This window comes from Pseudomonas mangiferae, assembly GCF_007109405.1.
GTDB classification, from domain to species: domain Bacteria; phylum Pseudomonadota; class Gammaproteobacteria; order Pseudomonadales; family Pseudomonadaceae; genus Pseudomonas_T; species Pseudomonas_T mangiferae.
In genome coordinates, this window is record NZ_VJOY01000002.1 from 278,797 (window position 1) to 335,097 (window position 56,301).

A 56,301-nucleotide genomic window follows, 5' to 3' on the forward strand; every position below is an offset into this window, starting at 1 on the left:
GGACATCTCGGCCACTGCCGCCGCGCTGATCCCCTACAAGGGACTGACCCAGCAACTGTCGGCCATCGCCGGGCGCTTTTACGGTGAGCCGAGCCGGGGCTTGCGCTTGGTGGGCGTCACCGGCACCAATGGCAAGACCAGTGTCAGCCAACTCCTGGCCCAGGCGCTGGATCGGCTGGGTGAGCGCTGCGGCATCGTCGGCACCCTCGGCAGTGGTTTCCACGATGCCCTGCAGGGCGGCCAGCACACGACTCCCGACCCCCTGGCGGTCCAGGCGACGCTGGCGACCCTGAAGAAGGCCGGCGCCCGCGCCGTGGCCATGGAAGTCTCCTCCCATGGGCTGGACCAAGGCCGGGTGGCAGCCCTGGACTTCCACGTGGCGGTGTTCACCAACCTGTCCCGCGATCACCTCGACTACCACGGCACCATGGACGCCTACGGCGCGGCCAAGGCCCGTCTGTTCGACTGGCCGGGACTGCGCTGCCGGGTGGTGAACCTGGACGATGCCTTCGGTACCGAGCTGGCCAGCCGTCCGGGCGAGTCCCGCCTGATCGGCTACAGCCTGAAGGACGCCGGTGCCTACCTGCATGCCCGGGACGCCGAGTTCGACGACCACGGCGTGCGCGCACGCCTGGTCACGCCCCAGGGCGAAGGCCTGCTGCGCAGCCCGCTGCTGGGACGCTTCAACCTGAGCAACCTGCTGGCAGTGGTCGGCGCGCTGCTCGGCCTCGGCTATCCCCTCGACGAAATCCTCCGGGAAGTCCCGCATCTGCAAGGCCCGCTGGGGCGCATGCAACGGCTGGGCGGCGGCGACAAGCCGCTGGTGGTGGTGGACTACGCCCACACGCCGGACGCGCTGGAGCAGGTGCTGACCGCGCTGCGTCCCCATGCCCGTGGCCGGCTGCTGTGCCTGTTCGGCTGTGGCGGCGACCGCGACCGCGGCAAGCGTCCGCTGATGGCGACCGCCGCCGAGCGCCTGGCCGACGGCGTACTGGTCACCGATGACAACCCGCGCAGCGAAGACCCGCTGCGTATCTTCGACGACATCCGTCCCGGTTTCGCCGCTGCCGAGGCCGTCGCGTTCGTGCCCGGACGGGGCGAGGCCATCGCCCGCCTGATCGCCCAGGCCGGTGTCGACGACATCGTGGTGCTGGCCGGCAAGGGCCACGAGGACTACCAGGAGATCCATGGCGTCCGCCAGCCGTTCTCCGACTTGGAGCAGGCCGCTGCGGCCCTCGCTACCTGGGAGCCTGCCCATGCTTGACGCCCTCCGCCTGTCCGGCCTGGTGAGCGCCCTGGATGCCCGTTTGGTGGGGGACGACGCCACGTTCGCTGCCGTCTCCACCGACAGCCGGCGTATCGCTCCGTGTCAGTTGTTCGTGGCCTTGGTCGGACCGCGCTTCGACGGTCACGACTACCTGGCCGACGTGGCTGCCCGTGGCGCCGTGGCGGCGCTGGTACAGCGCGAAGTGCCGGGCGCGCCGTTGCCGCAGTTGGTGGTGGCCGATACCCGCCTGGCCCTGGGCCGGCTCGGGGCGCTGAATCGTGAGGCGTTCGCCGGCGACGTGGCCGCGGTGACCGGTTCCAGCGGCAAGACCACCGTCAAGGAAATGCTCGCCGCGATTCTCCGCACGGTCCATGGTGAGAACGCCGTGCTGGCGACCCGCGGCAACCTGAACAACGACCTGGGCGTCCCACTGACCCTGCTGGAACTGGCGCCGGCCCATCGGGCCGCGGTGATCGAACTGGGCGCCTCGCGCCTGGGCGAGATCGCCTACACCGTCGGCCTCACCCGGCCGCGGGTGGCGATCCTCAACAACGCCGGGTCGGCCCACGTCGGCGAGTTCGGTGGGCCCGAAAAGATCGTCGAGGCCAAGGGCGAGATCATCGAGGGCCTGCCTGCCGATGGCGTGGCGGTGCTGAACCGGGACGACCCGGCGTTCCCACGCTGGCAAGCCCGGGCCCAGGGGCGGCCGGTGCTGAGCTTCTCCCTCGGGGATGCGACGGCCGATTTCCATGCCGAGGCGTTGGACTACGACCCGCGCGGCTGTGGCCGTTTCGTCCTGGCCGGACCGGAGGGGCGCCAGTCGATCCAGCTGAACCTGCTGGGCCGGCATAACGTCGCCAACGCCCTGGCCGCCGCAGCCGCCGCTCATGCCCTGGGTATCCCGGCTGCCGCCGTAGGCGCCGGACTGGAAAGCCTGCAACCGGTGGCCGGCCGCGCCGCCAGCCGGCTCGCCCGCAACGGCCAGCGGGTGATCGACGACACCTACAACGCCAATCCCGCGTCCATCTGCGCAGCGATTGATATACTCGCCGCCCTTCCCGGTCGCACCGTCCTGGTGCTGGGGGATATCGGCGAGCTGGGCGAATGGGCCGAGCAAGGCCATCGCGACGTCGGCGCCTATGCCGCCGGCAAGGTCGATGCGCTCTACGCCGTCGGGCCACTGATGGCCCATGCCGTCGAGACGTGCGGGGCGACTGCCCGGCATTTCCCCGACCAGGCCAGCCTGATCGACGCCCTGCGCGCCGAGCAGGACATCGACACCACCATTCTCATCAAGGGTTCACGCAGCGCGGCGATGGAACGCGTCGTGGCTGCGTTGTGCGGTACCAACGGGGAGACACACTAATGCTGCTGCTGCTGGCCGAGTACCTGCAACAGTTCTACAAGGGCTTCGGGGTCTTCCAGTACCTCACCCTGCGCGGGATTCTCGGCGTGCTCACCGCCCTGGTGCTGTCGCTCTGGCTGGGGCCGTGGATGATCCGCACTCTGCAACTGCGCCAGATCGGCCAGGCGGTACGCAACGACGGGCCGCAATCGCACCTGTCGAAGAAAGGCACCCCCACCATGGGCGGCGCGCTGATCCTGTCGGCCATCGCCGTCAGCACCCTGCTGTGGGCAGACCTGAGCAACCGTTATGTCTGGGTGGTGCTGGGCGTGACCCTGCTGTTCGGTGCCATCGGCTGGGTCGACGACTACCGCAAGGTGATCGAGAAGAACTCCCGCGGCCTGCCGAGCCGCTGGAAATATTTCTGGCAATCGGTATTCGGCCTGGGTGCGGCGTTCTTTCTTTATATGACCGCCCAGAGCCCCATCGAGACCACCTTCATCATGCCGCTGCTCAAGGACGTGGAAATCCCCCTGGGCATCGGCTTCGTGGTGCTGACCTATTTCGTCATCGTCGGCTCCAGCAACGCCGTGAACCTCACCGACGGCCTCGACGGCCTGGCCATCATGCCCACCGTGATGGTGGGCGGCGCCCTGGGCATCTTCTGCTACCTGTCGGGCAACGTGAAATTCGCCGAATACCTGTTCATCCCCTACGTGCCGGGTGCGGGCGAACTGATCGTGTTCTGCGGCGCGCTGATCGGCGCCGGCCTCGGCTTCCTCTGGTTCAACACCTATCCGGCCCAGGTGTTCATGGGCGACGTGGGCGCCCTGGCCCTGGGCGCCGCCCTGGGCACCATCGCGGTGATCGTCCGCCAGGAGATCGTGCTGTTCATCATGGGCGGCGTGTTCGTCATGGAAACCCTGTCGGTGATGATCCAGGTCGCCTCGTTCAAGCTGACCGGGCGCCGCGTATTCCGCATGGCGCCCATCCATCACCATTTCGAACTCAAGGGCTGGCCCGAGCCCCGCGTGATCGTGCGCTTCTGGATCATCACGGTGATCCTGGTGCTGGTCGGCCTGGCCACCCTGAAGCTGCGCTGAGGACTGCCGAGCATGAGCCTTATCGCCTCCGACCAGTTCCGCATCGTTGTCGGCCTCGGCAAGAGCGGCATGTCCCTGGTGCGCTTCCTGGCGCGCCGTGGCATTCCGTTCGCCGTGGCCGACACCCGCGCGAACCCGCCGGAGCTGGCGACCTTGCACGAACAGTTCCCCGACGTCGAAGTGCGCTGCGGTGAGCTGGACGTGGACTTCCTCTGCCGCGCCAACGAACTGCTGGTGAGCCCCGGTCTGGCCCTGGCCACCCCAGCCCTGCAGGAGGCGGCGAGCCGCGGTGTGCGGCTGTCCGGCGACATCGAGCTGTTCGCCCGCGAAGCCCGCGCGCCCATCGTCGCCATCACCGGTTCCAACGCCAAGAGCACCGTTACCACCCTGCTGGGCGAGATGGCTGCCGAAGCGGGCCGGCGCGTGGCAGTGGGCGGCAACCTGGGCGTGCCGGCCCTCGACCTGCTGGGCGAGGACGTCGACCTCTACGTGCTGGAGCTGTCCAGCTTCCAGCTGGAGACCACCGAGCGCCTCGACGCCGAAGTGGCCACCGTGCTCAACATCAGCGAAGACCACATGGACCGTTACACCGGGCTGCCGGCCTACCACCAGGCCAAGCACCGGATCTTCCGCGGTGCCCGGCAGATCGTGGTGAACCGCGACGACGCCCTGTCCCGGCCGCTGGTGGCAGAGGGGATTCCCTGCTGGACCTTTGGCCTGGGCAAGCCGGACTTCCACGGCTTCGGCCTGCTGGAGGAAAGCGGCGAGCGCTACCTGGCCTACCAGTTCGAGCCGCTGATGCCGGTACGCGAGCTGAAGATCCGCGGTGCCCACAACCAGGCCAACGCCCTGGCCGCCCTGGCCCTCGGCCATGCCGTCGGGTTGCCGCTGGCGCCGATGCTGAAGACCCTGCGCCGCTTCGGGGGCCTGGCCCATCGTTGCCAGTGGATTCGCCAGTGGGAGGGCGTGGATTTTTACGATGACTCCAAGGCCACCAACGTGGGGGCCGCCCTGGCCGCCATCGAGGGACTGGGCGCCGATATCGACGGCAAGCTGGTGCTGATCGCCGGTGGCGACGGCAAGGGCGCCGATTTCACGCCGCTGCGCGAGCCGGTCGGCCGCTACTGCCGGGCCGTGGTGCTGATCGGCCGTGATGCCGAGCGGGTCGCCAACGCCCTGGGCGATGGCGTGCCGCAGCTGCGGGTCGACTCCCTGGAGGATGCGGTGCGCCGCTGTGCCGAGTTCGCCCAGCCCGGTGACGCCGTGCTGCTTTCGCCGGCCTGCGCCAGCCTGGACATGTTCAAGAATTTCGAAGCGCGCGGCCGGGTCTTCGCCCGGGCAGCCGAGGGGTTGAGCTGATGATTTCCCTCCTGCGCCCATTCCCCTCGCCGCTGTTCAGCCACCGCGGCATCGACCTGGACTTCCCGCTGCTGGCCGGTTGCCTGGCGCTGTTGGGCCTGGGCCTGGTGATGATCACTTCGGCCTCTTCGGAAGTGGCGGCCGCCAACGCCGGCACGCCGCTGTATTTCATGATTCGCCACCTGATCTACCTCGCCATCGGCGTGGTGGCCTGCGGCACGGTGATGATGATTCCTCTGGAGACCTGGCAGCGCCTGGGCTGGATTCTGCTGATCGGCGCCGTCGGATTGTTGGTGGTGGTGCTGGTGCCGGGGTTGGGCCGCGAGGTGAACGGCTCCATGCGCTGGATCGGCTTCGGCATGTTCAACGTGCAGCCCTCGGAGATCGCCAAGGTCTTCGTGGTGATCTACCTGGCCGGCTACCTGGTGCGTCGGCAGGAGGAGGTGCGGGAGAGCTGGATGGGCTTCTTCAAGCCGTTCATCGTGCTGCTGCCCATGGCCGGCCTGCTGCTGCTGGAGCCGGACTTCGGCGCCACCGTGGTGATGATGGGCGCCGCCGCGGGCATGCTGTTCCTCGGCGGCGTCGGTCTGTTCCGCTTCGGCCTGATGGTGGCCCTGGCGGTAGGGGCTGTGTTCGTGCTGGTCCAGGCACAGCCGTACCGGATGGCGCGCCTGACCACCTTCACCGATCCCTGGGCCGACCAGTTCGGCTCCGGCTACCAGCTGACCCAGGCGCTGATCGCCTTCGGGCGCGGCGAATGGCTGGGCGTCGGCCTCGGTAACAGCGTACAGAAGCAGTTCTACCTGCCCGAGGCTCACACCGACTTCGTCTTCTCCGTGCTGGCCGAGGAACTGGGCCTGGTGGGCGCCCTGGGCACCGTCGCACTGTTCGTCTTCGTCTGCGTGCGGGCGCTGTACATCGGCATGTGGGCCGAACGCGCCAAGCAGTATTTCTCCGCCTACATCGCCTACGGCCTGAGCTTCCTGTGGATCGGTCAGTTCCTGATCAACATCGGCGTGAACATCGGCCTGCTGCCCACCAAGGGCCTGACCCTGCCGTTCCTCAGCTACGGCGGCAGCTCCCTGGTGATCTGCTGTGTCAGCATGGGCCTGCTGCTGCGCATCGAGTGGGAGCGCCGGACCCAGTTGGGCAGCGAGGATGTGGAGTTCAAGGAATCCGACTTCGCCCTGGAAGAACCACTGGCGGCCGGGAGAGTGAAACATGGCCGCTAACGTCCTGATCATGGCCGGCGGGACCGGCGGGCACGTGTTCCCGGCGCTGGCCTGTGCCCGGGAATTCCAGGCCCGTGGCTACCAGGTGCACTGGCTGGGCACACCCCGCGGCATCGAGAACGAGCTGGTGCCGGCGGCGGGCCTGCCGCTGCACCGGATCACCATCAGCGGCTTACGCGGCAAAGGCTGGCTGGCACTGCTGAAGGCGCCGTTCCAATTGCTGCGCTCGCTGCTGCAGGCGCGTCGCCTAGTGGCCGACCTGCGTCCGGCCTGCGTGCTGGGCATGGGCGGCTACGTCACCGGCCCCGGCGGCCTGGCGGCGAAGCTGAACGGCGTGCCCCTGGTGATCCACGAGCAGAATGCCGTGGCCGGCACTGCAAACCGCAGCCTGGCGCCGTTCGCCAGCCGCATCTGCGAGGCCTTCCCGGACACTTTCGCCGCCAGCGACAAGCGCCGCACCACCGGCAACCCGGTGCGCGAGGAGCTGTTCGCTGCGCCGCACCGCGAACCCCTCCACGGGCGCCGCCCACGCCTGCTGGTGCTGGGCGGCAGCCTCGGCGCCGAGCCTCTGAACCGGCTGCTGCCCGAGGCCCTGGCGCGCATTCCGGCACCGGAGCGCCCGGAGGTCCGCCACCAAGCGGGCAAGCGCCATGATGCCCTCACCGCCACCCGCTACCAGGATCTGGGCGTGGACGCCGAGGTGCTGCCGTTCATCGCCGACATGGCCGCGGCCTATGCCTGGGCCGACCTGGTGGTCTGCCGCTCCGGCGCGCTGACCGTGAGCGAGCTGGCTGCCGCTGGCCTGCCGTCGCTGCTGGTGCCGCTGCCCCACGCCATCGACGACCACCAGAGCCGCAATGCCGATTATCTGGCGAAGGAGGGCGCTGCCTTCCTCCTGCCGCAACACGCGACTGACGCGGAGCGACTCGCCGCGCAGCTGACCGAGGTTTTGATGCAACCGGAACGACTCATGGCCATGGGCGACATCGCCCGCCGTCTGGCCAAACCCGATGCCACCCGCCGCGTGGTGGACATCTGCCTGGAGGTGGCCCGTGGTTGAATGGCAGAAGGCCGCCCCGCACCCGGAAATGCGCCGGATTCGCCGCATCCACTTCGTCGGCATCGGTGGCGTCGGCATGTGCGGCATCGCCGAGGTGCTGCTGAACCTGGGCTACCAGGTGTCCGGTTCCGACCTCAAGGCCTCGCCGGTGACCGAACGCCTGGTGCGCTTCGGCGCCCAGATCTTCATCGGCCACCGCGCCGAGAACGCCGAGAACGCCGACGTGCTGGTGGTTTCCAGCGCCGTCAACAAGGCCAATCCGGAAGTGGCCATCGCCTTGGAACGCCGCATCCCGGTGGTGCCGCGGGCGGAAATGCTGGCCGAGCTGATGCGCTACCGCCACGGCATCGCCGTGGCCGGCACCCATGGCAAGACCACCACCACCAGCCTCATCGCCTCGGTGTTCGCCGCGGGCGGGCTGGACCCCACCTTCGTCATCGGCGGCCGGCTGAACGCCGCCGGTACCAATGCGCAACTGGGCACCAGCCGCTACTTGGTGGCGGAAGCTGACGAGAGCGACGCCAGCTTCCTGCACCTGCAGCCGCTGGTGGCGGTGGTGACCAACATCGATGCCGATCACATGGCCACCTACGAGGGCGACTTCAACAAGCTGAAGAAGACCTTCGTTGATTTCCTCCACAACCTGCCGTTCTACGGCCTCGCCGTGCTCTGCGTGGATGACCCGGTGGTCCGCGAGATCCTGCCCCAGGTGGCGCGGCCCACCATGACCTACGGCTTCGCCGAGGATGCCGACGTGCGCGCCATCAACGTTCGCCAGGACGGCATGCGCACCTTCTTCACCGTGCTGCGCAAGGACCGCGAGCCCCTCGACGTGTCGGTGAACATGCCTGGCCTGCACAACGTGCTGAACGCCTTGGCCACCATCGTCGTCGCCACCGACGAAGGCGTGTCCGACGAAGCCATCGTCCAGGGCTTGTCCGGCTTCCAGGGCGTGGGCCGGCGCTTCCAGGTCTACGGCGAACTGCCGGTGGACGGCGGCAGCGTGATGCTGGTGGACGACTACGGCCACCACCCGCGGGAAGTGGCCGCGGTGATCAAGGCGGTGCGCGGCGGCTGGCCGGAGCGGCGCCTGGTGATGGTCTACCAGCCCCACCGCTACACCCGTACCCGTGACCTCTACGAGGACTTCGTGCAGGTGCTGGGGGAGTCCAACGTACTGCTGCTGATGGAGGTCTACCCGGCCGGTGAGGAGCCGATCCCCGGGGCGGACAGCCGCCAACTCTGCCACAGCATTCGCCAGCGTGGCCAGCTGGACCCGATCTACATCGAGCGCGGCGTCGAGCTGGCGCCCCTGGTCAAGCCGCTGCTGCGGGCCGGCGACATCCTGCTCTGCCAGGGGGCCGGCGATATCGGCGCCCTGGCGCCGCAACTGATCCAACACCCGTTGTTTTCGCACGGATCGTCGGCAGCCGCCGGCGAAGGAAAGGCACCATGAACGTTTCCCTGGGCAGCACCCACGCGCCCGCCGACTTCGGTCGCGTCGCCGTGCTCTATGGCGGCAAGAGCGCCGAGCGTCCGGTCTCGCTGAAATCCGGCCAGGCCGTCCTCGACGCGCTGCTGGGCGCCGGCGTGGACGCCATCGGCATCGACGTGGGGGACGACTTCCTGCAGCGCCTGGGCGCCGAGCGCATCGACCGGGCATTTATCGTGCTCCATGGCCGCGGCGGCGAGGACGGTTCCATGCAGGGCCTGCTGGAGTGCGCCGGCATTCCCTATACCGGCAGCGGCATCCTGGCCTCGGCCCTGGCCATGGACAAGCTGCGTACCAAGCAGGTCTGGCAGAGCCTCGGCCTGCCCACCCCGCGCCACGCGGTGCTGGCCAGCGAAGAGGACTGCCGCGACGCGGCGAGGGAACTGGGTTTCCCGCTGATCGTCAAACCGGCCCATGAAGGTTCCAGTATCGGCATGGCCAAAGTGGCCGACGTGAATGCCCTGATCAGCGCCTGGCAAGCCGCCGGCACCTATGATTCCCAGGTTCTCGTCGAGCAGTGGATCGACGGCCCCGAGTTCACCATCGCCGTATTGCGTGACCAGGTCCTCCCGGTGATCGGCCTCGGCACCCCCCACGCGTTCTACGACTACGACGCCAAGTACCTGGCCTCGGATACCCAGTACCGCATCCCCTGCGGCCTCGACGAGGCCCGCGAAGCAGAGTTGAAGGCGCTCGCCGCCCGCGCCTGCGAGGCGGTAGGCACCCGCGGCTGGGCCCGGGTCGACGTGATGCAGGATCGTGCCGGCCAGTTCTGGCTGCTGGAGGTCAACACCGTCCCCGGGATGACCGACCACAGCCTGGTGCCGATGGCCGCCCGCGCCGTCGGTCTCGACTTCCAGCAACTGGCGCTGGCGATTCTCGCCGACAGCGTCGACGCCCGGAGGTGATCGCCATGCATGCCGCCACCCTTCGTCATTCGCCGATTTCCACCCGCGGCCCGCTGCGCAACAGCAAGCCCGTGCCGCGGGGCGCCAGCCGCCTGGTGGCCAAGGAGCCCCTGGCCGCCCGGGTACGCGTGCCCAAGCCCAGCTTCGGCTTCATCAAGCGCCTGAGCTGGCCGTTCCTGCTGCTCGGGCTCGGGTTCGGCACCTACGAGCTGGCGCAGCGGGCACTGCCCTACGCCGACCGGCCGATCGCCAGGGTCAGCATCGAAGGCGACCTGGGCTACATCAGCCAGCAGGCCGTGCAGCAGCGCATCGCGCCCTATGCGTCCGGCAGTTTCTTCAGCGTTGACCTGAGCGCCATGCGCCAGGAACTGGAGAAGATGCCGTGGATCGCCAGCGCCGAGGTTCGCCGGGTATGGCCGGATCAGGTGGTGGTACACCTGGAGGAGCAACTGCCCATCGCCCGCTGGGGCGACGAGGCGTTGCTGAACAACCAGGGCCAGGCCTTCAAGCCGCGGGAGCTGTCGCCCTACGGTCATCTGCCGCAGTTGTGGGGCCCGCAACGCGCCCAGGAACAGGTCATGCAGCAGTACCAGATGCTGAGCCAGCTGCTGCGTCCGCTGGGTTTCACCCTCACTCGCCTGGAGCTGCGCGAGCGCGGAAGCTGGTTTCTTACGACGACGTCGGGCACTGCTGGCGGTGGAACGGGTCAGAGCCTCGAACTATTACTGGGCCGCGACCACTTGGTAGAGAAAATGCGGCGTTTCATCACCATTTACGACAAGGCGCTCAAAGAGCAGATCGCCAACATCGCCAGCGTCGACCTGCGTTATCCCAACGGCCTTGCCGTGGGCTGGCGCGAACCTGTCGCGCCGACGGCGTTGGCCACGGCCTCTCGTGCAGTTAACTGAGGAATAGGCGAACAACCATGGCAAGCGTGCAGAGCGGCAAGATGATCGTCGGCCTGGACATCGGGACCTCCAAGGTGGTCGCCCTGGTGGGCGAAGTGGCGGCCGACGGTCAGTTGGAAATTGTCGGCATCGGCACCCATCCGTCGCGCGGTCTGAAGAAAGGCGTGGTGGTGAACATCGAGTCCACCGTGCAATCCATCCAGCGGGCCATCGAAGAAGCCCAGCTGATGGCCGGCTGCCGCATCCACTCGGCGTTCGTCGGCCTGGCCGGCAACCACATCCGCAGCCTGAATTCCCACGGCATCGTCGCCATCCGCGACCGCGAGGTGAGCCAGGCGGATCTGGAGCGCGTACTGGACGCCGCCCAGGCGGTCGCCATCCCAGCCGACCAGCGGGTCTTGCACACGCTGCCCCAGGACTATGTGATCGACAACCAGGAAGGCGTGCGTGAGCCCCTGGGCATGTCTGGCGTCCGGCTGGAGGCGAAGGTTCACGTGGTGACCTGCGCGGTGAACGCCGCGCAGAACATCGAGAAGTGCGTGCGCCGCTGCGGCCTGGAGGTGGACGACATCATTCTCGAGCAACTGGCGTCGGCCTATTCGGTGCTCACCGACGATGAAAAGGAACTGGGCGTCTGCCTGGTGGACATCGGCGGCGGCACCACCGACATCGCGATCTTCACCGAAGGGGCGATCCGCCACACGGCGGTGATTCCGATCGCCGGCGACCAGGTGACCAACGACATCGCCATGGCCCTGCGCACGCCGACCCAGTATGCCGAGGAGATCAAGATCCGCTACGCCTGCGCCCTGGCCAAGCTGGCCGGCGCCGGCGAGACCATCAAGGTGCCCAGCGTCGGCGACCGGCCGCCCCGCGAACTGTCGCGCCAGGCCCTGGCCGAGGTGGTGGAACCGCGCTACGACGAGCTGTTCACCTTGATCCAGGCGGAACTGCGGCGCAGCGGCTACGAAGACCTGATTCCCGCCGGCATCGTGATGACCGGCGGCACCGCGAAGATGGAAGGCGCGGTGGAGCTGGCCGAGGAGATTTTCCACATGCCGGTCCGGCTGGGCATTCCCTATACGGTGAAGGGCCTGGCGGACGTGGTGCGCAATCCGATCTATTCCACGGGCGTGGGGCTGCTGCTCTACGGCCTGCAAAAACAGGCAGACGGGGTCAGCATACCCGGCACCGTCAGCTACAGCGATGAACCCAAGACACCGGTTCTGGAACGGCTCAAGCGTTGGGTCCAGGGCAATTTTTAATCCGCGGTGGCAGTAGGCGTACAACTAGAAGGAAGGAGAGGGGATATGTTCGAGCTCGTAGATAACGTTCCGCAAAGCGCGGTAATCAAAGTGATCGGTGTGGGCGGCGGCGGCGGCAACGCGGTCAACCACATGGTCAAGAACAACATCGAAGGCGTTGAATTCATCTGCGCCAACACCGATGCCCAGGCCCTGAAGAACGTCGGTGCGCGCACCGTGCTGCAGCTCGGCCCGGGCGTCACCAAGGGCCTGGGCGCCGGCACCAACCCGGAAATCGGTCGCCAGGCCGCCATGGAGGACCGCGAGCGCATCGCCGAGGTGCTGCAGGGCGCCGACATGGTCTTCATCACTACCGGCATGGGCGGTGGCACCGGTACCGGTGCGGCGCCGATCATCGCCGAGGTCGCGAAGGAAATGGGTATCCTGACCGTGGCCGTGGTGACCCGTCCGTTCCCGTTCGAGGGCCGCAAGCGCATGCAGGTCGCCGACGAGGGCATCCGCTCCCTGGCCGAATGCGTCGACTCGCTGATCACCATCCCCAACGAGAAGCTGCTGACCATCCTCGGCAAGGACGCCAGCCTGCTGTCCGCCTTCGCCAAGGCCGATGACGTGCTGGCCGGCGCCGTTCGCGGCATCTCCGACATCATGCAGCGTCCGGGCCTGATGAACGTCGACTTCGCCGACGTGAAGACCGTCATGGGCGAAATGGGCATGGCGATGATGGGCACCGGTTGCGCCAGCGGCCCGAACCGCGCCCGCGAAGCCACCGAGGCGGCGATCCGCAACCCGCTGCTGGAAGACGTCAACCTCCACGGCGCCCGCGGCATCCTGGTGAACATCACCGCCGGTCTGGACCTGTCCCTGGGCGAGTACGCCGCCGTGGGCGAGATCATCGAGGCCTTCGCCTCCGAGCACGCCACCGTCAAGGTAGGCGCGGTGATCGATGCCGACATGCGCGACGAGCTGCACGTGACCGTAGTCGCCACCGGTCTGGGCGCGCGCCTGGAAAAACCGGTCAAGGTGATCGACAACACCGTTCAGGTCACTGCTTCCAGCCAGGCGGGCGCACCGGCTGCGCGGGTCGAGCCAAGCGTCAACTACAAGGACTACGAGCGGCCCACCGTGCAACGCCAGAGCCACTCCGGCGCAGCCACCGCGACCAAGCTGAATACCCAGGATGATCTCGATTACCTGGATATTCCGGCATTCCTGCGTCGCCAAGCCGATTGACTGGATATATCAGGAGTATGGGTGTGATTGGTTTTCAGCAAATGCCGGTTCTGCTATCATCGCCGGCCATTGTTGAAAACAATTCGCAACTAGCGTAGCGGCCAAGCCATGATCAGACAACGCACACTGAAGAACATCATCCGTGCCACTGGCGTCGGCCTGCATTCCGGGGAAAAGGTCTACCTGACCCTGAAGCCGGCGCCGGTCGATACCGGCATCGTGTTCTGCCGTACCGATCTCGACCCGGTAGTTGAAATCCCCGCCCGGGCCGAGAACGTCGGCGAGACCACCATGTCGACCACGCTGATCAACGGCGATGTGAAAGTCGACACCGTCGAACATCTGCTGTCCGCCATGGCTGGCCTGGGCATCGACAACGCCTACGTCGAGCTCTCCGCGCCCGAAGTGCCGATCATGGACGGCAGCGCTGGCCCCTTCGTGTTCCTGATCCAGTCCGCCGGCCTGCAGGAGCAGGACGCGCCGAAGAAATTCATTCGCATCATCCGCGAAGTCACCGTGGAGGAGGACGACAAGAGCGCCACCTTCATCCCCTTCGATGGCTTCAAGGTGAGTTTCGAGATCGATTTCGACCACCCGGTGTTCCGCGGTCGCACCCAGACCGCCAGCGTCGACTTCTCCAGCACCTCCTTCGTGAAGGAAGTCAGCCGGGCGCGGACCTTCGGGTTCATGCGCGACATCGAGTACCTGCGTTCCCACAACCTGGCGCTTGGCGGCAGCGTGGAGAACGCGATCGTGGTGGACGAGAATCGCGTGCTCAACGAAGACGGCCTGCGGTACGAGGACGAATTCGTCAAGCACAAGATCCTCGATGCGATCGGCGACCTGTATCTGCTGGGTAACAGCCTCATCGGCGAGTTCCGCGGCTTCAAGTCCGGGCACGCCCTCAACAACCGTCTGCTGCGCAAGCTGATCGAGTGCACCGATGCCTGGGAAGTCGTGACCTTCGACGACGCCAGCAGTGCGCCGATCTCCTACATGCGGCCCGTCGCAGCCGGTTGAACCTCCCTTCCTGTTCCCTTTAGAGGCCACCTTCGCGGTGGCCTTTTTTATGGGGCGGGCACGGTCACTCGCTCTGTCGGCAGCGGCTGGCGAGGCGCTCCAGGGCGGCTTTCAACGGTTCGTAGTCGACGCCCTTGGCGGTGGCCTGGATGCTTTCGGCCGCATCTTCGGACAGCACGATGCGGCGCCCGCCGGCCGCCGTCCCGGAGGGCGGAGGTTGCACCTTGAAGAGGATTTTCGTTAAGGTCGCGAACTCTTCGAAGGCCTGCAACTGGCGTTGCAGGCGTCGCTGCTGATAGCGCATGCGGGTGGCCCAGTGGCCATCGGTGAGAATCAGCAGCAGGCAACCGTCGCGCCAGGACGCCACATGGCAGTGGCTACGCGCTGCCGGTTGCAGCTGACTTTCCAGCAAGCGTTGCAGGCGATCGATGCGTTGCGCCTCGTTGAACAGCGCTTTCAACGGCTTGGCTTCGCGCAGCAGCGCGGCGGAATTCCGAGCCGGCAACGGACGAAAAGACATGGCGGGAAGCCTGAAAGTGGCGAGGCGGCCATGGTAGCAGAAGGTCGCCGATGACCACGCATTCGAAAATGGGGACACCATGCACATCATTCTCCTGAGCCGCCGGCGGGGCGCGACGCGTTCGCTCACCCTCGATTCGCGCCTGCTGCTGGCCGGCGCCCTGGCATTGCTGGTGCTGGCCGTGGCGGCGGGCGGCGCACTGGGCACCCGCTGGGCCGTACCGGCTGCCAGCCCCGAGGTCGTCGACGCGACCGCCACCGAGGACCGCGCGCTCGCGGACGGCGCCCGCCGGGAGGCGGACGCCAAGCGCCGGATGAATGCTTTCGCCGCCCACATCGCCGAGTTGCAGGCACGCCTGACGCGCCTGGACGCCCTGGGCGAACGTCTCACCGTGCTGGCCAAGCTGGACCCGGGCGAGTTCGATTTCTCCCAGCCGGTAGGGCAGGGCGGCCCGGAAGTGCCGTTGGCCGACGCGGGTTTCACGATGCCACCGCTGCGGGTGACCCTCGACCGGCTGATGACCCGCATCGAGAGTCGCGAGCAGCAACTGCAGGCCCTCGAGCAACTGCTCGCCGACCGCCGCCTGGACGAGGCGGCGCAACTGGCCGGCTGGCCGGTGCGCAAGGGCTACGTGTCCTCGCCCTTCGGTGCGCGCAGCGACCCGTTGAGCGGACGCGCCAGCGTGCACAAGGGCATCGACTTCGCGGCCCGGGCCGGCAGCGACGTGGTCGCCGTAGCGGCCGGCGTGGTCACCTGGGCCGGACGCCGCAATGGCTACGGTAACCTGGTGGAGATCAGCCACGCCGATGGCTACGTCAGCCTGTACGCCCACAACCAGAGCAATCGCGTGCGGGTCGGCGACCTGGTGAGGCGCGGCCAGGCCATCGCCGAGGTGGGTCGCAGCGGCCGCTCCACCGGCTATCACGTGCATTTCGAAGTCAGCAAGAACGGCCAGGTGGTCGACCCGGCCGCCTACATCGCCCGAGCCGAAGCTGTGGAGTAACGCCACTTTCCTCCCGGACGAATCCGAGTAGAATGCCCCCTTTCGCACGCAGCCCAGCCGGCTGCCGGGGCGACTCCGGACCGCCCTCCATCCCTACGCGTGGAAGACCCTGTCGATATGTTTGCGCCTTTGTTGAAAAAACTCTTTGGAAGCAAGAACGAGCGTGAAGTGAAGCGCATGGCCAGGGCGGTACAGGCCGTGAACGTGCTCGAAGAGCAGATGGTGGCGCTGACCGACGAACAGCTGCGGGCCAAGACCGAGGAGTTCAAAGGCCGTATCGCCAAGGGTGAGACCCTTGACCAGATCCTCCCGGAGGCCTTCGCCGTGGCCCGCGAGGCCGGCAAGCGCGTGATGGGGATGCGTCACTTCGACGTCCAGCTGATCGGCGGGATGACCCTCCACGAAGGCAAGATCGCCGAGATGCGGACCGGCGAAGGCAAGACCCTGGTGGGAACCCTGGCGGTATACCTCAACGCGCTGTCCGGAAAAGGCGTGCACGTGGTGACCGTCAACGACTACCTGGCCCGCCGCGACGCCAACTGGATGCGCCCGCTGTACGAGTTCCTCGGCCTCACCCTGGGCATCGTCAGCGCCTTCCAGCCGCCGGAGGAAAAGCGCGCCGCCTACGCCGCCGACATCACCTACGGCACCAACAACGAATTCGGTTTCGACTACCTGCGCGACAACATGGCGTTCAGCCTGGAAGACAAGTTCCAGCGCGAGTTGAACTTCGCGGTGATCGACGAGGTGGACTCGATCCTCATCGACGAGGCGCGTACACCGCTGATCATCTCCGGCCAGGCCGAGGACAGCTCTCGCCTGTACATCGAGATCAACAAGCTGATCCCGCGCCTCACGCAGCACATCGAGGAAGTCGAGGGCCAGGTCACCCAGGAAGGCCACTACAGCATCGACGAGAAGACCCGCCAGGTCGAACTCAACGAGCAGGGCCACCAGTTCATCGAGGACCAGCTCACCCAGGCCGGCCTGCTGGCCGAGGGCGAGAGCCTGTACTCGGCCCACAACCTGGGCCTGCTGACCCACGTCTACGCCGGCCTGCGCGCCCACAAGCTGTTCCACCGCAACGTCGAATACATCGTGCAGAACGACCAGGTCCTGCTGATCGACGAGCACACCGGCCGTACCATGCCGGGTCGTCGCCTGTCCGAGGGCCTGCACCAGGCCATCGAGGCGAAGGAAGGCCTGCCGATCCAGGCCGAGAGCCAGACTCTGGCCTCCACCACCTTCCAGAACTACTTCCGCCTGTACACCAAGCTGTCCGGCATGACCGGCACCGCCGACACCGAGGCCTTCGAGTTCCACCAGATCTACGGCCTGGCCGTAGTGGTGATCCCGACCCACCGGCCGGTGGCGCGCAAGGACTTCAACGACCTGGTCTACCTGACCCAGGAAGAGAAGTACGAGGCGATCATCGTCGACATCAAGGAATGCCAGGCCAACGGCCGCCCGGTGCTGGTGGGCACGGCGTCCATCGAAAGCTCCGAGTACGTGTCGCAGCTGCTGAACAAGGCCGGCATCGAGCACAAGGTGCTCAACGCCAAGTACCACGAGAAGGAAGCCGAGATCATCGCCCAGGCCGGTCGTCCCGGCGCGGTGACCATCGCCACCAACATGGCCGGCCGCGGGACCGACATCCTGCTGGGCGGCAACTGGGAGGCCGAGGTGGCCGCCCTGGAGGCGCCGAGCGACGAGCAGACCGCTCAGATCAAGGCCGAGTGGCAGAAGCGCCACCAGCAGGTGATCGAGTCGGGCGGCCTGCACGTGATCGCCTCCGAGCGCCACGAGTCCCGCCGCATCGACAACCAGCTGCGCGGCCGTGCCGGTCGCCAGGGCGACCCGGGTTCCAGCCGCTTCTACCTGTCCCTGGAAGACAACCTGATGCGCATCTTCGCCTCCGACCGGGTGAAGAACTTCATGAAGGCCCTGGGCATGCAGTCCGGCGAGGCCATCGAGCACCGCATGGTGACCAACGCCATCGAGAAGGCCCAGCGCAAGGTCGAGGGCCGCAACTTCGACATCCGCAAGCAATTGCTGGAATTCGACGACGTGGCCAACGAGCAGCGCAAGGTGATCTACCACATGCGCAACAGCCTGCTGGCCTCCGACGACATCGGCGAGACCATTGCCGAGTTCCGCGAGGACGTGCTCAAGCGCACCATCGATGCCCACATCCCGCCGCAGTCGCTGCCGGAGCAGTGGGACATCGTCGGCCTGGAAGCGGCGCTCAACAGCGACTTCAACGTCCAGCTGCCGATCCAGCAGTGGCTCGACGAGGACGACAAGCTCTACGAAGACACCCTGCGCAGCAAGATCCTCGACATCCTGGTGGCCCACTACCGCGAGAAGGAAGAGCTGGCCGGCGCCGAGGCATTGCGTTCCTTCGAGAAGCAGATGCTGCTGCGGGTGCTGGACGACCTGTGGAAGGACCACCTGTCCACCATGGATCACCTGCGCCACGGCATCCACCTGCGCGGCTACGCCCAGAAGAACCCGAAGCAGGAATACAAGCGCGAGTCCTTCACCCTGTTCCAGGAGCTGCTGGAGTCGATTCGTCGCGACACCATCCGCGTGATGTCCTTCGTGCAGATCCGTCGCGAAGACCCGGCCGAGGAAGAGGCGCGCCAGCGTCGCGAAGCCGAGGAAATGGCCAAGCGCATGCAGTTCCAGCACGCCGAAGCGCCGAGTCTGGAACAGGACCCGGCCGCCGAGGAAGAGGGCGATCTGGCCGTCGCCACCGCGCCGGTGCGGGCCGAGCCGAAGGTCGGCCGCAACGAGCCGTGTCCCTGCGGCTCGGGCAAGAAATACAAGCACTGCCACGGCCAGATCGTCTGACGCCCACGCGTCGCGATCCGTCCAGCGGGCGCCCGGGGCACCCGTCATCTTCCGCGCCGCGACCGGTCCACCGTTCGCGGCGCTTTACCGTCCGATCCTGAGGAGCGCTGCACATGGCTGTTGGTCTTGGTCCCTTGCCCACTCTCCACCCGGTGCCCGGTTTCGAACTCGGCATCGCTTCCGCCGGGATCAAGCGACCGGGCCGCAAGGACGTGGTGGTGATGCGCTGCGCCGAGGGCTCCACCGTGGCCGGCGTGTTCACCCTGAACGCCTTCTGCGCCGCGCCGGTGATCGTCGCCCGCAGCCGGTTCCTCGGCCCGGTTCGCTACCTGCTGACCAACACCGGCAACGCCAATGCCGGCACCGGCGAGCCGGGCCTGGCGGCCGCCACCCGAACCTGCGCCGAACTGGCGCGCCTGGCCGGGGTGGCCGAGGACGCGGTGCTGCCGTATTCCACCGGCGTGATCGGCGAGCCGTTGCCGGTGGAGAAGATCGTCGCGGCGCTCCCGGCCGCCCTGGATGACCTGTCCCCGGACCGCTGGGCCGAGGCCGCGGCCGGCATCATGACCACCGACACGCTGCCCAAGGGTGCCAGCCGCCAGTTCGTCCACGACGGCGTTACCGTCACCGTCACCGGCATCGGCAAGGGCGCGGGGATGATCAAGCCGAACATGGCCACCATGCTGGGCTACCTCGCCACCGACGCCAAGGTGTCCCAGGGCGTGCTGCAGGACCTGCTGCGAGACGCGGCCAACAAGTCGTTCAACCGCATCACCATCGACGGCGATACCTCCACCAACGACTGCTGCATGCTGGTGGCCACCGGCCGGGCCGGCCTGCCGGAGATCGCCCAGGCCAGCGGGCCGCTGTTCGCCGCCCTTAAGCAGGCGGTCCAGGAAGTCTGCATGGAGGTGGCCCAGGCCATCGTCCGCGACGGCGAGGGCGCCACCAAGTTCGTCACCGTCCAGGTGAACGGCGGCGCTACCCACCAGGAGTGCCTGGACGTGGGCTATGCCGTGGCCCATTCGCCGCTGATCAAGACCGCGCTGTTCGCCTCCGACCCCAACTGGGGCCGCATCCTCGCCGCCGTGGGCCGCGCTGGCGTGCCGCAACTGGACGTCAGCAAGATCGACGTGTTCCTCGGCGATGTCTGCATCGCCAGCCAGGGCTGCCGGGCCGCCAGCTACACCGAGGCCCAGGGCGCCGAGGTGATGGCCCGCGAAGAGATCGGCATCCGCATCGAGCTGGGCCGCGGCGCTTGCAGCGAGACCATCTGGACCACCGACCTGTCCCACGAGTACGTCAAGATCAACGCGGAATACCGCACCTGATCGCTCGTCCCGGCCGGGCGCCTGGCCCGGCCGGATTCCCCGTCGTCATGGCGGCATGAGGCGATGGAATGGCTCCCGCGGGCCGCGTCCTTTATCGTGCGCTGCTCATGACCGAACGGAGGAACCCCCCATGAACTGGACGTTGGTGATCGGCGACAAGCGACTGTCATCGTGGTCCCTGCGCGCCTGGCTCGCCCTGCGCCTGAGCGGCGCGTCGTTCCAGGAGCAGCGGGTGTGGCTGGGTCGTCCGGACAGCGCCGCGGCCCTGCGCGCCCATTCCCCCACCGGCAAGGTGCCGGTGCTGCAGACCGAGGACGGCCCAGTGTGGGATTCCCTGGCCATCGGCGAGTACCTGGCCGAGCGCTTCCCCGAGCGCGACCTGTGGCCACGGGACCGCGCCACGCGAGCCCTGGCCCGGGCCTGCTGCGCCGAGATGCACAGCGGCTTCGTGGCGCTGCGCAGCCACCTGCCCATGGACCTGCAGCGCGATGCGCCGCCGGACTCGCTGCCGGACGAGGTGCAGGCGGACATCCACCGCATCGTCGAACTGTGGCAGTACTGCCGCGACCGTTCCGCTGGCAACGGTGACTTCCTGCTGGGCGATCCCGGGCTGATCGACGCCTTCTTCGCCCCGGTGGCAGCGCGCTTTCGCAGCTACCGGATCGACCTGCCGGCCGCGGCCCAGGCCTATGTGAACACCCTTTACCAGTGGCCCGCTTTCCAAGCCTGGCGGCAGGATGCGCTGGAGGAGACGCAACCATGAAACGCGTGCACGTCGCCGCGGCGGTGATCCGCGGTGCCGATGGCCGGGTGCTGATCGCCCGCCGTCCCGAGGACAAGCACCAGGGCGGCCTCTGGGAATTCCCTGGCGGCAAGGTGGAAGCGGACGAGACCGTGGCGTCCGCCCTGGCCCGGGAGCTGGCCGAGGAGCTGGGCATCGCCGTGACCGCCGCGCGGCCACTGATCCAGGTCCGTCACGACTACCCGGACAAGCAGGTGCTGCTGGATGTCTGGGAGGTGTCGGCGTTCACCGGCGAGGCCCGCGGCCTGGAAGGCCAGCCCCTGGCCTGGGTGGCGCCCCGTCGGCTGCCGGACTACGACTTCCCCGCTGCCAACCGGCCCATCGTCGCCGCCGCGCGCTTGCCGGACCGCTACCTGATCACTCCCGACGACCTGACGCCCGCGCAGTTGCTGCACGGTCTGCGCGCGGCCCTGGATGCCGGGGTGAGCCTGGTCCAGTTGCGCGCACCGGGCATGTTCAGCGCCGACTACCGGGACATGGCGGTGGATGCCGTGGGGCTGTGCGCGGGCCGCGCGCAACTGATGATGAAGGGACCGCTGGAGTGGCTGGGGGATTTCCCCGCCGCCGGCTGGCACCTGACCGCCGAGCAGCTACGCCAGTACGTCCGTAACGGACGGCCTTTCCCCAAGGAGCGCTGGCTGGCGGCGTCCTGCCACGATGCCGAGGAGTTGGCCCTGGCGACGGAGATCGGCGTCGACTTCGTCACCCTCTCGCCGGTCCAGCCCACCCGTACCCACCCCGAGGCCGCCGCCCTGGGCTGGGCGCGCACGGGTGAGCTCTTGCAGGGGTTCAACGCGCCAGCGTTCCTCCTCGGCGGGCTCGGCCCGGCGGATCTGCCCCAGGCCTGGCAGGCCGGTGCCCAAGGCGTCGCCGGTATCCGCGCGTTGTGGCCCCACCCGCTGGATTAGTCGCACGACACGACGGCCAGGCGAGGCGAGAGCGGGCAATGTCGCACGGTTCGCCAGCGGCAGACGAGCCGTCCGGAGCCGTTTCAGCACCGAGCTCAGGCGCTCTTGCTACGGCGCTCGGCGCCAGCTTCAAAGGGGCGTGAAACGCTCCAGGCGCTGGCGTAGCCGGCGGTTCTCCCGTTTCACCTGCTCCAGTTCGTCCAGCAGCCGGATGGCCAGGGCGATCCCCGGCCAGTCCAGCTCGAAGTCCTGTTTCAGGCGCACCGCGCGCCTGGCGAGGATCAGGGCCGTTTCGTCGAACGACCAGGGCTCCACGTCGGGCTCCCGGGGTTCCAGGATGCCCAACTCGACGATCTCCACCAGCACGTCCCGCGACAGGTTGGTCGAGCGGCAGAATTCGTCGAGCCCGAAGGTCACGATCAGGGTGGTCATGGCGCCTTACTCCATTCCGCGCGTGGATCGAAGGGGGTCTGCTGGGCGATCTGTTGCCAGAGCGCGCGGGTGGCTTCGGGGGTCGTGTCCGGCATCACCAGCTTGAGCAGGGCGTACAGGTCGCCATGGCCGTCGCGGGTGGGCAGGCCCTTGCCGCGGATGCGCAGGCGCTGGCCGCTCTGGCTGTCCGGCGGCACGCTCAGGCTGATCCGCCCGTGCAGGGTGGGCACGGTGATCTTCGCGCCGAGGGCGGCTTCCCAGGGCGCCAGCGGCACCGTGACGATCAGGTCGTGGCCATCCACGTCGTACAGCGGGTGGGGCACCAGGCGCAGGTTCAGGTACAGGTCGCCGGCCGGCCCGTCGGCGAGGCCGGGAGCACCCTGGCCCTTGAGGCGGATGCGCTCGCCGTCTTGCACGCCCGGGGGAATCTTCACGTTCAGGGTACGGGTGAGGTCCTGGCGACGCCCCTGGGCGTCCAGGGCCGGCACGCTGTAGCTGATCGGCTTGGGTTGCCCGGCGAGGGTTTCTTCGAGGAACACCGGCAGTTCCAGTTCCACGTCCCGGCCCCGCTGCGGGCCGCGGGGCGCGCCGGCGCGGTTGCCGAAAATGGACTCGAAGAAGTCGGAGAAATCGCCGCCGAAGCGCCCGTGGGGGTCGTCCGGGCCGGCCGAGGATTGCCAGCCGGGAGGGGGCTGGAAGCGCTCGCGCTCGCCGCCGTAGCGGCGCAGGTCATCGTATTCCGCGCGCTTCTCGGCGTTCTTCAGGACCTCGTAGGCTTCCGCGACTTCCTTGAATTTCTCCTCCGCATCCGGCGCCTTGCTGACATCCGGGTGGTACTGGCGGGCGAGCTTGCGGTACGCGGTCTTGATGGTTTTCTCGTCGGCATCCGGCGCGACGCCGAGGGCCTGATAGTAATCCTTGAACTCCATGAGGCGTCCACCGTTCGTTGCACGGCCAGGCCTGACGACCGCTGCCGTGGATGAGGATCAAGCGGGTCTGCCTTCCTATGGCCGCCGTCGCGGGCGGGGAGTTCAATGCCGGGGCAGGGCGGAAGGCCGCAGAGGCCCTCCGCCGCGCCGTTCAGGACACGATGAAGCCCGCGCCCACCGGGTCGTGGCGGTCGATGACCCAGCGGGAGGTGCCGAGGATGCTGGCGGTGCCCTTCACCGTGGGGCGCACCGCGCGGGTGCCGTCCAGGTCCACCTCGCCCAGCAGGCAGCCTTCGAAGGTGCCGCTGCCCAGCAGGCCTTCCGAGCGGATCGGCTGGTTCAGGGCAAGTTTCCCGCGCGCCTCGAACATCGCCATCATGGCGCTGGTGCCGGTACCGCCGGGCGAACGGTCGAGCTGGCCGGCGCTGAACACGTGGACGTTCTTGTAGAACACGTCCTCGCGCTCGGCGGGGTGCCAGAAGGTGATGAAGTTGAGGTTATTGATGTGCGCCTCGGTGGGGTGCTGGATGCGCGTCTGCTGGCGGATCTGCTCCCGCGCCAGCAGGCCCAGGCGCGACAGCTCGCTGCCGTTCTCCGGGCTGATGCGCAGGCCGCAGTCGCTCAGGTCGACGATGCCGAAGTAGTTGCCGCCCCAGGCGATGTCCGCCTTCACGTCGCCGTAGCCGGGCAGGTGCACCGGGATGTCCTGGGCGGCCACGTAGGCCGGCACGTTCTCGAAGCGCGTCCAGAGCACCTGGTCGCCCTCGCTGGCGACTTCCGCCACCACCAGGCCCGCGGTGGTCTCGAAGCGAATCCTGGTCAGGCCGCTGGGGTCCCGGGCCACCAGGCCGAGGGCGACCATGGCCATGCTCACCGCGATGGTGCCGTGGCCGCACATGTGGGAGTACTCGGTGCCGTCGATGTAGATCAGACCGGCGTCGTAGTCCGGCCCGGACGGCGGCGTGAGGAACACCCCGAACATGTCCTTGTGGCCGCGCGGCTCGCGCATCAGGGCCATGCGCAGCCAGTCGTAGTGGGTTTCGAGGAAGGCGCGCTTCTCGAGGATGCTGGACCCGGCCGGGTAGGGGATTCCGCTGTGGACGATGCACAGCGGCTCGCCTTCCGTATGGGTATAGATGACATCGAACACGTCTTGCTTGCGCATGACTGAACTCCTGGGGGGTGACGGGGGAGGGGCGTTTTATTTCCGGTCTGGCAACAGGTCCAGGCCGATGAAATCCAGCACGAGGATCGCGAGGACGGCGGCGACGATGGTGGCGCCGGATACCGCGGCGATCAGCGGGTCGATGGTGTATTGCACGTAGTTGAAGAGCTTCACCGGAATGGTGTTGAGGGCGGTGCTGGTGTTGAACACCGACAGCTCCACGTTTATCCACGACGAGATGAAGGCGAAGATCGAACCGGTGACGATGCCCGGGCGGATCTGCGGCAGCACCACGCGCCAGAAGGTGGACCAGGGGCTGGCGCCCAGGTCGTAGGAGGCTTCCTCCAGGGCGCGCTGCTCCGGGGTGAGCAGGGTCAGCACCGCCCGCAGGACGAAGGGCGCGACGATCACCGTGTGGCCGATGAGCAGGGCGGGGAAGCTGCGCACCAAGCCGAAGTAGCCGCCGAACTGCAGCAGCGCTGCGCCCAGCACGATGTGCGGCAGCACCAGCGGCGACATCAGCAGGGCGCTGGCGGCCTGCCGGCCGGGGAAGCGGTAGCGGGCGATGGCCAGGGCGGCGGGCACGCTCAGCAGCACCGCCAGCACAGTAGCGGCCAGGGCCAGCTGGCTGCTGGTGGCGAAGGCGGCCCGGTAGCTCGGGTCGGCGAGCATCTGCCGGTACCAGTCCAGGGTCCAGCCCTGGGGCGGGAAGGCCAGGTAGGGCGAGGCCGTGAGGGAGGCCCCCAGGATCACCAGCAGGGGCAGCAGCAGGTAGGCGAGGGTGGCCCAGGCCACCAGTCGCAGCAGCAGGCGCGCGGGCATCAGGCGTCTCCCCGGGTGCGGCCGATGCGGCCGGCGAAGCCGACCATCACCAGCGTGAAGATCAGCAGCACCACGCTCAGGGCACCGCCATAGTGGAAATCGAAGACCGAGCTGTACTGCTGGAAGATCAGCATGGAGAGCACGCTGATGCGGCCGCCGGACAGCAGCGCCGGAGTGACGTAGGCGCTCACCGCCAGGGTGAAGACCATGATGCAGCCGGAGATCACCCCGGGCAGGGTCAGGGGCAGGATCACGTGGAAGAAGGTGGCCCGCGGCGGCGCACCGAGGTCGGCGGAGGCCAGCTCGTGGGACGCGTCGAGGCGGCTCAGGGCGTTGCCGATGGCCAGCACCATGAACGGCAGCAGCACGTAGACCATGCCGATCAGGATGCCGGTCTCGGTGCCCAGCAGGCGCAGCGGGCGGTCGATCAGGCCGCCGTCCAGCAGCGTCTGGTTGAGCAGGCCCTTGCGTCCCAGCAGCACCATCCAGCCGAACGAGCGGACGATGTTGCTGGTGAACATCGGCACCACCAGCAGGATCACGCAGACCCGCCGCCAGGCCCGCCAGCGCACCATGCGGGTCAGGTACCAGGCCAGGGGGTAACCCAGCAGCAGGCTCACCAGGGTGGTCAGGCAGGCGATGCGGAAGGTCACCAGGATCACCTCCCAGTGGTAGCGGTCGGCGAGCACCCGCACATACTGCTCCAGGGTCCAGGCGTTCGCCGTGTCGCTGAGGCTGGCGAGGATCACCACCGCCAGCGGCGCGAGGAAGAAGGCGACGAAGAACGCCAGGGGCGCCGCCAGCATCGCCAGGGGCATGCGCAGGCCGCGGTTCATCGGGGCGTTCCTATCAGGTGCAGGCGGGCCGGGTCGAACCCCAGAGCGACCCGGCTGCCGACGCCCAGGTGCGCCTCGGGCAGGCCGGGAGTACGGGCCACCAGGCGCATGCCGTCGTCGGTCTCCACGTGCAGCAGGGTATGGCTGCCGACGGTGACGATGTCCCGCACCTGGGCGCGCAGCTGCCCGGGTTCGCCGGCGTCCACCAGCCGCAGGTGTTCCGGGCGCAGGACCGCGACCCCGTCGGAGGCGTCAGGCGCCGGCAGTGTCAGGTCCGCCACCGGCAAGGCGAGCCGGGCGCGGCCCTGGGCATCGACGCGGTAGTCGACCAGGTTGGCGTCGCCGATGAACTCCGCCACGAAGCGGCTGGCCGGGGTGCTGTAGATCTCGGTGGCGCTGCCCACCTGCTCGATGCGCCCGGCGTTCATCACCACGATGCGGTCGGCCATGGTCATGGCTTCCTCCTGGTCGTGGGTGACGAAGACGAAGGCGATGCCGAGCTTTTCCTGGAGGTGCTTGAGTTCCAGCTGCATGCGCTTGCGCAGCTTCAGGTCCAGGGCCGACAGGGGTTCGTCCAGCAACAGCAGCTTCGGCCGGTTGACGATGGCCCGCGCCAGGGCCACGCGCTGCTGCTGGCCGCCGGACATTTCCCGGGGGTAGCGCTCGCCCAGGTCCTCCAGGCCCACCAGGGTCAGCGCCTCCCGGGCCCGCTCGCCCGCCTCGCGGCGGCTGGCGCCCTGCCGGCGCGGCCCGTAGGCCACGTTCTCCTGCACGGTCATGTGGGGGAACAGCGCGTAGTTCTGGAACACCGTGTTCAGCGGCCGCCGGTAGGGCGGCAACGGGCCGATGTCCTGGCCGTCCATCAGCAGGCGGCCGCTGTCGGGGTGCGAGAAGCCGGCGATGGTCCGCAGCAGGGTGGTCTTGCCGCACCCGCTGGGGCCGAGCAGCGCGACGAACTCCCGCTGCCCGATGTGCAGGTGGATGTCCCGCAGGGCGGTGAAGGCGCCGAAACGCTTGCTGACCGCCTCGATGTTCAATAACGCCGGCATGGTGTGACCTCTCGCGGGCTCAGCGGGCGACCTTGCGGTTCCAGTCGTCGGTGACCGCCGCGCGTCGAGCGTTGATGGTGTTCCAGTCGAGCATGCGCAGGTCGGCGAGGGAGCCGCGCTCGCCCCACGGCAGCTTGGTGGCCACCGCCGGCGGCACCTGCACGTTCTTCACCGCCGGGCCCAGGTAGAGCTTCTCGGCCAGGCAGGCGGACGCCTCGCGGGTCAGCGCGGTGTCGATGAAGCGCTGCGCGGCCGCCTTGTGCGGTGCGCCCTTGATCAGGTGCAGGCGGGCGTCGGTGGCCCAGGCGCCCTCCTTGGGTACCACGAAGCCGATGGGCAGGCCCTTGTCCACCAGGTCCCAGGCGCCGACGTTGAAGTGCGCGCCGATGATCGCCTCGCCGCTCTGGAAGGCGTTGCTGGCGGCGCCCGAACTGTCGTAGTACGACGAGGTGTCCAGCTCCGCCAGCTGCTCCAGCAGCGGCGACAGGTCCGCCGTGTCGAGGCCGCGGGCCTGGGCGAGGAAGAACAGGAACGGCACGCCCGCCGAGTTGGCCGGCGAGGGCAGGGTCACCGCGCCGGCATAGGCGGGCTTCCACAGGTCGTTCCAGCTGGTGGGCGGTTGGCTGATCTCATGGGTGTTGTAGGTCAGGCCCAGGGAGTAGTAGCCGCTGCTCACCGCGAAGACCGAGTCCCCGCTGCGGTACAAGCCCTGGGGCACCACATCGGCCAGGTGCGGGATGGCCGTCGCGTCCAGGCTGTCGAGCACGCCGGCCTGCTGGGCCAGTTCGCTGATGCCGCCATCCATCCAGGCCACGTCGATGCCCGGCTTGGCCTTCTGCTGCTGCAGCTTGGCCAGGGTGGTGGTGGAGGTGCCGATCTCCGGGACCACCTTGATGCCGGTGGCCTGGGTGAAGGGTTGCGCCACGCAGCCGATGAAGGCATCGCCCCAGTTGCCGCCGTAGAGGGCGACCGTGAGGGTCTTGTCGTCGGCCATCGTCGGCTGTGCGCAGACGCCGCCGATGGCCGTCGCCAGGAAAGCCGTTTTGAACGGGAGTGTCGTTCTGATTTTCATGTGATGCCCTCGCGCCGGATCAATGTCACCGGCATCGATCTTGCACCAAGCCAGGGGAGGGGGCTTGCACCACGAGGTCACGAACTTGAACGATCGAGTCATGCCGTTTTCGCCCCGGGCGAATGGAACGGCGCCGGGCGCCGCCGTCGACACGGACACGCGTCCGGCCACCGCCGCGCTGGAGCGACCGCCACGCCTGACCCTGGGCCTGGTGCTGCTGGACCGCTTCACCCTGGCGGCGTTCTCCGGCTTCGTCGATGCGCTGCGGCTGGCGGCGGATATCGGCGGCGGCAGTCGCCAGTTGGAGATCACCTGGCGGGTGATGAGCGCGGACGGCTTGCCGCGCACGTCCAGCGCCGGCCTCTCCCTGGGTGTCACCGAAGCACTCACCGAGGACCTCGATGCGTTCGACTACGTGGCCGTCTGCGGCGGCAACGACTACCTCAGCCCGCTGCCGGACGTTTTGCGCACCTGGCTGCGCCGGGTGGCGGCGAGCCGTACGCGGCTACTGGGCATCTGCACCGGCACCTTCGCCCTGGCCGAGGCCGGGGTGGTGGGCGCGCGCACCGTGTGCGTGCACTGGAACGTGCTGGACGCCTTCCATGGGCGGTTCCCCAAGACCCGGGCGGCGGTGGACCACCTGTTCATCGACGAGGGCGACCTGATCACCTGCGCCGGCTCCACCGCGGCCATCGACCTCGCCCTGTACCTGGTGGCCCGCCATTGCGGGCGCGACCGGGCGCAACGGGCGGTGCGCCACATGATGCTGCAGGGCATGCGCCCGGGTGAGTTGCCCCAGGCGCATTTCTACGCCGACCTGGGCGCCATCAAGGACGACCGGGTGCGCCAGGCCGCCCACTACATCGAGCAGCGCATCGACAGCCTGCCGTCCCTGGATGCGGTGGCCCGCTACGTGGGGCTGGGCCGGCGGCAGCTGGCGCGGGCGTTCCAGCAGGCGCTGGGGGTGTCGCCGATGGAGTTCACCCGCACGCTGCGCCTGGAGTACGGCAGCTGGCTCCTGCTCAACGGCACCGGCAGCATCACCCAGGTGGCGCTGGACTGCGGTTTCGCCGACGGCGCGCATTTCTCCCGGGAGTTCCGGGCCCGCTACGGGTTGTCGCCGCGGGAGTACCAGCGCAAGGGCAGCCCCGCGGACGCCGGAAACGACAGCGGCGAGGCGCCGCCGTCCGCTCGCCCTGCGGCCTGCGAGGCGGTGCCGCGCTGGGGCTGAGGGGCGTCAGTCAGCGGTTTTTGTTGCGGCCTGCCAGAGCACCTCGGGCACGCCCTGGCGACGGGCGATCAGCCGCCCCGCGACGAACAGCAGGTCCGACAGCCGGTTGAGGTAGGCCAGCAGCACCGGGCGCAGCGGTTCCTCACCGTCCAGGGCCAGGCAGCGCCGCTCCGCCCCGCGGGCCTGGCTGCGGCAGACGTGGGCCTGGGCCACCAGGCGCGAGCCGCCGGGGAGGATGAAGTTCTCCAGCGGGCCCAGTTCGTCGTTCCAGCGGTCGATGGCCTGCTCCAGGCGGGTCACCTCGTCCTCCTGCAACGCCTGGTAGACCGGCATCGCCAGCTCGCCGCCCAGGTCGAACAGGCGGTGCTGGCAGGGGCCGAGCACCTCCACCAGTTCACTGAGCCCCGGCCCGCGCGTCGCCTGCTCGGCCAGGTCCGCCAGGAGCAGGCCCAGTTGGCTGTTCAGGCCGTCCACCTCGCCGATGGCCTCGACACGCGGGTGGTCCTTGGGAACCCGGCGGCCATCCCCCAGGCCGGTCTCGCCCCGGTCGCCGGTGCGGGTGTAGATCTTCGAAAGTCGGTTGCCCATCTCAGCGCCCCGTGTCGTCGCCGGTGCCCAGCGGCAGGCGCAGGGTGAAACAGGTGCCGTGGCCCGGTTTCGACTGCACTTCCATCTGGCCCTTGTGGTTGTTGGTGATGATGAAGTAGGAGACCGACAGGCCCAGGCCGGTGCCCTGGCCGACTTCCTTGGTGGTGAAGAACGGTTCGAAGATGCGTTTGCGCACCGCCTCGGGCATGCCGCCGCCGTTGTCCTCCACCTGGATTTCCGCCCAAGGCGGGGTGAGCCGGGTGCGCAGCTCGATGCGCCCCTCCACGTCGTCCTCGCGCTGGTGGATGGCCTGGGCGGCGTTCTTCAGGAGGTTCAGCAACACCTGCTCCAGCTCGTTGGCGGTGGCCGGCACCGGGCCCAGCTGCGGGTCGAAGTCCCGGGCGATGACGATGCTCTTGAAGTCAAAGCCTTCCGCCAGGTCGAAGTCGTTGCCGGCGATCTCCACCGCCTGGTCGATCAGCACCGGCAACTGGCAGGGGGCGAGCTGGCGGTTGCTCAGGCGGCTGAAGGACAGCATGTGGCTGACGATCTTCGCCGCCCGCGCCCCGGCCTGCTGGATGCCGTCCAGCAGCCGCGGCACCTCGCGGCCGTGCAGGTAGCGGTTCACCGCCTCCAGGTCCAGCCCGGCGTCTTGCGCCACCTCCAGGTTCCTCGGCAGCTCCGGCGACAGGCGTCGGCGGATGTTCTGCACGTTGTGCAGGATCGCCCCGAGGGGGTTGTTGATCTCGTGGGCCATGCCGGCCGCCAGGCCCCCCACCGAAAGCATCTTCTCCGACTGCACCATCAGCTCTTCCATGGTCAGGCGCTGGGTGATGTCGTCGATGCGGATCACCACCCCGCGGCCGCCGCCGCCCACCAGCGGATAGAAGGTGAGGGCGTAGTGGCGGTTCTCCTCGCCCTTGGGCCAGGTGACCCGCTCGATCTTCTCCACCGCGTGCTGGTCGGCGGTGCGTTTGATCTGGGCGAAGTAGGGCTTGAGCAGCGGGAAGGCGAGGAACACCGGCTGGTTCAGGGCATCGTCCAGGGACGTGCCGGAGAGCGCGCTGGCCTCCTGGTTCCACTGGGTGACGAAGAGTTGCTCGTCGAGGGCGATCAGCGCCGACGGCATCGAGTCGATGATGCAGTTGAGGTAGTTCTGGAAACCGGTGAGTTTCTTCTCGATCTTGCTGCGCACCTGCACTTCCAGCTCCAGCTTGCGATTGGAGTGGCGGGTTTCCTCGGCCAGGCTCTGGGCCTGGCTGGACGCTTCCTGGGCCTCGTCCCGGGCGCGCTTGAGCTGCTGCTCGCGGGCCTCGATACGACTGAGCATGGTGTTGAAGGCGTCCGCCAGGCTGCCGATTTCGTCCTGGTTGCCGCGGGAGGCGCGCAGGGCGTAGTTCTCCTCCCGGGTGACCTGGCGCGACAGCTCCTCCAGGTTGCGGATCGGCCGGGTCACCAGGCGCCGGATCTGCCGTGCCACCAGCATCCACAGCAGCACGCTGAAGGCGAGGATCACCAGGCTGGCGGTGAGGGTGCCGGTGTAGAACACCCCCGGCAGCTCGCTGGAGGCCACCAGCAGCAGGTGGCCCGGGGCCTTGTCCGGCTGCGGCAGTTCGATCAGCTGGTTGGCGCGGAATTCGCTGTGGCGCCAGTCGTCCAGCTGCTCCAGGCGCTCCGGCAGCTCCAGGCTGCGGCCGCGGTGCAGCTGCGCCAGGGACTGGCCGTTGCTGTCGTAGAGCGCGGCGGCCCGCAGCGGGGCGTAGAGGTCCAGGCGCTTGAGCACTTCCTCGGCGGCGGCCGGCGAGGCCAGCGCCTCGCGGCTCAGGGACGGGCTGGCGATCAGCCGGCCGAGGGTCTGCAGGGCCTGGGGCGCCATGGTCTCCTGGGAGATCCAGTAGGCGGCGCAGATGAACGCCAGGTTGGCCACCAGCAGCACCGTGGTGAGCAGGGCCAGCACCGCCACCAGCAGCTTCTGGCCGACCGGCAGGTTGTCGAGGCTATGACGCACGCGGATCAAGGTTCACAGCCTCTTCGGGGGTAAGCCCGGAAGGGTAGCGCGGGGTCAGTCCAGCGGCAATCCGCGGGCCGCCAGGCGGGCCCGCAGGCGCGCTTCGAGGGCATCCAGGCGCGGCACGGGCACTTCCAGGCGGCGTGCCTGGGCGCAGGCATGGCCCAGCAGGTAGGCGATCTCGGTGCGTCGGCCGTGGGCCACGTCCTGGTGCATCGAGGAGTAGTTGCCGGCGGTGGCGCGGATCACCGCCTGCACCTCGTCGAACAGGCCCTCGGCGGCGGCCGGCTGCCCGCTGGCCTCCAGCAGGTGGCCCAGCTCGACGCAAAGGCCGGCGATCTCCTCGGGATGGTCCGCCAGTTCGCCGTTGCGGCAATCGTGGAGCACGCTGGCCGGGTTGATGGCGCAGTTCAGCGCCAGCTTGCGCCACAGCCGCGAGAGGATCGCCGGGGTCCAGGCGTAGGGGATGCCGGCCCGCTGCAGCTGTTCCAGCCAGCCCGGAGGCGTCGGGTCGTCGGGGTCGCCCAGCCAGGTGAAGCCGCGGCCGGCGAATACCACCCGGAAATCCCCCTCGCGGAAGGCGCCCTCGGTGCTGGAGACCAGCACCCGGCGTGATCCCGGCAGGCGCCGGGCCACCGCGTCCTGGCTGCCCAGGCCGTTCTGCAGCACCAGCACGTCGCTGCCCGCCGCCAGGCGCGGCGCCAGGGCGACGGCGGCCGCCTCGGCGTCGTAGGCCTTGCAGGCCAGCAGCAGGCGCTGGATCGGCGCAGGCTCCGCGACGGTCTCGGCGGCGATCGGCAGCTGCGTGGCGACGCCGTCTTCCACCAGGGTCAGGCCGCCGGCCGCCCGGTAGGCGGCGAGTCGTCCGGCGTCCCGCAGGACCAGCCGCACCGGCAGCCCGGCGCGAGCCAGGCGCGCCGCCCAGAGCCCGCCGAGGCTGCCGGCGCCGAGGATGTGCCAGGGCGCGTCGTCGCTCATGGCAACGGCAGGCGGACCGCGGCGACCCGGCCGCTGGCGTAGGAGTCGGGCAGCAGGCGGTGGGCGTGCTCGATCAACTGCTCGGCTTCCGCCGGCAGGGCCCGCGCGTCCAGCCCCACCAGGCTGATGCCGGCCTTCAGGGTGATGAAGCCTTCGCTGGTCTTGAAGGCCTTCAGGTTGAGCCCTTCATGGAGGCGCTTGAAGCTGCTGGGGGAGCACTCGTGCAGGTCTTCCAGCAGGGTGATCAGGCCGAAGTGCTCGCCGTCCAACCGAGTCAGCACGTCCAGCGGCCGCACCAGCTGTTGCAGGCGCCGGGCGACGCCGTGCAGCAGCTCGTTGTAGAAAGCCTCGCCGTACTGCTGGCGCAGGGCCATGGCATCCGGCAGGCCGATCAGCAGGTAGCACACCGCGCCGCCCCGGGACTCCACCTGGCGCAGGCTGTCGGTGAGCTTCTGCCGCAGGTAGCGCGGGTTGCCCAGGCCGGTCAGCGGGTCCACCAGGTTGCGCTGCTCGAGGCTGGCGATGTTCTGCATCAGCAGGCGCTTTTCCTGCAGCAGGCGCTGCAGGGTGTTGCACAGGCGGTCGGCGGCGAACACCCGTGGCATCAGTTGTTCGCTCATGGCTGCCTTGCTGATGAAGTCGTCGACGCCATTGTCGAAGGCCTCGCTCAGCACGTTTTCGCCTTCCTTGCCGGTGAGCAGGATGACGTAGGTGTAGTGGTCGGCCGTCTCATCCAGCTGGCGGACCCGTCCGGTGAGTTCCAGCCCGTCGATCTCGGGCATCAGCCAGTCTGCCAGGAGGACGCTGGCCGGGCGTTGCTCGATCAGCTTCAGGGCCTCCATGGCGCTGCTGGCGAAGCGGACATCCTGGTAACCGGCCTGGCTGAGGGCACGGCCGATCATGGCGCTGGAGAACTTGGCGTCGTCCACCACCAGGATGCTGAGTTGGGGGTTGGGCATTTAACGGGCTCGGTAGGAGGAGGGAGCGGCACGCGGCCGGGCAGCGTGGGGAACTGCGGTTATATAATGACTGCGCATTTTAATCGTCAAGCCAGGCGCAGCCCATCGGTGATGCCGCTGCAGCCGTCTATCTGGAGAGAGCCATGCCCTCGTTCGACGTGGTGTCCGAACTGGACAAGCACGAAGTCACCAACGCCATCGACAACGCCATGAAGGAGCTGGAGCGCCGCTACGACCTGCGGGGCAAGGGCACCTTCGAATTCAAGGAAAAGACCGTCACCCTGACCGCCGACGCGGACTTCCAGCTGGAGCAGATGGTGGAGATCCTCCGCCTCAGCCTGGTCAAGCGCAAGATCGACCCGCGCTGCCTGGAGCTCAAGGACTCCTACGCGTCCGGCAAGGTGGTGAAGCAGGAGGCGCTGCTGCGCGAAGGGATCGACAAGGAACTGGCGAAGAAGATCGTTGCCCTGATCAAGGACGCCAAGCTCAAGGTCCAGGCCGCCATCCAGGGCGAGCAGGTACGGGTGACCGGCAAGAAGCGCGACGACCTCCAGGAGGCCATCGCCCTGCTGCGCGGCCAGGAACTGGAGATGCCGCTGCAGTACATCAACTTCCGCGATTGATCCCGCCGGGACGCCCGGCGGCGGAACTGACCGCCGCGCCGGGCGTCGCACTTCCTAGTGTTCAGAACGGGAGGTGCCAATGGATATCAACGGGGAAATCGACAAGCTGGTGCGGGTGTCCGAAGCCTGGCTGCCGTTGCTCATGCAATACAGCGGCCGGCTGCTGCTGGCGATCTTCACCCTGCTCATCGGCTGGTGGGTGATCAACAAGCTCACCGAGAAGCTCACCCGACTGCTCGCTTTCCGCCACGCCGATCCGACCCTGGAAAGCTTCATCGCCAGCCTGGCGAACATCGTCTTCAAGGTCCTGCTGTTCGTCAGCGTGGCGTCGATGATCGGCATCGAGACCACCTCCTTCATCGCCGCCATCGGTGCCGCCGGCCTGGCCATCGGCCTGGCGCTGCAGGGCAGCCTGGCGAACTTCGCCGGCGGCGTGCTGATCCTGCTGTTCCGGCCGTTCCGCATCGGCGACTGGATCGAGGCCCAGGGCGTCAGCGGCACTGTGGACAGCATCCAGATCTTCCACACCCTGCTGCGCACCGGCGACAACAAGACCGTGGTGGTGCCCAACGGCAGCCTGTCCAACGGCATCATCACCAACACCTCGCGGCAGACCACGCGGCAGATCGTCTTCGATATCAAGGTGCCCTACGACACCGACCTGGACCGCGCCCGTCAGGTGCTGATGGATATGGCGGACGACCCACGGGTGCTCAAATCGCCCGCGCCGGTGACGGTGGTGGCCGCCCTGGGAGAGAACTCCATCACCCTGTCGCTGCGCCTGTGGACGTCCAATGGCGACTTCTGGCCGGTGACCTTCCGCTTCAACGAGGAAATCCGCGACCGCCTGCGCGCGGTGGGCGTGGACATCGCCCTGCCGAACCGCATCGTGCGGGTGATGGAAGACCCCAATCACGAGACCCGCGAGGCTACGGCCGCGGAGCGGCTGACTCGGGACGTGCCGCCCGAGCGCGCGTAGCGACGGCCCTCAGCGGGCCTCGCGTTCGCCTGTCGCCGGGGCGGGCGCCACCTCGGCCTGGACGTCGGGCGCGTCAGCCGGCAACGGAAGCCGGCGCTCGCGGCCCCACTGCAGGGCGATCAGCACCAGGGTGGGCAGGCCCAGCAGCGCAGTGAAGGCGAAGAACTGCCCGTAGCCCAGCTTCTCCACGATGGCCCCGGAATAGCCGCCGATCAGCCGCGGCAGCAGCAGCATGATGGAGCTGAGCAGGGCGTACTGGGTGGCGGAGAACTTCAGGTTGGTGAGGCTGGAGAGGTAGGCGACGAACGCCGCCGTGGCCAGGCCGGCGCTGAAGTTGTCGCAGGAAATGGTCAGGATCAGCATGTTCACCTGAGGGCCCATGTCGGCCAGCACCGCGTACATCAGGTTGGTGGCCGCCGACGCGGCGCCGCCGATGAACAGGATCGGCAGGATGCCGAAGCGCACGATCAGCACCCCGCCGATGCCGGCGCCGGCCAGGGTCATGATCAGGCCGAAGACCTTGCTGACGCTGGCGATCTGGTCCTTGCTGAAACCCAGGTCGATGTAGAAGACATTGGCCATCACCCCCATCACCGTGTCCGACATGCGGTAGGTGGCGATCAGCCCGAGCATCAGGACCGCGTGCCAGCGGTGGCGCAGCATGAAGTCGTTGATCGGGGTCAGCACCGGCGCCAGGCTGCGGCGGCCCAGGCTCGACAGGCAGAAGCCTGTGAGGATCGCGTAGAGCAGGGCGCGGAGGAAGGCGCGGTCCTCGGTGATGAGGATCGAGGGGTTGTTGCCCTCGAACAGCGCGGCGTGGAAGTCGGTGTTGTAGAGCTGGGTGAACAACGCCGGCACCGAGACCAGCAGGACGATCAGCACGAACACCGACATCAGCTGGCGCCAGAGGCCGAAGCGCGCGGCCGCGCGCTGGGTGCGCAACGGCACCGGCGGCTCGCGCATCAGCAGGCAGGTGATCAGCGCCGGCACCATCATCAGGGCGAAGATCAGGTAGGTGCTGGCCCAGGCCCCGTGCTTGTAGAGGTGGCCGGTGGAGCCGAACCACTCGGCGAAGTACAGCGCGCCGGCGGTGGCCAGCAGCGCGGCGACCCGGTAGCCGGCCATGTAGCTGGCGGCCAGGGCCGCCTGGCGGCTGTCATCGACGATCTCCAGGCGGTAGGCGTCCACCGCGATGTCCTGAGTGGCCGAGGCGAAGGCCACCACCACGGCGATGGCGATCAACCAGGACAGGTGCTGCTGCGGGTCGCACAGGGCCATGCCGATCAGGCCCAGCGCTACCAGGATCTGCGACAGCGCCAGCCAGGAGCGGCGCCGCCCCAGCGTCCCCAGCAGCGGCAGGCGCCACTGGTCCAGCAGCGGCGACCACACCCATTTGAAGGCGTAGGCCAGGCCGATCAGGCTGGCGTACCCGATCGCCTGGTGGGACACCCCCGCCTCCCGCAGCCACACCGACAACGTGGAAAACACCAGCATGTAGGGCAGGCCGGCGGCGAACCCCAGCAGCAGCATGACCAGCGTGGCGGGGCTGGCGTAGGCGGCCAGGGCGGCGCGCCAGGTACGATGAGGCATGGGGCGTGGGATTCCGGGTGACACGGGGTTCTGAAGAAGCGCGCACTCTAACCGCTGGGTGGCATGGGATGCCAGCCATGGCGACGCATGTCCACCCGATCGTTTCGCAGGCTTACCCCTTCGGCGCGCAGGCGCGCTCTTTGTTCCGCACCCGACGCGGTACCCGCCGCCAGGCTGAGGCGGCCGCCGGCGGCGACCACCCGATGCCAGGGCAGGCGGGTGCCCTCCGGCAACTGACTCAGAGTCCTGCCGACCCAGCGCGCGGCGCGCCCCAGGCCGGCCAACTGGGCCAGCTGGCCATAGCTCACCACCCGGCCCTCGGGCACCTGGGCGAGGGTGAGGAAGAGTGCCTCGCGACGGGCCGCCGCGCTGTCCGGCGGGGCAGGGGTCCAGGCGCTGGAGTCGGGGGTAAGCGAATCGTCCATGGCGTCCGAAAGTGCAGTGGAACGAGGGGCGGGCGACCGGCTGCGGCGAAAGCGCGCAGGCGGTGGATCGCGACGGGAACAGGGGAAAAGCATGCCGCTACCGTGGAACTTGCCGCGTTCTCCGACGGTCAGTCGTTGCTCTGTCGCCGGGCTTGCGGATAATGCCCGGTTTTTCGAACCTGGGGCGTATAACGCTTATGTTGTCCAGAACATTCCTGTGTCTTTCCATCGCTTCGATGTCCACACCGTTGCTCGCCGACACCGTCTGGATGAAGAACGGCGACCGTCTCACCGGCACCATCAAGGTCTTCGACGGCGGCAAGCTGTTGCTGCAGACCGAGTACGGCGGCTCGATCCAGCTGGACTGGAAGAAGATCGCCACGCTGGAGACTTCCAACGACCTGCTGGTGCGCCAGGAAGGCGAGCGCAACCTGAACGGCGTGCTGGTCAAGTCCCTCAAGCCCGCTGACGCCGGCAAGGTGGTGATCGCCGACGGCGGCACGCCCAAGACCGTCGAGCTGGCCAGCATCGAGCAGATCCTCAAGCCCAAGCCGCTGGTCCAGGACCTGACCTGGAAGGGCAACATCGACGTGTCCCTCGACTACAAGCGCGCCGAGAAGGACACCGACGACTACGACATCGACTTCAAGACCTCCGCGCGCCACGGCCTATGGCGGCACAATGCCAAGGGCGACTACAACCGCGAGTTCCAGGATGACGTGAAGACCACGGACAACTGGAGCGCCGAGTACGCCCTGGACCGTTTCCTCGACGAGCACTGGTTCTGGCAGGGTCGCGGCGAGTACAAGAGCGACAAGATCGAAGAGCTGCGTCGCCAGCGTACTCTGGGTACCGGTCCTGGCTACCAGTTCTGGGACAACGAGCTGGGCGCTTTCTCGATGGCCACGCTGCTCAACCGCACCGACCACGAATACGACACCGGCGAGAAGGAGAACTTCTACGCGCTGGGCGTGAAGTGGGACTACAACCGCTACCTGATCGGCAAGGCCTTCGAGCTGTTCACCAACGGTGAGGTCGGCAAGCCCCTGGGCAACGTCGCCGACTACACCCTGGATGCCGAGATCGGCCTGCGCTACAAGGTCACCGACTGGGCCTCCCTGAACATGAAGGCCGAGAAGGACGTGGTGGCCGGCTCCCAGGGCGACCTGGACGAGACCCGCTACACCGTCGGCTTCGGCGTGGGCTGGTAAGCCCGCCGGGAGCGGTTCGCCGCTCCCCTGGCCACCCGGTTCCGGGTGGCTTCTTCCTCGCATCCCATCGCCGCAGTACCCCGCCGCCCTTCGCGGTCGGCGGGAATTGCCACGTTCCCGCTACAGGCGCAGGCCGCCGTCCAGCTCCAGAATGCGGCCGGTGTAGTAGTCGTTCTCGAAGATGTAGGCGACCGAGTGGGCGATCTCCACCGGCTTGCCCATGCGCTTGAGGGGAATCCCCGCGGTCATCTTCTCCAGTGCCTCGGGCTTCATGCCGGCGGTCATCTCGGTCTCGATGAAGCCGGGCGCCACGCCCGCCACGCGGATGCCGTAGCGCGCCAGCTCCTTGGCCCACACCACCGTATCGGCGGCGACCCCGGCCTTGGCCGCGGAGTAGTTGGCCTGGCCCATGTTGCCGGCCCGGGAAATGGAGGAAATATTGACGATGGCGCCTTCCTGCTTCAGCTCGATCATCTTCGCCGCTACCTCGCGGGTGCAGAGGAACACCCCGGTCAGGTTGACGTCGATCACCGCCTGCCACTGGGCCAGGCTCAGGGTGCTCAGCTGGCCGTCCTTGACCTTCACCGTGAGGCCGTCGCGAAGGATGCCGGCGTTGTTCACCAGGCCGTTCAGCGCCCCGAAGTCGCCGGCCACCTGGGCCACCATGTGGGTCACCTGGGCTTCGTCGGCGACGTTGCAGGTGTAGGCGCGGGCATCACCGCCGGCCGCCTTGCAGGCCGCCACCGCCTCGTCGAGCTTCTCCTGGTTGAGGTCCACCAGCGCCAGGCGGGCGCCCTTGCCGGCCAGGTATTCGCCCATGGCCCGGCCGAGCCCCTGGCCGCCACCGGTGACGATGATCACTTTGTCCTTGAGTTGCATGGCTATCCCCTTCGAATGGAGTCCGGGTGGTCCCCGCCGGCGTACGCAAACCGTTATGCTGGTCGCCTGTCCGTTGCGTCCGGATCTTTGCGAGGAGTCTGAAGGTGAGCGAAAAAGCGGCCCAGCATGCCCGAGAAATGTTGCTCAAGGAATACCAAGGGGTGCTCTCCACCCACTCCAAGGCCATGCCGGGTTTCCCCTTCGGTTCGGTGGTGCCGTACTGCCTGGATGGCGAGGGCCGGCCGCTGATCCTCATCAGCCGCATCGCCCAGCACACCCACAACCTGCAGAAGGACGCCAAGTGTTCGCTGCTGGTGGGCGAGCGCGGCGCCGACGACGTACAGGCCGCCGGCCGCCTGACGGTGCTGGCCGAGGCGCGTCCGCTGCAGGACGAGGCGCAGGTCGCCGAGGCCGCTGGCCAGTACTATCGCTATTTCCCCCAGGCCCGGGACTACCACCTCACCCACGACTTCGACTTCTGGGTCCTGGAGCCCGTGCGCAGCCGCTACATCGGCGGCTTCGGCGAGATCCACTGGATCAATGTGCTGACCCGTGTCAACCCGTTCTACGGCGAGGCCGGCCTGGGCATGGTGGCGCACATGAACGGCGACCATGGTTCCGCCATCGCCCACTACGTCGAACTGGCCGGTCTGCCGGCCGGGCAGCCGGCGGAAATGGTCGGGGTCGATGGCGAGGGCTTTCACCTGCGCATCGGCCGAGTCCTGCACTGGCTGCCGTTCCCCCAGCCCTGCGCCGACGCCGGCGCGGTTCGCCAGGCCCTGGTGAATCTCGCCCGGGCCACCCAATGGCCGACCCGCGACGCTGCGGACGAGGCCTGACGCACATCCTGTAACACTGCCGACCGACGGGCGCAGCCCGCGTCTCGCCTGGCTTCCAGCGTTGCCGCTTGGCGTCTGGCGGCCGGCGGACTTGAATTCATCGCCCGCCAGGGGCATCTAAGCCGGACCGGAAGCGGTTCTTCCGAGGATTTTTCATGCGTGTAGTGGCAGTCGTATTCCTGTTGTTCCCGCTGCTGGAGCTGGCGGTACTGATCAAGGTGGGCAGCGCCATCGGCGTCCTGGCCACCCTGGGCCTGCTGGTGTTCAGCGCGGTACTGGGCAGCTTCCTGCTGCGAATCGCCGGGGTCTCCACTGCCTGGCGCGCCCGCGAGCGGCTGATGCGTGGCGAGCGGCCGGAGCCGGCGATGCTGGAAGGGCTGATGATGGCCCTGGGGGGCGGCCTGCTGATCCTGCCCGGCCTCATCAGCGACGTGCTCGGCCTGCTCTGCATCATCCCTTTCGCCCGCAACCTGATGCTGCGGGCCGTGCTCGGCCGGCTGGAAGCACGGGTAATGGGCGGACGCACCTTCGAGGGTGAGCCCGGTCCCCAGCCCGACGTGCGCCCGCGGGTCATCGAAGGCGAGTACCAGCGGCACGATTGAGGAACGGGGTCACTGGGCGTTTCGGTTCTGTGGTTCTGTTCATCCGTTGCGGCCGGTGTTCGTCCGGCCGCGTTTCCCCTCTCTTTCGGCACACGCGACCGCTGCGTCGACAAAAAATTTTACCCGTCACCCTTGAAATGATTTCCGGCGCCCCTATGTAAGCGGTCACCGAAAGGTCGCTGTCGTTGCTCGACAGTCCGTCTTCTGCGGTCCGCCCAGCGGCCCGCACCCGGCACTGCCGGATTTGCTAACCCGCCGGTTCCCGAACCGGCCGCTGAAAACACTTAATTGGGAGAGATCGACAATGAAGCTTCGTCCTCTGCATGACCGCGTCGTGATCCGTCGCAGCGAAGAAGAAACCAAGACCGCGGGCGGGATCGTGCTGCCGGGTTCCGCTGCCGAGAAGCCGAATCGTGGCGAAGTCGTCGCGGTAGGCACCGGTCGCGTGCTGGACAACGGCGAAGTCCGTGCGCTGGCCGTGAAGGTCGGTGACAAAGTGGTGTTCGGCCCGTACTCCGGCAGCAACACCGTGAAGGTCGATGGCGAAGACCTGCTGGTGATGGGCGAGAGCGAAATCCTCGCTGTCATCGAAGCCTGATCCCGCGAATCTCCGTACCCCATTTCAGAATCGAGGAACAACCACAATGGCTGCTAAAGAAGTCAAATTCGGCGATTCCGCTCGCAAGAAAATGCTCGTCGGCGTAAACGTGCTGGCTGACGCGGTAAAAGCCACCCTCGGCCCGAAAGGCCGCAACGTCGTGCTGGACAAATCCTTCGGTGCCCCGACCATCACCAAGGATGGCGTGTCCGTCGCCAAGGAAATCGAGCTGAAAGACAAGTTCGAGAACATGGGCGCCCAGCTGGTCAAGGACGTCGCGTCCAAGGCCAACGACGCTGCCGGTGACGGCACGACCACCGCCACCGTCCTGGCCCAGGCCATCGTCAACGAAGGCCTGAAGGCCGTCGCTGCCGGCATGAACCCGATGGACCTCAAGCGCGGCATCGACAAGGCCACCATCGCCATCGTCGCCGAGCTGAAGAACCTGTCCAAGCCGTGCGCCGATTCCAAGGCCATCGCCCAGGTCGGCACCATCTCTGCCAACGCTGACGAGTCCATCGGCCAGATCATCGCCGAAGCGATGGAAAAGGTTGGTAAAGAAGGCGTCATCACCGTCGAGGAAGGCTCTGGCCTGGAGAACGAACTGTCCGTCGTCGAAGGCATGCAGTTCGACCGTGGCTACCTGTCCCCGTACTTCATCAACAAGCCGGACACCATGGTCGCCGAGCTGGACAGCCCGCTGATCCTGCTGGTGGACAAAAAGATCTCCAACATCCGCGAAATGCTGCCGGTGCTGGAAGCCGTCGCCAAGGCCGGTCGTCCGCTGCTGATCGTCGCCGAGGACGTCGAGGGCGAAGCCCTGGCCACCCTGGTGGTGAACAACATGCGCGGCATCGTCAAGGTCGCTGCCGTGAAGGCGCCGGGCTTCGGTGATCGTCGCAAGGCCATGCTGCAGGACATCGCCATCCTCACCGGCGGTACCGTGATTTCCGAGGAAGTCGGCCTGAGCCTGGAAAGCACCACCCTGGAGCACCTGGGTAACGCCAAGCGCGTCGTGCTGAACAAGGAAAACACCACCATCATCGACGGCGCTGGTCAGCAGTCCGACATCGAGTCGCGTGTTGCCCAGATCCGCAAGCAAGTCGAGGAAACCACCTCCGACTACGACCGTGAGAAGCTGCAAGAGCGCCTGGCCAAGCTGGCCGGTGGCGTTGCCGTGATCAAGGTCGGTGCAGGCACCGAAGTCGAGATGAAAGAGAAGAAAGCCCGCGTCGAAGACGCCCTGCACGCCACCCGTGCAGCCGTCGAAGAAGGCGTGGTGCCCGGCGGTGGCGTCGCCCTGGTGCGCGCCCTGCAGGCCATCGAGAACCTCAAGGGTGACAACGAAGACCAGAACGTCGGTATCGCGCTGCTGCGTCGCGCCGTCGAGTCCCCACTGCGCCAGATCGTCGCCAACGCCGGCGGCGAGCCGAGCGTGGTGGTCGACAAGGTCAAGCAGGGCTCGGGCAACTTCGGCTTCAACGCCGCGACCGACGTCTATGGCGACATGATCGAGATGGGTATCCTCGACCCGGCCAAGGTGACCCGTACTGCTCTGCAGGCGGCCACCTCGATCGGTAGCCTGATGATCACCACCGAAGCGATGATCGCCGACATTCCGGAAGACAAGGCCGCTCCGGCCATGCCGGACATGGGTGGTATGGGTGGCATGGGCGGCATGATGTAAGCCGCTTCACCCGTCAGCGTCATTGAAAAAGCCCCGCCCCGTGCGGGGCTTTTTCGTTTCCGCATCCGTGATGGGTGGGCGTTTGGCAGGGGAAATGCCTTCGCATCGGTTCCCCATGGAGTGCCTGGAAGGTCGGACCGATCGGCCTGCGGACGCTCGTTTCCTGCACCCTTCCGACCGGTCGCGGTCGCGCCAGGCGGTTGATCGTGCCATTGTCTGCCTCCTTTTCGTGCCGGGACATTCGGTATCCGAGCAAGTGGAGCGCTCCTGTTCGGGGTTCTCCCGCTGCAGGCTGCGAGGGATCGTCCGGAGACGTTCATCCATCCATCCGCCCGCCGTCCGCGAGCTGCGGCGAAAGCCCAGGGACTTTTCCCCGGGCGCGGGGTCCGATCCGGCGCTCCCTGCCGGAGCGATGGGTATGAGGCTTGCAGGGCGTGCGGCTTGCCTTGTGCGGGTGCGTCAAGCACGCACTTCGTCCGGCGCCCTGCGTGACCGCCGGGCGGGAAAGTGACAGAGGTGTGTAACCGCCTGCCACGCCGGGGGTGTACCCATAACGATAAGAGAGGAAAGTGCCATGGCAGTCGAAGGTGCGTGCAGGTCAGCGGAGGGGCGATCGTTCGAGCAGTGGTGGCAGCGGCACGGTGAATGGGTAGAAGCGCCCAACCATCGGCGCGGCGGCGAGAGTGGGGTCCAGCGCCTGCTGCATGCGGATGGCAGCCTGCTCTACGCCAAGCGCCAGGTGGGGCACATCTACCGTAGCCTGCGTCATCCCTGGGGCCGCCCGACGGTGCTGCGCGAGCGCGATGCCCTGCACGGCCTGAGCGCCCTGGGGGTACGCGTGCCACGACCGGTCTACTGCGGCAGCCGACGGCGCGCCGAGGGCGGCTGGCATGCGTTGCTGGTGAGCGAGGCCCTGGAGGGCTTCGTCGACCTGCCGAGCTGGTACGCGGACGGCGGCCGTGCGCGCTGCGGCGAAGCGGTGCACGCCGAGCTGCTGCGTCTCATCGGTGCGACCCTGGCGCGCATGCACAACGGTCGCTGGCAGCACGGCTGCCTGTACGAAAAGCACCTGTTCATCAAGGTGATTGGCGCCGGGGAGGGCGGTGCGACCACCGTCGAGGTGGCACTGCTGGACCTGGAGAAAAGCCGCCGACGCCTGAGCCGTACCCGGGCAGCCCTGCACGATCTGCGACAGCTGCGCCGCCATTCGTCGTGGAACGACACGGACTGGGACACAATGATCTACGGTTACCAGGCCGTGTTCGGCAGCACCATCAAAGGGTTGCAGACATGAAGTTAGAAATCACGCGAGGTTTGTTTCTGGTCGGGGCGTTGGCCACGGCGTCCCTGGCTGCCGCGACGTGGCAGGAGCCCGCGCCGCGGATCATCAGCCTGCAGGAGCAGGCCCAGGCCTGCCTGGCGCCGCCCATCAGCCGCGCCGTGGAGGCCCGCTCGGAGCCGGACCGGCACCTGCTGCTGCTGATGTTCGGCCTGTCCCAAGGCTACGGCGGCGACTGAGCGCTTCCGCGCCTGGGCGCTTGCTCGCGCTGTCAGTGGGCGACCGCCGCCGGGGCGGTGGGGTCGGGCTGGTGGGCGTTGGGGTCCGACAGCAGGGTATAGACGCACGGCAGCACGAACAGGGTGAACAGCGTGCCGATGGACATGCCGGTGGCGATCACCAGGCCGATGTCGAAGCGGCTCACCGCGCCGGCGCCGGTGGCCAGGATCAGCGGGACCATGCCGAACACCATGGCCGCGGTGGTCATCAGCACCGGACGCAGGCGGATCGACGCGGCTTCCTCCACCGCCTCGCGCACCCCCAGGCCTTTCTCCCGACGCAACTGGTTGGCGAACTCCACGATCAGGATGCCGTGCTTGCTGATCAGGCCGATCAGCGTCACCAGGCCCACCTGGGTGTAGATGTTCATGCTCGACCAGCCGAGGAACAGCGGCAGCAGCGCGCCGCAGATGGACAGCGGCACCGTCACCAGGATCACCAGCGGGTCGCGGAAGCTCTCGAACTGCGCCGCCAGCACCAGGAAGATGATCGCTAGGGCCAGGGCGAAGGTGACGTACAGCGCCGCCCCTTCCTGCACGTACTGGCGTGAGGCGCCGGCGAAGTCGAAGCCGTAGCCCCGCGGCGCTTCTTCCTGGGCGATCTGCCGGACCGTGTCGATGGCCTCGCCGATGCTGACGATGGGGAAGCCCTCGATGATCGCCGAGTTGAGCTGCTGGAACTGCTTCAGGCGGGTCGGCCGGGCGCTGTCGTGGATGCGGATCAGGGTCGACAGGGGCACCATCTGGCCGTTCTCGCTGCGTACGTAGTAGCTGTCCAGCCAGCCCGGGTTGTCCCGGTAGGCGCGTTCCACCTGGGCGATCACCTTGTAGCTGCGACCGTCGATGGTAAAGCGGTTGATTTCTCCCTCGCCCAGCAGCACCGCCAGGGTGGACCCCAGGTCCTGCATCGACACGCCCATCTGCGCGGCCTTCTCCCGCTCGATGTCCACCACCACTTCGGGCTTGTCGAACGCCAGGTCGACGTTGAGGAAGGCGAACTTACCGGAGGCCTGGGCGCGCTGCTTGATGCGCTCGGTCACCTGCAGCAGGGTCTCGTAGTCGTTGGGGGTGTTGATCACGAACTGGAAGGGCAGGCCTTCGCCGGTCCCCGGCAGCGACGGCAGGTTGAAGCCGAAGATCTGCAGGCCGGGAATCTCGTTCAGGCGGGCCTGCACCTGGGGCAACAGCTCCATCTGGGTGCGGTCGCGCTCGTCCCACGGCTTGAGCAGGAAGCCGCCGATCCCCGACTGCACGCCGTCGAACCCGTTGATCTGGAAGGACGAGTAGTACTCGGGAAACTCCTTGAAGATCGTCATGAACGAGTCGGTGTAGCGGTTCAGGTATTCCAGGTTGGTGGGCTGGGGCGCCTTGGACATCAGGAACACGATGCCCTGGTCCTCGTCCGGCGCCAGCTCGTTCTTGGTGAACATCAGCAGCACCGGGATCAGGCACAGCACGATCAGCGCGAACACCAGCACCACCGGGCGGGTGTTGAGGGTGCCGTGGAGCATGCGCTGGTAGCGGCGCTTGAGGCGGTCGAAGATCTGGTCCAGGCGATGCGCCAGGCCCGAGGGGTTCTCCTCGTGGCGCAGCAGGCGCGAGCACATCATCGGCGACAGGGTCAGGGCGATGACCCCGGAGATCACTACCGCGCCGGCCAGGGTCAGGGCGAACTCCCGGAACAGCGCGCCGGTGAGCCCTTCCAGGAAACCGATGGGGGCGTAAACCGCCGCCAGGGTGATGGTCATGGAGATCACCGGCACGGCGATCTCCCGGGCGCCCTCGAGGGCGGCATCGAACGGCGTCTTGCCCTCCTCGATGTGCCGGTGGATGTTCTCCACGACGACGATGGCGTCGTCCACCACCAGGCCGATGGCCAACACCATGGCCAGGAGCGTCAGCAGGTTGATGGAGTAGCCCATCAGCTGCATGAAGAACAATACGCCGATCATCGACAGCGGGATGGTCACCACCGGGATCACCACCGAGCGGAAGGCGCCGAGGAACAGGAACACCACCACGATGACGATCAGCACGGCCTCGCCCAGGGTCTTCACCACCTCGTCGATGGAGGCCTGGATGAAGCGGGTGCCGTCGTAGGCGATGGATACCTTGAGGTTCGGCGGCAGCTGCGCCTCCAGCTCCGGCATGATTTCCCGCACGTGCTTGATCACGTCCAGGGGGTTGGCGCTGGGGGTGCCCTTGATGCCGATGTACACCGAAGGGATGCCGTCGAAGGAACTGATGGCGTTGTAGTTCTCGGCGCCCATTTCCACCCGGGCGATGTCGCTGATCAGCACCCGGCTGTCGCCCTGGGTCCTCACCGGGATGGCGGCGAAGGCCTCCGGCGACTTCAGGTCGGTGCTGGCGTTGATGCTGGTGACCACGTACTCGCCCTTCACCTCGCCGGCGGCGGAGAGGAAGTTGTACTTGCGTACGGCCTCGCCGACGTCGCTGGCGGTGACGCCGTAGGCGCCCATCTTCACCGGGTCCAGCCAGAGCCGCATGGCGAACACCTGGTTGCCGAGGATTTCCGCCTCGGCCATGCCCGGCAGGGTCGCCAGCTTGGGCTGTATGACCCGCGACAGGTAGTCGGTGATCTGCGGGTTGCTCAGCTTGTCGCTGTAGAAGCTGATGTACATCAGCGCGGTGGAGTCCGCCGCTTCCTTCTGCAGCACCGGGTCCTCGGCGTCCTGGGGCAGCTTGTTCTTCACCTCGTTGGCCTTGGCCAGGAGTTCGGTGAACAGGCGGTCGGAGTTGGCGCCGATGCGGGCGTAAATGGAGATGATGGACAGGTTCTGCTGGCTCGACGAGGTCATGTAGTCGATGCCTTCGGCGCTGGCCAGGCTCTGCTGCAAAGGCTGGGTGATGTAGCCCTGGATGGTTTCCGCATTGGCCCCGGGGTAGGCGGTGGTCACCGTGATCAGGGCGCTTTCCATCTGTGGGTACTGGCGGATCACCAGTTTGTTGAACGCCTGGAAGCCCAGCAGCACGATCAGCAGGCTGACCACGGTTGCCAGCACCGGACGGCGGATGAACGGATCGGTAAAAGCCATGGTGAAATTCCTTTGGGCCGCGGGGCGTCAGCCCGCGCTGGCCGGAGTGTCCTGGGCGGCCGCGGCGGGCGCCTCGCTGGCGATGACCACGTGGGAGCCATTGTCCAGCTTCAGCTGGCCGGAGGTGACCACCTGCTCGCCGGAGGCGACGCCCTCGAGGATCACCACCTTGCCGTCGCGGCGCTCGCCGGTCTGCACGAAGCGGCGCTCCACCACCAGGTACGGCTTGCCGTCCTCCTCCTGCTGGGGCTGGCCCTGGTCATCCTTCTTCTGGGCGACCACGTAGACCGAGTTGCCATACAGGGTGTAGGTGATGGCGGTCTCCGGCAGCACCACGCGCTGCTGCAGGTCGGGCAGCAGCACCTCCAGGTTGGCGAACATGCCCGGCAGCAGCTTGCTGTCCGGGTTGTCCAGCAGGGCGCGCACCTGCACGTTGCGGGTGGTGCTTTCCACCTTCGGGTTCAGGGCGTTGATCTCGCCGACGAAGGTCTCGCCCGGGTAGGCCGCCACTGAGATGCGTACTTTCTGGCCGATGGCCAGCTTGGGCACGCTCTGTTCCGGCAGGTAGAAGTCCACGTAGAGCCGCGACAGGTCCTGCAGGGTGGCGATGATGGTGCCGGAGGAGAGGAAGTCGCCCACGTCGACCCGGCGGATACCGATGGTGCCGGCGAACGGCGCGAGGATGCGTTTCTTGGCCAGAGTCGCCTTCAGCTGGGCGACGTTGGCGTTGCCCTTCTGCAGCTCGGCGGAGAGCCGGTCGAACTCGCTCTTGGAGATGGTCTGTCGGCTCACCAGGTTGCGGCCGCGCTCGAACTCCAGGCGCGCCAGGCCCAGCTGCGCCTCGACGGTGGCGAGGCTGGCCTGCTCCACGTCGCTGTCCATCTGCACCAAGGGCTGGTTGAGGCTGACCTTCTCGCCGGACTTGAACAGCACCTCGCGCACCGTGCCGCCCACCTCGACAGTGAGGTCCACGCCCTGGTAGGCGCGCAGGGTGCCGATGGCGGGCATGCGGCTCTGCCATTCCAGCTCGCCGGCGGCCTCGGCGGAGACGCTGATGGGCGGCTGCGGCGCGGAGAACGTCTGGATCTGCTGGTAGATGGAGAAGCCTTTGTAGGCAGCGAGGACGAGCACCACGAGGACGACGGCACCCAGCATGAACAGCATGCGGCGGAGCAACATATTCCGGTTCCTTGGCAAGGCGGATAGGGCCTGGGAATAGGCAGGGGGGCGACACAGTATTCCTATAAAACGACGGCCGTCAAAGCGTCGCATTTGCAAAACGTTGCGCCGTCGCGACGAAGGCTTTCGCCCGCCGGCGACGCGGCGCGCACAGGGCGTTGCGCGCTTGGCGAGGTTCGAGGAAATAGGCCGCCCGGCCCGGGAATTCGCGACGCATCCCGAGCCGGGCAAGGAAGGGGTTAGCTGCCGAGGCGCCCGGACAGTTCGTTGAGGCCGCCGGACATGCCGTGCAGGTCGCGGCTGGCGGCCTGGGTGCGCTGCACGTGCTGCTCGTTGGTGGTGGCGATAGCGGTGATCTCGGTGAGGTTGCGGGAGATGTCCTCGGCCACCGAGGTCTGCTCTTCGGCGGCCGTGGCGATCTGCCGGTTCATGTCGCGGATCGACTCCACCGCGCCGGTGATGCGCTGCAGCATGCTGCCGGCCTCGGTCACCTGGGTGACGCTGGCCTCGCTGCGCTGCTGGCCGCTGTCGATGGCCCGGGCGGCGTTGCCGGCGCCGGTCTGCACGGTGTCGATGATCTGGTGGATCTCGGCGGTGGATTCCGCGGTGCGCTGGGCAAGGGTCCGCACCTCGTCGGCCACCACGGCGAAGCCACGGCCCTGTTCGCCGGCCCGGGCCGCCTCGATGGCGGCGTTCAGCGCCAGCAGGTTGGTCTGCTCGGCGATCCCGCGGATCACCTCCAGCACCTTGCCGATGCGCCCGCTGTCGCTTTCCAGCTGGCGGATCACCTCGGCGGTGGTGGCGATCTCGCCGCGCATGGTGGTGATGGTGGCGATGGTGGCGCGCATCACGTCCTCGCCCTGGCGCGCCGAACGATCGGCATCGTCGGCGGCCCGCGCCGCGTCGGCGGCGTGGCGGGCCACCTCCTGGGCGGTGGCGGACATCTCGTGCATGGCGGTGGCCACCTGGTCGGTGCGCGAGAACTGCTCCCGGGTGCCCTCGGCCATCTTCCCGGCGATGGTGTTGAGTTCGCGGCTGGCGTTGTCCAGGTCGTCGGTGCTGTGCTTGAGGCGCTCGAAGGTGGCGGCGAGGAAGTCCCGCAGGGTGTTGGCGGCCACCGCCAGGCTGCCCAGTTCGTCGCGCCGGCTGGTGTCTACGCGGCGGTCGAAGTCGCCCTGGCTGAGCCGGCTGATGTGGTCGATCAGGCCGCGGATCGGCAGGATCAGCCGGCGGTTCACCAGCCACAGGCTGGCCAGCCCGATCAGCAGGCTGGAGACCAGGATCACCGCGAGGCCGGTGACGATGGTGCGCCCGGCGCGCTCGCTGATGCGTTCGGACTGTTCCTGGCTGCGGGCATGCAACTGGTCCACCAGGGCGCTCATCTGCCCGCTGGTGGCGCGGTCGATACCCTGCACGGCGACGTCCCCGGCCACCGGGTCGGCGCCGGCGGCGAGGAAGGCCGCGCGGCCCTTGCGGTAGGCCTCGCCGAGGGCGCGGTGCTCGTCCCGCAACTGGGCGATCTGCTGGCGCAGGGTGCCGTCGCCGTCATGCCCGGCCAGGTCCGCCAGCTTGCCGAGGGTCGCCTGCACCTTGGCTTCCTGGGCCTCGAACTGGGTCCAGTACTTGTCCAGATTCTGCGGGTTCTTGCCGCGCAGCAGGACATCCTTCCATTCCTGGACCTGCAGCTTGAAGTCGTAGTTGGCCTGGTCCAGCTGACGCGACATTTCCAGGGGGCCACCCAGCAGGCCCCGGTAGGCTTCGATGCCATGGGACAGCAGGACGAAGCAGGCGAGGGAGATCGCCAGGATCAGGGTGAGGCTACCGCCCACCAACAACAGGAACTGACCTCGCAGGGAGCGTTGCAACCACATGGCGCGCCTCGGGGAAGGGAGAGGGGGAGTGGCGAGTATAGGCCAGGGCGGCCGGGCACGCGGACGACCGGGCGTCGTCCGGCGGGCCCTCAGGTCAGGCGCAGGTGGTTGTCCCAGAGCCCGGCGGGCAGCGCCAGGGGCTGGCCGGCGATGGGCGTGGCGCGGCAGTCGTAGAACCGGCAGCGCCCCTGCCCGGAGGTGACCACGAAACCGTGCTCCACGGCGCCCACCCCGGCGCAGTCGGGCATCGGCGCATCCAGCCGCAAGGCGCCGCTGTCCAGGTCCCAGACGAAGAAGCGATTGCCCCGCGGCGCGGTCAGCGCTACAAGGCGCAGGCCGTCGTGGATCGCCACGCTGGCGGTGTACTGGGCCATGCCGGCACGCTGGGGCTCTGCCACCGGGAAGGGCTGGAACGCCTGTCCTGGCCGCTTGATCGCCAGCAGGTCGGCCACGTCGGCGGCATCGCCCATGTACTGCTGGCAAGCGACAAGAGTGCCGTCGGCGGCGATGGCCAGGTGGCGGATGCTGTTCATCGCCTGGGGCAGGGTTTCCCGGGAGATCAGCGTGCCGTCCCGGCGCATCAGCACCAGGCTCGGCTCCATGGCGTCCAGGTTCATTTCCACCCGGCTCTCCGCCTCGGTGCGGATGCCGCCATTGGCCACCACCAGGGTTTCCCCGTCCGGCATCCAGGCCAGCTCATGGGGGCCCAGGCCATGGGTGGACAGCTCGGCGTGGCGGGCCAGCCGTTCGCCGTCGAAGCGGTAGACCCCCAGCACGCCGCGCCCCGGGTCGCTCAGGTCGTTCTCGGTGAGGTAGAGCCATTCGCCGTCCCGGTGGAATACCCCATGGCCATAGAAGTGCCGCGCCGGGGGTGAGTCCAGGGTCTGCAGCAGGCGCCCGTCGCGCAGGTCGATGAGGTAGCTCTGGGTGCCGGGCCGGCGCGCCACGAACAGCGCCACGGGCTGTGCCGGGTGCTCGACGATGTCGTGGCAGCGCTGGGCGACCCGGGTGGAGAAGGCCAGGCTGCCGTCCAGTCGGTAACCCACCGCGTAGTGGCCGCCGTCGGCATCGTCCCGGGCCGAGAGCACCCGCTGCACCGGCGCCCGGCGGGCGAGGGGGCCCAGCAGGCGCCGGGCGAGGGTGAGAAGGGCATGTCGCGCCATGGTTCGCTCCTTTTCGATGCGATCGGGACGCAGCGGCGGCTGTCAGTCGCCGTCGTTGGCGTTGAAGCCGAGCTGGACATTCAGGGCCCGGGCCAGCTCGCCTTCATGCAGCCGGTGAACCACGTTGAGGCTGTCGTAGAAAGCGTTCAGCTGGGCGACCCCCGCCTCGCTGGCGAGCAGTGCGCCGAGCGGCGGCTTGAGGGCGTCGAACTGCCGGCGCGACTCGCGGTAGGCGGCGTCGATCTTCTCCGCCAGGGCTTTCTGGTCATCCCCCAGCAGGTGCCGCAGGCCCTTGCCGTCGACCCCCTGCCAAAGGGTCTCGGCGCTGCTCAGGCTGGCACCCAGGTTGGCCAGGGAGGTCTCGCTGCGCCAGGCTTCGGCCTGGTAAGGCTGCGGGATGCCCTTGCTCTGCCGGCCCAGGGGCGCGCCCAGCTTCTTCTTCAGGGTGTCGAGGGCCGTGACCTGCACCCGCAGGATTTCCGCGATGGCCTCGTGGGAATCGGCATAGCGCTGGTTGGGGAACTTGCTCAACTGGTCGAGCATGCCGTCCTTGGTGTTCCAGCTGGCGAGGATTTCCTCGGCGAGCTGCTGCTGGCGCTGGCCGATGGCTTCCAGCAACGGGCAGTAGCGGGCTTTCTTCTCCGCGTTCGCCAGGTCGATGGCGCTGTCGAAGAGGATGTATTCGTAGGCGGACAGGCCTTGCACCACGACGCTGGACTTGGCCAGCTCCGCGGTGTCGATCTGCGGCTTGGCCTTGACCAGCTGCTCCACCTGGCGACCCACCAGGTTCTTCTTGTCCGGCCAGAACTGGATCTGCCAGGCGCGGTTGCCCTCGGCCAGTGGCCCCACCAGCAGCGGCTGCAGTTCGGCCCAGGCCTTCTGGGCGACGAAGAAGTCGCTGCGGGCCTTCTCCAGCTCGATCTTGCCGGAGCAGAACGCCAGGGCGCTGGCGGCCAGCTGGCGGTCGGCCTCCACCCAGCGGCTGTAGGTCGGCAGGATCACCTGCTGGGCCAGGGCCGCGGAGGTCTGCGCATGGGGGTCCTGGGGCGAGCAGGCGCCCAGGGCGAGGGCGGCGAGGCTGGTGAACAGCAGTTTCGGACGGAACATGCAGGCTCCTTCAGAGAGAGTTGAGGAAGGCCAGCAGCGCCTCGCGCTGCCCGGCATCGAACTGGAGGACGGCGCGACGGGCCGCATCGGCCTCGCCGCCATGCCAGAGGATCGCCTCCAGCAGGGTGCGCGCACGGCCGTCGTGGAGAAACTGGGTATGACCGCTGACCGCGGCGGTGAGGCCGATGCCCCACAGCGGCGGGGTCCGCCACTGGCTGCCGCTGGCCTGGAACTCCCGACGGTGGTCGGCGAGGCCCTCGCCCATGTCGTGCAACAACAGATCGGTATAGGGCCGGATCACCTGGTTGGCCAGTTCCGGCTCGGCGGCGTCGGCCGCGGTGGTGAAGCGCGGGACGTGGCAGCGCTGGCAGCCAGCCTCGTGGAACAGCGACTTGCCGCGCAGCACGGTGGCGTCGCCCACCTGCCGGCGCGCAGGCACCGCCAGGTTGCGGGTGTAGAACAGCACTTGCGCGAGGATGTGGTCGGACACCTCCGGTTCGCCGCCATTGGGTGCGGCGCGGCAGGCAACCTGGGCCTCGGTGCAGTCGTCCCTGGGCAGTATGCGGTTGGTCAGGCCCATGTCGGTGGCGAAGGCGTGGGCGTTCTGCTGGTCGAGGGACGGTTGCCCGGCCTTCCAGCCGAAGCGGCCGAGGGTTTCCCGGCCCAGGGCGTCGTCCCAGACCCGGTTGGGCCGGCCGCGGATACCGTCGCCATCGCGGTCGTCAGGGTCGGCGTTGGCCAGCAGGTCGGCTTCCGGGATCGCTTCCAGCAGGCCCAGGCCGATCATTGGCGGGGCGACCCGGGCGGAGGTTTCCACCTGGCGGTGCATCGGGCCGTAGCCCAGGCGGGTGATGCGCAGGGTCGGCCGGCGCAGTTCCACCTGGGTGCCGTCGGCGAAGCTCACCGGGACGTAGTCGTAATCCATGCGCACCCGGCCCTCGGGGGCCACGCCGGGGATCGCGGCGTCCTGCAGTTGCACGCCGTAGACCGGCTCGGGCACCACGCCCAGGCGCTTCAGCAGGTCCGCAGACGTGGCGTCGCGGGCGGTCTCCGGGGGGATCGACAGGCGCACCAGCATGGACACCGCAATGTCCTCGTCGGACGCCGGTGGGTGGCCGCGGCCGTCGCGCACGTGGCAGTTCATGCAGGCGTTGGTGTTGAGCAGCGGGCCGAGGCCGTCCCGGGCGGTGGTGGAGGACGGGGCGATCACCCAGGGGTTGCGGAAGAAACTGTTGCCGACGCTGAAATCCAGCTGGCGCATCGGCGAGAGGTTGGCCGAGGGCTTGGAGAAGGCGGTGCGCCCGCTCAGGCGCACCGTCGCGGCGCCGGCGGAGAGCGCTTCGTCCGGCTCGGCCCGGGTGAAACGGGGCGTCTGGTCGCATGCCGCCAGCCCCAGCAGGAGCAACAGAACAGGCAGGCGGAAGGCCGGAAGGGCGGACATCGACGGGAATCCAGTACGGCGCGGACGGGGCGGCAAGCTTACCAGTCCGGGGCGTGGTGAATAGGAGCAATTAGCATTAGCGAGAGCCCCGGAACGCCCGCCAGGCGGCGCGTTCCGGGCCCTGCGTCCTTCGCTGCGGCGTTGCGCCGCAGCGAAGGACTGCCGATCAGAACTCGTGATCGGCGTTGTCGGGGTTCAGGTCGGTGATCCCCAGTTTGCCGGCGGCCTGCTCGATGGCGCCGGTCTGCTTGACCAGGGCCGCGATGCTGTCGCGGATCAGCTGCTGGCCGGAGGCGTTGTCCGGTGCGATCAGCTGGTCGAAATGCACGCTGTTCTTCTCGGCGCTGTCCACCAGGGCCTGGAGCTTGGCCTCGGTGTCGGCCAGGTCTGCCTTGAGGGTGGTGTCGGTCTGGGCGTCCACCTTGGCCACCAGGGAAGCGATGCTGGCGCCGTTCAGGGTGGTGCCGTCCACTTTCTTGTACTCGCCCAGGTAGATGTTGCGGATGCCCTTGGCGTTGTAGAAGAGGGTGTGGTGGGTGTCGTCGCTGAAGCAGTCGTGCTCGTCCTCGGTGGAGTTGGCCTCCAGGGCCACCTTCATCCGCTCGCCGGCCAGTTCGCCCAGGGACAGGCTGCCCATGCCGAAGAGAATCTTGCGCAGGCCGCTTTCCGGGGTCTCGGCTTCCAGCTTGGCGCGGTAGTTGTCGGAGACGCCGGCTTTCCACTGGCCGACCATTTCTTCCAGGTCGCTCACCAGCAGGTCGGTCACCGCTTTCAGGTAGGCGCGGCGACGGTCGTTGTGGCCGCCGGTGGCGCCTTCGCCTTCCAGGTAGTCGCTGGCCGGGCGGTTGCCGGCGCCGGGACCGGTGCCGTTGAGGTCCTGGCCCCAGAGCAGGAATTCGATGGCGTGGTAGCCGGTGGCGACGTTCGCTTCGGAGCCGCCTACTTCGTTCAGGCTGGCCAGCTTCTCGCCGGTGATTTCCTTGACGTCGATCTTGTCTTCGCCGACCTGGATCTCGGTGTTGGCGATGATGTTGGCGGTGGCGGCCGGGTTGCCCTGGGCCTGGGCGGTGTCGGCGGCGACGTAGTCGATCAGGCCTTCGTCCAGGGGCCAGGCGTTGACCTGGCCTTCCCAGTCATCGACCACCGGGTTGCCGAAGCGGAAGGCTTCGCTCTGGGAGTAGGGGGTACGGGCGGCCAGCCACGCGGTGCGGGCGGCCTTGAGGGTGTCGTCGCTGGGGTTGGCCAGCAGGGCGTCGACCGCCTTCTGCAGGTTCTGCGCCGTACTCAGGGCATCGCTGAACACCGCCTCGGCCAGGTCGGCGTAGTGGGTGACGACTTTCTTGGCTTCCGCTTCGTCGATCTTGCTGGCGGAGGCGGGAGCCGGCGTGGCGGCCGGAGCAGGCGCGGAGGTGCTGGCGGCCGGGGCAGGCGCCTGGGCGGTCGCGGCTTTGTCCTTGTCGTCCCCGCAACCGGCGAGGGAGATGGCGATGGCCAGCAGACTGGCAGTGGCCAAAGGCTTACGAATCATGGCGGAGTCCTTGCATTTGTGTGTTGGCGAATGCGGAAACGCTGGGAAAAACCGCCACATAATGCGAAAGATTTGCATTTTTGAAAAGGCCGAGGGCGGATCGCCAGCGACGAAGGCTGTGCGGCGGTTCCGGTTTCCTCCTGCCGAAGTGCCGCTAGAATGCCACTCCCCTCTCACTACGAGCCCCCGTCATGAGCGCCTCCGCGATCGTCCTCATCGTCTTCGTCGTCCTGCTGGTGCTGGCCGTGGCCTACGCGGTCACCCTGTACAACGCCCTGGTGCGGCTCAAGC

At 67.9% G+C, this 56,301-nt stretch carries 50 protein-coding genes and 1 pseudogene (2 of these 51 cut by a window edge); 28 read left to right on the forward strand and 23 right to left on the reverse strand.

Annotation, left to right across the window (positions count from 1 at the left end):
* From FM069_RS03585 to lpxC, 12 genes are all read left to right on the forward strand, one after another.
* On the forward strand, nt 1-1,264 hold the 3' portion of the coding sequence (locus FM069_RS03585) for a UDP-N-acetylmuramoyl-L-alanyl-D-glutamate--2,6-diaminopimelate ligase (protein ID WP_143486908.1). The gene continues 200 nt to the left of window position 1, outside the view; the window shows 1,264 of its 1,464 coding nt (coding positions 201-1,464); its start codon lies off the left edge, out of view; its stop codon occupies nt 1,262-1,264.
* Nucleotides 1,257-2,633 (forward strand): UDP-N-acetylmuramoyl-tripeptide--D-alanyl-D-alanine ligase, encoded by a 1,377-nt coding sequence (locus FM069_RS03590; RefSeq protein WP_143486909.1) that lies wholly within the window; start codon nt 1,257-1,259, stop codon nt 2,631-2,633. The genes FM069_RS03585 and FM069_RS03590 overlap by 8 nt, the downstream gene beginning before the upstream one ends.
* Entirely contained in the window at nt 2,633-3,715 is a 1,083-nt protein-coding gene (mraY, locus tag FM069_RS03595; protein ID WP_143486910.1) for a phospho-N-acetylmuramoyl-pentapeptide-transferase, read from the forward strand. The genes FM069_RS03590 and mraY overlap by 1 nt, the downstream gene beginning before the upstream one ends.
* Nucleotides 3,716-3,727: 12 nt before the next feature.
* Complete coding sequence (murD, locus tag FM069_RS03600) at nt 3,728-5,074, forward strand: UDP-N-acetylmuramoyl-L-alanine--D-glutamate ligase (RefSeq protein WP_143486911.1); 1,347 nt, start codon at nt 3,728-3,730, stop codon at nt 5,072-5,074.
* On the forward strand, nt 5,074-6,306 hold the full coding sequence (gene ftsW / locus FM069_RS03605; RefSeq protein ID WP_178106654.1) for a putative lipid II flippase FtsW: 1,233 nt from the start codon (nt 5,074-5,076) through the stop codon (nt 6,304-6,306). The genes murD and ftsW overlap by 1 nt, the downstream gene beginning before the upstream one ends.
* The gene (gene murG / locus FM069_RS03610; RefSeq protein ID WP_143486913.1) at nt 6,296-7,366 is read left to right on the forward strand and encodes an undecaprenyldiphospho-muramoylpentapeptide beta-N-acetylglucosaminyltransferase; all 1,071 of its coding nucleotides are present in this window, start codon (nt 6,296-6,298) and stop codon (nt 7,364-7,366) included. Before ftsW ends, murG begins: the two co-directional genes overlap by 11 nt.
* Nucleotides 7,367-7,394: 28 nt before the next feature.
* The gene (murC, locus tag FM069_RS03615) at nt 7,395-8,822 is read left to right on the forward strand and encodes a UDP-N-acetylmuramate--L-alanine ligase (RefSeq protein ID WP_218570282.1); all 1,428 of its coding nucleotides are present in this window, start codon (nt 7,395-7,397) and stop codon (nt 8,820-8,822) included.
* Entirely contained in the window at nt 8,819-9,766 is a 948-nt protein-coding gene (locus FM069_RS03620; protein WP_143486915.1) for a D-alanine--D-alanine ligase, read from the forward strand. Before murC ends, FM069_RS03620 begins: the two co-directional genes overlap by 4 nt.
* Nucleotides 9,767-9,771: 5 nt before the next feature.
* Nucleotides 9,772-10,674, forward strand: a complete 903-nt coding sequence (locus FM069_RS03625) for a cell division protein FtsQ/DivIB (RefSeq protein ID WP_143486916.1) — start codon at nt 9,772-9,774, stop codon at nt 10,672-10,674.
* A 17-nt stretch (nt 10,675-10,691) separates the two neighbouring features.
* Complete coding sequence (ftsA, locus tag FM069_RS03630) at nt 10,692-11,939, forward strand: cell division protein FtsA (protein WP_143486917.1); 1,248 nt, start codon at nt 10,692-10,694, stop codon at nt 11,937-11,939.
* A 45-nt stretch (nt 11,940-11,984) separates the two neighbouring features.
* Entirely contained in the window at nt 11,985-13,169 is a 1,185-nt protein-coding gene (ftsZ, locus tag FM069_RS03635) for a cell division protein FtsZ (RefSeq protein WP_143486918.1), read from the forward strand.
* A 108-nt stretch (nt 13,170-13,277) separates the two neighbouring features.
* A complete protein-coding gene (lpxC, locus tag FM069_RS03640; RefSeq protein ID WP_143486919.1) occupies nt 13,278-14,189 on the forward strand; it encodes a UDP-3-O-acyl-N-acetylglucosamine deacetylase in 912 nt (303 codons plus the stop codon).
* A gap of 64 nt (nt 14,190-14,253) precedes the next feature.
* Here lpxC and FM069_RS03645 read toward each other — a convergent pair whose 3' ends face one another.
* A complete protein-coding gene (locus FM069_RS03645) occupies nt 14,254-14,709 on the reverse strand; it encodes a DciA family protein (RefSeq protein ID WP_143486920.1) in 456 nt (151 codons plus the stop codon).
* 79 nt (nt 14,710-14,788) lie between these two features.
* Between FM069_RS03645 and FM069_RS03650 the strand changes: the two genes are divergently transcribed.
* The 5 genes from FM069_RS03650 (at nt 14,789) to FM069_RS03670 (ending at nt 21,606) form a co-directional block, all read left to right on the forward strand.
* Complete coding sequence (locus FM069_RS03650) at nt 14,789-15,712, forward strand: M23 family metallopeptidase (RefSeq protein WP_143486921.1); 924 nt, start codon at nt 14,789-14,791, stop codon at nt 15,710-15,712.
* A gap of 117 nt (nt 15,713-15,829) precedes the next feature.
* The gene (gene secA / locus FM069_RS03655) at nt 15,830-18,565 is read left to right on the forward strand and encodes a preprotein translocase subunit SecA (RefSeq protein ID WP_143486922.1); all 2,736 of its coding nucleotides are present in this window, start codon (nt 15,830-15,832) and stop codon (nt 18,563-18,565) included.
* Nucleotides 18,566-18,678: 113 nt separating this feature from the next.
* On the forward strand, nt 18,679-19,896 hold the full coding sequence (gene argJ / locus FM069_RS03660) for a bifunctional glutamate N-acetyltransferase/amino-acid acetyltransferase ArgJ (protein WP_143486923.1): 1,218 nt from the start codon (nt 18,679-18,681) through the stop codon (nt 19,894-19,896).
* A 130-nt stretch (nt 19,897-20,026) separates the two neighbouring features.
* Nucleotides 20,027-20,659: a glutathione S-transferase family protein gene (locus FM069_RS03665; RefSeq protein WP_143486924.1), complete on the forward strand. Its 633-nt coding sequence runs from the start codon at nt 20,027-20,029 to the stop codon at nt 20,657-20,659.
* Nucleotides 20,656-21,606 carry a Nudix family hydrolase gene (locus FM069_RS03670; RefSeq protein ID WP_143486925.1) on the forward strand — a complete coding sequence of 317 codons (951 nt, stop codon included), beginning with the start codon at nt 20,656-20,658 and terminating at the stop codon, nt 21,604-21,606. Before FM069_RS03665 ends, FM069_RS03670 begins: the two co-directional genes overlap by 4 nt.
* A 129-nt stretch (nt 21,607-21,735) precedes the next feature.
* Here the strand turns inward: FM069_RS03670 and FM069_RS03675 are convergent, their stop codons facing one another.
* The 7 genes from FM069_RS03675 to FM069_RS03705 form a co-directional block, all read right to left on the reverse strand.
* Complete coding sequence (locus FM069_RS03675; RefSeq protein WP_143486926.1) at nt 21,736-22,038, reverse strand: chaperone modulator CbpM; 303 nt, start codon at nt 22,036-22,038, stop codon at nt 21,736-21,738.
* Nucleotides 22,035-22,967: a curved DNA-binding protein gene (gene cbpA, locus FM069_RS03680; protein WP_143486927.1), complete on the reverse strand. Its 933-nt coding sequence runs from the start codon at nt 22,965-22,967 to the stop codon at nt 22,035-22,037. The genes FM069_RS03675 and cbpA overlap by 4 nt, the downstream gene beginning before the upstream one ends.
* A 151-nt stretch (nt 22,968-23,118) precedes the next feature.
* Nucleotides 23,119-24,132, reverse strand: coding sequence for a proline racemase family protein (locus FM069_RS03685; protein WP_143486928.1), 1,014 nt, complete (start codon nt 24,130-24,132; stop codon nt 23,119-23,121).
* Nucleotides 24,133-24,168: 36 nt separating this feature from the next.
* On the reverse strand, nt 24,169-24,954 hold the full coding sequence (locus FM069_RS03690) for an ABC transporter permease (protein ID WP_143486929.1): 786 nt from the start codon (nt 24,952-24,954) through the stop codon (nt 24,169-24,171).
* Complete coding sequence (locus FM069_RS03695; protein ID WP_143486930.1) at nt 24,954-25,790, reverse strand: ABC transporter permease; 837 nt, start codon at nt 25,788-25,790, stop codon at nt 24,954-24,956. Before FM069_RS03695 ends, FM069_RS03690 begins: the two co-directional genes overlap by 1 nt.
* Nucleotides 25,787-26,839 (reverse strand): ABC transporter ATP-binding protein, encoded by a 1,053-nt coding sequence (locus FM069_RS03700; RefSeq protein WP_143486931.1) that lies wholly within the window; start codon nt 26,837-26,839, stop codon nt 25,787-25,789. Before FM069_RS03700 ends, FM069_RS03695 begins: the two co-directional genes overlap by 4 nt.
* 19 nt (nt 26,840-26,858) lie before the next feature.
* Entirely contained in the window at nt 26,859-27,911 is a 1,053-nt protein-coding gene (locus tag FM069_RS03705) for an ABC transporter substrate-binding protein (protein ID WP_218570278.1), read from the reverse strand.
* A gap of 100 nt (nt 27,912-28,011) precedes the next feature.
* Between FM069_RS03705 and FM069_RS03710 the strand changes: the two genes are divergently transcribed.
* The gene (locus tag FM069_RS03710) at nt 28,012-29,142 is read left to right on the forward strand and encodes a GlxA family transcriptional regulator (RefSeq protein ID WP_143486932.1); all 1,131 of its coding nucleotides are present in this window, start codon (nt 28,012-28,014) and stop codon (nt 29,140-29,142) included.
* 6 nt (nt 29,143-29,148) lie between these two features.
* On the opposite strand, the gene FM069_RS03715 is transcribed toward FM069_RS03710, so the two are convergent.
* From FM069_RS03715 to FM069_RS03730, 4 genes are read right to left on the reverse strand one after another with little or no spacing between them, the layout of a single operon-like run.
* Nucleotides 29,149-29,730: a cob(I)yrinic acid a,c-diamide adenosyltransferase gene (locus tag FM069_RS03715; RefSeq protein ID WP_143486933.1), complete on the reverse strand. Its 582-nt coding sequence runs from the start codon at nt 29,728-29,730 to the stop codon at nt 29,149-29,151.
* Between the two features lies 1 nt (nt 29,731).
* Nucleotides 29,732-31,744: a sensor histidine kinase gene (locus tag FM069_RS03720; protein WP_143487069.1), complete on the reverse strand. Its 2,013-nt coding sequence runs from the start codon at nt 31,742-31,744 to the stop codon at nt 29,732-29,734.
* A gap of 48 nt (nt 31,745-31,792) precedes the next feature.
* Complete coding sequence (locus FM069_RS03725; protein ID WP_143486934.1) at nt 31,793-32,716, reverse strand: putative 2-dehydropantoate 2-reductase; 924 nt, start codon at nt 32,714-32,716, stop codon at nt 31,793-31,795.
* A complete protein-coding gene (locus FM069_RS03730; RefSeq protein WP_143486935.1) occupies nt 32,713-33,675 on the reverse strand; it encodes a response regulator in 963 nt (320 codons plus the stop codon). Before FM069_RS03730 ends, FM069_RS03725 begins: the two co-directional genes overlap by 4 nt.
* A 143-nt stretch (nt 33,676-33,818) precedes the next feature.
* On the opposite strand from FM069_RS03730, the gene FM069_RS03735 reads away from it, so the two are divergent.
* Nucleotides 33,819-34,298 (forward strand): YajQ family cyclic di-GMP-binding protein, encoded by a 480-nt coding sequence (locus FM069_RS03735; protein ID WP_143486936.1) that lies wholly within the window; start codon nt 33,819-33,821, stop codon nt 34,296-34,298.
* Between the two features lie 79 nt (nt 34,299-34,377).
* Nucleotides 34,378-35,277: a mechanosensitive ion channel family protein gene (locus FM069_RS03740; RefSeq protein WP_143486937.1), complete on the forward strand. Its 900-nt coding sequence runs from the start codon at nt 34,378-34,380 to the stop codon at nt 35,275-35,277.
* A gap of 9 nt (nt 35,278-35,286) precedes the next feature.
* Here FM069_RS03740 and FM069_RS03745 read toward each other — a convergent pair whose 3' ends face one another.
* Together FM069_RS03745 and FM069_RS03750 are read right to left on the reverse strand one after the other, a co-directional pair.
* Nucleotides 35,287-36,867: an AmpG family muropeptide MFS transporter gene (locus tag FM069_RS03745; protein ID WP_143486938.1), complete on the reverse strand. Its 1,581-nt coding sequence runs from the start codon at nt 36,865-36,867 to the stop codon at nt 35,287-35,289.
* Between the two features lie 47 nt (nt 36,868-36,914).
* Nucleotides 36,915-37,292: an MGMT family protein gene (locus FM069_RS03750; protein ID WP_143486939.1), complete on the reverse strand. Its 378-nt coding sequence runs from the start codon at nt 37,290-37,292 to the stop codon at nt 36,915-36,917.
* A gap of 197 nt (nt 37,293-37,489) precedes the next feature.
* Here FM069_RS03750 and FM069_RS03755 point away from each other — a divergent pair, with 197 nt between their 5' ends.
* Nucleotides 37,490-38,503: a DUF481 domain-containing protein gene (locus FM069_RS03755; RefSeq protein ID WP_143486940.1), complete on the forward strand. Its 1,014-nt coding sequence runs from the start codon at nt 37,490-37,492 to the stop codon at nt 38,501-38,503.
* 120 nt (nt 38,504-38,623) lie between these two features.
* On the opposite strand, the gene FM069_RS03760 is transcribed toward FM069_RS03755, so the two are convergent.
* A complete protein-coding gene (locus tag FM069_RS03760) occupies nt 38,624-39,382 on the reverse strand; it encodes an SDR family oxidoreductase (RefSeq protein WP_143486941.1) in 759 nt (252 codons plus the stop codon).
* Between the two features lie 104 nt (nt 39,383-39,486).
* Between FM069_RS03760 and FM069_RS03765 the strand changes: the two genes are divergently transcribed.
* The 6 genes from FM069_RS03765 to FM069_RS03790 all read left to right on the forward strand — a co-directional run bounded on the left by FM069_RS03765 (nt 39,487) and on the right by FM069_RS03790 (nt 44,626).
* Nucleotides 39,487-40,221 (forward strand): HugZ family pyridoxamine 5'-phosphate oxidase, encoded by a 735-nt coding sequence (locus FM069_RS03765; RefSeq protein WP_143486942.1) that lies wholly within the window; start codon nt 39,487-39,489, stop codon nt 40,219-40,221.
* A 155-nt stretch (nt 40,222-40,376) separates the two neighbouring features.
* Nucleotides 40,377-40,823, forward strand: coding sequence for an FxsA family protein (locus FM069_RS03770; protein WP_143486943.1), 447 nt, complete (start codon nt 40,377-40,379; stop codon nt 40,821-40,823).
* A gap of 304 nt (nt 40,824-41,127) precedes the next feature.
* Nucleotides 41,128-41,421, forward strand: a complete 294-nt coding sequence (locus tag FM069_RS03775; protein WP_143486944.1) for a co-chaperone GroES — start codon at nt 41,128-41,130, stop codon at nt 41,419-41,421.
* A 46-nt stretch (nt 41,422-41,467) separates the two neighbouring features.
* The gene (gene groL / locus FM069_RS03780; RefSeq protein WP_143486945.1) at nt 41,468-43,108 is read left to right on the forward strand and encodes a chaperonin GroEL; all 1,641 of its coding nucleotides are present in this window, start codon (nt 41,468-41,470) and stop codon (nt 43,106-43,108) included.
* A gap of 574 nt (nt 43,109-43,682) precedes the next feature.
* Nucleotides 43,683-44,402, forward strand: coding sequence for a lipopolysaccharide kinase InaA family protein (locus tag FM069_RS03785; protein WP_143486946.1), 720 nt, complete (start codon nt 43,683-43,685; stop codon nt 44,400-44,402).
* Complete coding sequence (locus FM069_RS03790) at nt 44,399-44,626, forward strand: hypothetical protein (RefSeq protein ID WP_143486947.1); 228 nt, start codon at nt 44,399-44,401, stop codon at nt 44,624-44,626. The genes FM069_RS03785 and FM069_RS03790 overlap by 4 nt, the downstream gene beginning before the upstream one ends.
* Nucleotides 44,627-44,658: 32 nt before the next feature.
* Here the strand turns inward: FM069_RS03790 and FM069_RS03795 are convergent, their stop codons facing one another.
* The 8 genes and pseudogenes from FM069_RS03795 to FM069_RS03825 form a co-directional block, all read right to left on the reverse strand.
* Nucleotides 44,659-47,721: a multidrug efflux RND transporter permease subunit gene (locus tag FM069_RS03795; RefSeq protein ID WP_143486948.1), complete on the reverse strand. Its 3,063-nt coding sequence runs from the start codon at nt 47,719-47,721 to the stop codon at nt 44,659-44,661.
* Nucleotides 47,722-47,748: 27 nt separating this feature from the next.
* Nucleotides 47,749-48,900 (reverse strand): efflux RND transporter periplasmic adaptor subunit, encoded by a 1,152-nt coding sequence (locus FM069_RS03800; RefSeq protein ID WP_143486949.1) that lies wholly within the window; start codon nt 48,898-48,900, stop codon nt 47,749-47,751.
* 239 nt (nt 48,901-49,139) lie between these two features.
* A complete protein-coding gene (locus FM069_RS22230; protein WP_407681555.1) occupies nt 49,140-49,907 on the reverse strand; it encodes a methyl-accepting chemotaxis protein in 768 nt (255 codons plus the stop codon).
* Nucleotides 49,908-50,024: 117 nt separating this feature from the next.
* A pseudogene (locus tag FM069_RS22235) lies at nt 50,025-50,771 on the reverse strand (HAMP domain-containing protein); the annotation flags it as partial.
* A gap of 89 nt (nt 50,772-50,860) precedes the next feature.
* Complete coding sequence (locus FM069_RS03810) at nt 50,861-51,934, reverse strand: DUF1513 domain-containing protein (RefSeq protein ID WP_143486951.1); 1,074 nt, start codon at nt 51,932-51,934, stop codon at nt 50,861-50,863.
* A 42-nt stretch (nt 51,935-51,976) separates the two neighbouring features.
* Nucleotides 51,977-53,041, reverse strand: coding sequence for an imelysin family protein (locus FM069_RS03815; RefSeq protein WP_143486952.1), 1,065 nt, complete (start codon nt 53,039-53,041; stop codon nt 51,977-51,979).
* 10 nt (nt 53,042-53,051) lie between these two features.
* Nucleotides 53,052-54,482 (reverse strand): di-heme oxidoreductase family protein, encoded by a 1,431-nt coding sequence (locus FM069_RS03820; RefSeq protein WP_143486953.1) that lies wholly within the window; start codon nt 54,480-54,482, stop codon nt 53,052-53,054.
* A gap of 166 nt (nt 54,483-54,648) precedes the next feature.
* Nucleotides 54,649-56,010: an imelysin family protein gene (locus tag FM069_RS03825; protein ID WP_143486954.1), complete on the reverse strand. Its 1,362-nt coding sequence runs from the start codon at nt 56,008-56,010 to the stop codon at nt 54,649-54,651.
* A 191-nt stretch (nt 56,011-56,201) separates the two neighbouring features.
* Between FM069_RS03825 and FM069_RS03830 the strand changes: the two genes are divergently transcribed.
* Nucleotides 56,202-56,301, forward strand: the 5' end (the start) of a protein-coding gene (locus FM069_RS03830) for a LemA family protein (protein ID WP_143486955.1). It continues 482 nt past the right edge of the window; the window shows 100 of its 582 coding nt (coding positions 1-100); its start codon is at nt 56,202-56,204; the stop codon falls past the right edge of the window.

Excerpts from the sequence above, each read along its gene's own strand:
- FM069_RS03730 (WP_143486935.1), bottom strand. The coding sequence starts at position 33,675 with ATGCCCAACCCCCAACTCAGCATCCTGGTGGTGGACGACGCCAAGTTC.
- FM069_RS03625 (WP_143486916.1), top strand. The coding sequence starts at position 9,772 with ATGCATGCCGCCACCCTTCGTCATTCGCCGATTTCCACCCGCGGCCCG.
- FM069_RS03735 (WP_143486936.1), top strand. The coding sequence starts at position 33,819 with ATGCCCTCGTTCGACGTGGTGTCCGAACTGGACAAGCACGAAGTCACC.
- FM069_RS03665 (WP_143486924.1), top strand. The coding sequence starts at position 20,027 with ATGAACTGGACGTTGGTGATCGGCGACAAGCGACTGTCATCGTGGTCC.
- FM069_RS03620 (WP_143486915.1), top strand. The coding sequence starts at position 8,819 with ATGAACGTTTCCCTGGGCAGCACCCACGCGCCCGCCGACTTCGGTCGC.
- mraY (WP_143486910.1), top strand. The coding sequence starts at position 2,633 with ATGCTGCTGCTGCTGGCCGAGTACCTGCAACAGTTCTACAAGGGCTTC.
- murD (WP_143486911.1), top strand. The coding sequence starts at position 3,728 with ATGAGCCTTATCGCCTCCGACCAGTTCCGCATCGTTGTCGGCCTCGGC.
- FM069_RS03825 (WP_143486954.1), bottom strand. The coding sequence starts at position 56,010 with ATGATTCGTAAGCCTTTGGCCACTGCCAGTCTGCTGGCCATCGCCATC.
- FM069_RS03695 (WP_143486930.1), bottom strand. The coding sequence starts at position 25,790 with ATGAACCGCGGCCTGCGCATGCCCCTGGCGATGCTGGCGGCGCCCCTG.
- FM069_RS03670 (WP_143486925.1), top strand. The coding sequence starts at position 20,656 with ATGAAACGCGTGCACGTCGCCGCGGCGGTGATCCGCGGTGCCGATGGC.
- FM069_RS03690 (WP_143486929.1), bottom strand. The coding sequence starts at position 24,954 with ATGCCCGCGCGCCTGCTGCTGCGACTGGTGGCCTGGGCCACCCTCGCC.
- FM069_RS03650 (WP_143486921.1), top strand. The coding sequence starts at position 14,789 with ATGCACATCATTCTCCTGAGCCGCCGGCGGGGCGCGACGCGTTCGCTC.
- FM069_RS03785 (WP_143486946.1), top strand. The coding sequence starts at position 43,683 with ATGGCAGTCGAAGGTGCGTGCAGGTCAGCGGAGGGGCGATCGTTCGAG.
- FM069_RS03715 (WP_143486933.1), bottom strand. The coding sequence starts at position 29,730 with ATGGGCAACCGACTTTCGAAGATCTACACCCGCACCGGCGACCGGGGC.
- murC (WP_218570282.1), top strand. The coding sequence starts at position 7,395 with ATGCGCCGGATTCGCCGCATCCACTTCGTCGGCATCGGTGGCGTCGGC.
- FM069_RS03710 (WP_143486932.1), top strand. The coding sequence starts at position 28,012 with ATGCCGTTTTCGCCCCGGGCGAATGGAACGGCGCCGGGCGCCGCCGTC.
- FM069_RS03745 (WP_143486938.1), bottom strand. The coding sequence starts at position 36,867 with ATGCCTCATCGTACCTGGCGCGCCGCCCTGGCCGCCTACGCCAGCCCC.
- FM069_RS03725 (WP_143486934.1), bottom strand. The coding sequence starts at position 32,716 with ATGAGCGACGACGCGCCCTGGCACATCCTCGGCGCCGGCAGCCTCGGC.
- FM069_RS03775 (WP_143486944.1), top strand. The coding sequence starts at position 41,128 with ATGAAGCTTCGTCCTCTGCATGACCGCGTCGTGATCCGTCGCAGCGAA.
- FM069_RS03770 (WP_143486943.1), top strand. The coding sequence starts at position 40,377 with ATGCGTGTAGTGGCAGTCGTATTCCTGTTGTTCCCGCTGCTGGAGCTG.
- FM069_RS03810 (WP_143486951.1), bottom strand. The coding sequence starts at position 51,934 with ATGGCGCGACATGCCCTTCTCACCCTCGCCCGGCGCCTGCTGGGCCCC.
- ftsZ (WP_143486918.1), top strand. The coding sequence starts at position 11,985 with ATGTTCGAGCTCGTAGATAACGTTCCGCAAAGCGCGGTAATCAAAGTG.
- FM069_RS03645 (WP_143486920.1), bottom strand. The coding sequence starts at position 14,709 with ATGTCTTTTCGTCCGTTGCCGGCTCGGAATTCCGCCGCGCTGCTGCGC.
- FM069_RS03800 (WP_143486949.1), bottom strand. The coding sequence starts at position 48,900 with ATGTTGCTCCGCCGCATGCTGTTCATGCTGGGTGCCGTCGTCCTCGTG.
- FM069_RS03685 (WP_143486928.1), bottom strand. The coding sequence starts at position 24,132 with ATGCGCAAGCAAGACGTGTTCGATGTCATCTATACCCATACGGAAGGC.
- FM069_RS03740 (WP_143486937.1), top strand. The coding sequence starts at position 34,378 with ATGGATATCAACGGGGAAATCGACAAGCTGGTGCGGGTGTCCGAAGCC.
- ftsW (WP_178106654.1), top strand. The coding sequence starts at position 5,074 with ATGATTTCCCTCCTGCGCCCATTCCCCTCGCCGCTGTTCAGCCACCGC.
- FM069_RS03760 (WP_143486941.1), bottom strand. The coding sequence starts at position 39,382 with ATGCAACTCAAGGACAAAGTGATCATCGTCACCGGTGGCGGCCAGGGG.
- cbpA (WP_143486927.1), bottom strand. The coding sequence starts at position 22,967 with ATGGAGTTCAAGGATTACTATCAGGCCCTCGGCGTCGCGCCGGATGCC.
- FM069_RS03820 (WP_143486953.1), bottom strand. The coding sequence starts at position 54,482 with ATGTCCGCCCTTCCGGCCTTCCGCCTGCCTGTTCTGTTGCTCCTGCTG.
- secA (WP_143486922.1), top strand. The coding sequence starts at position 15,830 with ATGTTTGCGCCTTTGTTGAAAAAACTCTTTGGAAGCAAGAACGAGCGT.
- argJ (WP_143486923.1), top strand. The coding sequence starts at position 18,679 with ATGGCTGTTGGTCTTGGTCCCTTGCCCACTCTCCACCCGGTGCCCGGT.
- murG (WP_143486913.1), top strand. The coding sequence starts at position 6,296 with ATGGCCGCTAACGTCCTGATCATGGCCGGCGGGACCGGCGGGCACGTG.
- FM069_RS03675 (WP_143486926.1), bottom strand. The coding sequence starts at position 22,038 with ATGACCACCCTGATCGTGACCTTCGGGCTCGACGAATTCTGCCGCTCG.
- FM069_RS03705 (WP_218570278.1), bottom strand. The coding sequence starts at position 27,911 with ATGAAAATCAGAACGACACTCCCGTTCAAAACGGCTTTCCTGGCGACG.
- lpxC (WP_143486919.1), top strand. The coding sequence starts at position 13,278 with ATGATCAGACAACGCACACTGAAGAACATCATCCGTGCCACTGGCGTC.
- FM069_RS03750 (WP_143486939.1), bottom strand. The coding sequence starts at position 37,292 with ATGGACGATTCGCTTACCCCCGACTCCAGCGCCTGGACCCCTGCCCCG.
- FM069_RS03790 (WP_143486947.1), top strand. The coding sequence starts at position 44,399 with ATGAAGTTAGAAATCACGCGAGGTTTGTTTCTGGTCGGGGCGTTGGCC.
- FM069_RS03755 (WP_143486940.1), top strand. The coding sequence starts at position 37,490 with ATGTTGTCCAGAACATTCCTGTGTCTTTCCATCGCTTCGATGTCCACA.
- ftsA (WP_143486917.1), top strand. The coding sequence starts at position 10,692 with ATGGCAAGCGTGCAGAGCGGCAAGATGATCGTCGGCCTGGACATCGGG.
- FM069_RS03795 (WP_143486948.1), bottom strand. The coding sequence starts at position 47,721 with ATGGCTTTTACCGATCCGTTCATCCGCCGTCCGGTGCTGGCAACCGTG.
- FM069_RS03590 (WP_143486909.1), top strand. The coding sequence starts at position 1,257 with ATGCTTGACGCCCTCCGCCTGTCCGGCCTGGTGAGCGCCCTGGATGCC.
- FM069_RS22230 (WP_407681555.1), bottom strand. The coding sequence starts at position 49,907 with ATGGCCGAGGGCACCCGGGAGCAGTTCTCGCGCACCGACCAGGTGGCC.
- groL (WP_143486945.1), top strand. The coding sequence starts at position 41,468 with ATGGCTGCTAAAGAAGTCAAATTCGGCGATTCCGCTCGCAAGAAAATG.
- FM069_RS03700 (WP_143486931.1), bottom strand. The coding sequence starts at position 26,839 with ATGCCGGCGTTATTGAACATCGAGGCGGTCAGCAAGCGTTTCGGCGCC.
- FM069_RS03815 (WP_143486952.1), bottom strand. The coding sequence starts at position 53,041 with ATGTTCCGTCCGAAACTGCTGTTCACCAGCCTCGCCGCCCTCGCCCTG.